Genomic DNA, 55857 nt, shown 5'->3' on the forward strand with positions numbered 1-55857 from the left:
GAGTATTATCGCTATTGCGACCTTACTATCATACCAAAAAAAATGAGGATTGACAAGCCATTTGTGGTTAACTCTCACATAAAAATCACTTTTATGTCTTGACATTCTGATTATCTTACGATAAAATAAATGATGTTGTGGCGGTATAGCCAAGTGGTAAGGCACGGCTCTGCAAAAGCTTGATCGTCGGTTCAAATCCGTCTACCGCCTTTCAGTACCTGAATTAACAGGAATTAACCGAATGAAAAGCCCGTAAAATCGGGCTTTTTTGTTGATATGCGGATAAATGTAATCGCTAAACTTTCTATCTATTCACGAAAAGAAGTTTTACAACATTAACAATCACTCTCTATCCTTTACTCCTTCTAATGCATTTGCTATACTGTTAACACTTTAATAAAGGAGGTTTGGTGATTAAAAAATTAACTAAGGGTGATCATATCCGTGTTCTTAGCCCATCTAGTTCCATCGAACGTTTAGGGGGATTTAAAGCCAATTTATCTGCCAAAAGAAAATTAGAAGAACTGGGTTTTACAGTGTCCTTCTCTGAGCATTATTTTGAAAATGATAGATTTTATTCATCCTCTATAAAAAGTCGTGTCGCAGATTTACATGCAGCATTTGCCGATCCAATGATCCATGTTATTATGACAACTATTGGAGGATTTAACTGTAACGAATTGTTACCTTATCTAGATTACGATCTCATCCGAAACAATCCGAAAATTTTTTGTGGGTATTCCGATACGACTGCCCTTTTAAACGGCATTTATGCCAAAACAGGTCTTAAAACTTATATGGGACCTTCTTTCTCTAGTTTTAAAATACTTAGCAATAAAACAGGGGAATTGATAAAAGCCTCTGAAAAATCAGAGGTCTTCTTGTTGTCTTAACTCGTTCAATATATCTGCAACGCTTTCAGAGGTTACTACCTCCCAAGGTCTGACAGGCTCATCAGGTAGGACAAAATCAAAGACCTTACCCTCTTTTCTGACAATGTTGACCTTGTTGCCTGTAATATATCCTCCATCTATCGCCTGTTTTAATTCGTCATAATGTAACATAGTTTATTACCTCCTACTTATTTATTCGGAAAATGGTTTGGAAAAATAAAAAAGTCCTAGAAAAATCTAGGACTTGTTTAGCCTTTTCGTGCAACACACACACAAAAAAACCATTTAAAAGAACATCTATTTAGCAGATAGATTACTTATATTATATCAAATAAAATAAACTTTTGCAATAAGTCCGTTATAAAAGCAACAAAAAATACCCCCAGCAATCGCTGAGGGGTTTGTTAAATTTCTGTTGCGCCAAGACTTAGAATATCTTCTTTAGTAAAGACTCCTAATTCGTAATAGCAACGGATCATAATAGGTTGCGCACGTTTCGATGGCCCATTAGTATCGTTTGGGTTAAATACTGCGTTTGTAAAATCAAATCCGCTAGAATCGTAAACTGGATTTGTAACAACGCCATCGGTCCAGAAACGCGCAATCCCATTGAGACTTGCTATCGTTGTTAAGGTATTACTACCCATCGCAAATCGCATCAGTGTAGTGATTACACGATATTCGGATGCTTTCTCTTTCGTCAATGGCACTGATTCAGTATAGATGTAGGCCCGTTGGTCAACATTACCAAGAGTCAAGCTAGATCCGTTATCGAAGCGAAATTGCCACGGACTAACAGACCTGTCTAAGAACCAACCTGTAGGACCAAAACGATTGCTTGTAGCACTGCCTGCTCCACTTGACTGCTCAAGGGCTGTTAACCGTGATTTAACCTCTGTATCATCGCAGATCTCTTTTGCTTTTAAAGCGGCAAGCTCGTTACGGATAGCTGTATCATCATAGCTACTTCCTACTGGTCTTGACTCGAGGGCTGTTAGCCGTTGATTAACAGTCGTATCATCATAGATTGTATCATTGTCAGTCTTGTTTTCCAAGGCCGCTAAACGGCTTCTAAGCTCGCTATCGTCGTACTTGACTGATTGTTCCTGAGACTGTTTTAAGACGCTAACTTCCGCTAAAATATCGCTAATTTGAGTGGTTAAAGGCCCATCATCATATTGCGGGATATTTAATTTACTCGCAAGCTCATCCAAATCAATCTGCCCGGCTTGAAAATCCGCCAATTTCTGTTTGATATAATCGTCGACAGTTAACAACTCGGCGATCTCATCTGTGATAACATCGCCCAGATTCTCATTGACCGTCAAAGTGACTGAGTCAGTGGACGGGAACACATAGCCAGCATGTTCCGCTTCGACGATATAACTCCCAACGGGCAGAGCTTTTTCAAGGTGGAAGCTGACAAGGTTGTCCACCACCGCTGCTTCAAACTCTATCATCCCTTTTGAACTATGGATAAGCTGAATTTTAGCCGAACCATTCAGAATGGCTTTATCCTCTGTCTTTAGCTTGAGTTTAAACACAGAGGATATATCACCTTGTTTGATAACAGATCCGTTTAGCCACGTTAGTTTAGTCTTATCAGACATACTACCTCCTTATAATTTGCTCGTATATTTGAGCGCAATCCAACCGGCACCACTTTTGAGTTTGCCCCACTCATAACCATCAGCGGATTTAGTTTCCGTGATGGTGTAGACACCAGGTTTAACCACTCCATTTTTGCCTGCTTTTAAACTAGGTGACTTACGAATATTTAAATCACTAACAGAGACTCTCACACGAAACGATCCAGACGTTTTTTGTGTTGTTGTATTTTTTGCAAAAACTCCACCCCTTGAAACTTCCTGAGCCATACGAATCAGCTTAGCCATATCAATACCGCCAGGGCATTCTGTAGCTGAGACTTGCTTATGTGGAATGATGTGTTTTGCATCGATAGGTATGTTATATCGCTTACAGATATCCGCAATCAGTTTAGCTGATGATTTATAGGTCGCTTCCGAAATCGTCCAGTGTGGTGCTCCTGTGGCATTTAAGTGCTCAATACCGATAGACCGACGATTCATCGTAGCGTCGCCTGAGTGGAAAGCAGAATATTGCTCCCCGACGCAACCCCAAATTTCGTTGTCTGCAATTTCGTAATGAGCACTAGTCCAGTTGCCTGACGATTCGTACCATGTCTGCATAGCCACGTTTTTATTGGTAGTTGCGTTATGATGAATGACGATACGGTCAATCTTCATGCGACTATACCCGGTTACACCTTTTGATAGGTTAGAATACATCACATTTGGATTGAAGTGTGTTGTAAAAGATGAATATATTTCTCTGTCATGATTTATTGCGCCTGTTTTATTATCATACGGCAACCTAAACCAACCAGTCACACCAGCATAACTACGTTTGTTGTTTCGGACATATCCGCCGCCACCGATTTCCAGTTGGTCGTTAATGCCGTTACGGTTATTGTCTGAGTAACCATCAATATTTTGCTCTAGCGTTGTCATGCCTTTAGTATCCGCAGATACGACTACTCCAATATGACCATAATCTACACCATCACTTGCCACTGATGACATGACGAAAAAATCGCCGGATTTTGGGATCAAGTTGACGTCGTTAGGATTATTGTAGATAACTTCTAGTCCTTGCGATTTAGCCTTTTTAAGGCAGTCAATGGCATTGGTGTAAGCTAGGTTTTTGTTGCTAAAATGCTGCACGATATGATCAATAAAAGCAACACATTGCCCGCCGTAAGGGTTAGTCGGCACTGTTACTTTTTGATTGAGTTTGCTTTTAGCATAAGCTACAACATCTTGTGCTGTTGTCATTTTTTACCTCCATACAAAAACAAACCGCCCAAACGGACGGTTTTATCATGCTTTCCATGCGTCGTTCATTTGCTTGACGGCACTTTCGACAAAGGTATCAAGCTGACTGTCTGTCATGTGGATGTTGTACTTTAAAAGCTCATCTAAGATAACAGACTTAGCCTGTGCGAGCTTGTCTTCACCAGTCAGTCCTGTTTCAGCAGAGACTTGCTCAACTGCGTGTACAGCGTTTTTAGCCACGATTTCGACAATCTTAACAGCACGCTCACCACCTTTTGTGATGAGGTAGCTTTTAACTGCTTGTACAGCGATACCTGCGAGAATTGTCAAAATACCCATAGTTGCGCTAATAATGTATTGTGTTAATTCGTCCATATTTAGTCTCTCCTCTCCTTAAACAATGTCGCAATGCGTTCATTATTCACGATGATAGCATCCTCATTTCGTCCAATTCGTTCTTCATGTTTGTTAAGCTGTTGGTGGATGTTCTGACGGTCTTTCTGCGAATCTTGCAATTCAAAGGTCAGTGTTGTGATGGTTTCTTGCAAACGTCTCATGGTATCATCGTTTTTCCGCATGGCATTTTGAAAAGGTTGTACTACTAGTTTGACCAATCCAGCAAGTGTTAGAAGAGCGCCTGCAACAGACGCAACTTGTAGAATATCAATCGTCAAATAGTTACCTCCTTATTCGTCTGTTCCAAGTGTTGATGCTTCTAACAAGGCTTTAACCTTCTGACGATACCGTCTTGGTACTTGCTCTAAAGTGATCCAACCAAACTCAATCTGCATTGCAAAATAATTAATCATCATTGCTATTCCTCCTTGTAAAATATTAGTTAACTTCTGTTTCAGGCTCATCAGTATCAGCCTCCTCTTCCTCACTCATAAGCGACATAATCAATTCATTGACCGTTGCTGTCGTGACTTTGAGCAACTCCTCTACACGATCGTACTGCTTGTTTGAGCGATCAATAGCGTCATCAATCTCCGCAATCTTACCCTTAACATTAGCCACTGCTTCGACTGTTTTTTGATTGGCGTACTCTTGCACATATTTACCAGTAAACCAAGCTAAGCCGAGTTGCAACAACTCAGCTCTTGACTTGCTCATAAAGTCGCCGTCCAAGACAGCCGTAAAGTTGACATTTAAGTCAGGATCCGTATCACGAACAACGACATGTGTCTTCCCATCAGTCAAATATGGCGTAAATACTTCTAAAGTCATCAGTTATCTCCTTTTGTTGCATCATCTAGTAGTTGTTCAAGTTCTGCAATCCGAGCATCTTTCTCTTCGTTCTGCACTTGCAGAACAGTGTTATCGTAATTCAATTGTGCGATTTGATTTGCCAATTTGATTGCTATTTGTTCGTGCATGATTACCTCCTATTAACCTATTCTATTTGCCCAGCCATCGTTGCCTTCATAACCAATTCTTATAGCTAAGTCTTTAATCATCTTCGCAAGTCGCTCGCCTTGAAGAAACATATCTCGACTAGCAACAATTGTGTTGCCGTGTATTTGCTCAAATGGCCTATCATTCGTTCCGATAAAATGTTGTTTGCCATTCTCAGCATTACCAACAAAGGCTAACTGGTTTGTTCCATTGTAGTTGTAGAACACCCAAGGTGACCTACTTCCACCCGTTGCGCTATCCATAATAGCTACTGTATCTCCTATGATGTCTATTTGATCTGCTGCTTTGTTTCGATTAGGTAACTTCATATTCCAAATACGCAGACCCGCAAACTCTCCGTCCTCGTCCGATTCAGTGCCTCCACGGTTTGAGCCAATAACTGTTGTATTAGCATTCCAACCAGTCTCTCCGTCTCTGGTAAACCCACCTGTCTTAAATTTAATAAACTGATTACCGTAACCACTAACGACGCGTCTAAATGCATTATTGTTGTTGTAGAACTCGATCTTTGCGTCGGAATTAAAACTTAGTCTTGCATTATTTAAATCAAAGACAGTATTACCATTGATCGCACTCAAGACCCCACCGCGCATGTTGATACCTGTGATAGTCCCTGATGTGATATTACTAGCGTCGATATTAACGATATTTGCTTGTCCAGCGTCAATCGTTCCGATATGTGCTGTGTTAATTTGGGCATTGCCAATCATAGCCGACTTGATGACACCATTATCTATCAAGGTCTGGCCTGTGATGTGAGTTAGATGTCCATCAATGCGATTAGTACCATCTGCTAAAAGGTTGATCTGATTAAGCACCGCACCACTGCTTGTCAGATTTTTAACTGCCCAAGAGCCTGCTAGTTGACTGACTTGTGTCTTGAGTCCATTAGCACCAGATACTTCCTGGACCAAGCCAGCTGCAGTCTGAGTAACCCTGCTGACATTGTCTAAGATACTTCCCGCTGTGCCGACAGCACCGATAGTACGAGTGTGACTATCGACCGTATCTTTGACATTATGTAAGGCTGTGACGGTAGCTAGCTCCTCGACTGACGGGCTCCATCCGTTATTAGACTTGCCTTTCTTGACCGAAATATCGCCAAAATACAAGTTAGCGGAACTTCCCTCTGCGGTTGAGCCATTATTATCAAATCGTAGATATCCTTCGTCAAAGTTGCCTGTGTTAAACGTGACAACAATCTCCTCAGCTCTCGTTCTTGATAAATGTTTAGTGACCAGTTGCTGAGCTTCGTCATAGTTGGCTGAACTTCCTCTTGTTCTCTTTAGAAACCAGACGTCCATGCTTACGGTAGCGCTGTTGTTAAAACCTTTAAAATACAAAGTATAGTCTGTGTTTCGTTCTACAGTAAAGCGGTTTAAACTAACCAATTTCTCGTTCGTCGCACTTGTGTTTTTGATGATATACATCCGCACGCCGTTGTTGTAGAAGAACGGATGCGTTGTAATCTCAGCATTTAGGTACTCAGACCGCTCGCCAGGACGCCCCCATTTGACGAGATTGCTCTCCCCTGATGGTATCAGTGCTTTAGTCTCGCTTATCGTCCGACTAAAGCTATCTGCAGTCTCTTTGACAAGATTCTGCACAGTCGTTGATAATGCATAGGGCTGTAATGCACTATTAGTGATATATCCACGACCTGTGATGTTGTTGTCTACATCAGACTTGGTCTGGTAACCTTTGTCTGTGATAGCTTTATCGACCTGTGTACTTGTCAGACGTTTGCTAATCTCATTCGCATTCTGAGTAATCGCTGTCTCTGCACTGCTCACACGGCCGGTTAGTGTGTTGTAATCGGTCTGAGATACTTTGCTGGATACCTCATCGACAAGATTACGGATGTTGGCCTCGGCAGTCGTGACCTTGTTATCTGTAGTTGCTAAACTTGTCGATAATTGCTCAACACCGGATGCAGTCTGAGTGATTGTGGTTTTGACACTTTCGACTTCTTCCATCACTTCTTCTGGAGATGGTTCAAATGTCCGAGCGATTGCGCCTTCAACTAGCATCACTTCACCAAAGAACATAACTGCGTTTTGACCATCGGTCGACCCGTTGTTATCAAATCGGAGATAACCACTATCATTGTTACCAGAGTTGAAAGTAACAGTTACATACTCAGCTTTTGAATTTGAAAAGCGGCGATCTTTGATTGGTTGAGATATCGAAGAGAACCCGTCTGTCTCACTTGATTTACGTCCCAAGAAATACACATCTGAGTTACGGACGTTGCTTGAAGAGAACGCATAAAATGATAGCGTGTAGTCTGTGTTCCGCTTTACCTCAAAGCGATTGGTTGATGCCATTATTTCTGAAGTTCCAGAAGTCTGTAACAAAAATAGCTTTTTTTGTCTGCTGTAGTAAAAGTCATGCTGTGCTACAATCATCTGCCCAGACCAATACTGAGTATTAGTCGGGAATCCACCGTTCTTGATGAGGTTCTGTCCCCCCACAGTCGTCGGTATCTTACCCTCAACCTCACTAATCTCTGTCCGTATCTGACCAGCTACCGTATCGACCTTGGCACTTGCTGTATTGACCTTGCCATCAAGAGTCTGTGTGCTTGATGTTAGCTCGGTTAACTTACGGTCTACAGTCTCTTGATAGGTCGCTAGACTTTGCTTGGCAGTATCCGCTGTATTCTTAATCTCATTAAGCTTCTGAGTGGTTCCACGGACATCCTCTGTGTAGGTTGATTTTGCAACATAGTCGGTAGCAATCGCAGTTCGCTCTGCTGCTATCTGTTTAGCAGTCTCAGTCCGACTAGCAGTCAAATATTGGCTGGCTCGTGTGCCTTCCGCGTCTTTGTACGTCTCCAGGCTCTCAATCCTTGACTTAAAGCCTTCTGCCGTCTGCTGAGCGTAGGACTTAGCATCTACTGCTTTACCATCCGCTGTTTCTATCCGTCTGACCAATTCTGCGCTGTTTTCGGTCGCGGTGCGGATGTAGGTGGCAAACTCAGAGCGTAAATCTTCTGAAGGTTCCGCATAATCCTCTCTAAAATCTGAGATATAAAGCATCATATTCTTGATTGACACGTTTGTATTTACCGGGAACGCGTTGCTAAAACGTATAAATACATTATCTGCCCAATATGATGCATTGGAACTGCTTAAGTCAATAATTAAGTCAATATGTTGTACATCTGTCGTGTTACCTTTAAAAGTAACGCTTGATGAATACCAAGGTGTCGCTGCGAAATGAACTTTTGTTGTAAAATCTTGCGGAAGAGCTGGACTAAAAGCGATATCGAACGACACCCTCACCTTATTTTGCTCAAAACGTAAGGTATTCCTCCAAAAATCTTCGTAGATATATGTCCGATAATCCTGCGTTCCGGCATTAGTGATAAGGTAGCTTCTATCTTTTGCATCTTTGAAATAGTTTCGGTTCCCAATCTTGATACTCTCGAATCTCTCTTGTATCCCAGTTAAGCCTGCCTCAATCGTACCAGTCTGACGACTGATACTATCAATCTGACCAGTCTGAGCGTTGACGGTTTGTGTTAGTGCCTCATATTGGGCTCTTGTTTGACTCAGAGTATCCTCTACGGTCTTAGTTCGACTGGTAACGCTAGTGATGTCTCCAGTTGCTTTAGAGAGTGTTCTAGACAGTTCTGCGACTGTTGACCTCGTACCATCTGCAAGAGTTTCGACTGTCGTCACACGATTGGTCAAAGCCGTCTGTGCTTGGGCTTGTGCTAAAATCTTACTAGCTTGCAAATTAAGGTCGTTCCGCAAAGCTGTAGCGCTAGCTTGGCTATCCCTCGCCTTTTGGTCAGCACTAGCGATAGCTGACTGTAGCTCAGTCTTAGCTGTGTTAAGTGCCTGGTTGACCGTCGCAACCTGCGCTCTCGCATCTGCGATAGCTTCGGTCTTGACCTGGTTGGCTCTAGCCAATGCACTAGCAGCGTCCGACTTGGCTTTGTTGGCAAGCGATTCTACAGACTGGGTTTTGGACAGAATGTCTGCGACCTGTCTGTCGTGTTCCTCAGATTGAGCTTGCATGGAGGTGTTGACTTGAGCGATTTCTTCCGCAATCCTATCGCGCAAAGATTCGCTTTCGTAGGTTCTCAGAATTTCTTCCCAAACTTCTCCAGTCCACCGAAGCATGATTTTGTGTCCTTCGTGCTCTGGATCTGGCTTATACCAAATATCATTGATCAGCACTTTACCTAGATACTTGACAGTAGGGTCTTCAGCACCGTACCAGTTATTATTAAAACCATCGGCACTTGGTAAGTAGTCAGGCAAATTCTGAACAAAATTGGAAAATTCGTTAGTGACAAACTGCTCCACAGCCTTATCCGCAATTGTTTGAGCTTTGGCTTCGTTACTTTCGCCAATTCGGTCTCCAAGCTTGATGTCGCTGGATTGATTATTCAGTCGGTTGAAGGTAATTTCGAAAATCCGAGTATCATAGTCCAGTTTTTTATCGTGCCGAACCACTCGAATGGTATCCCCAACCTTAACCCTCTTCAAGTAGACACTAGATGTCTTTAAGGTCAACTGCGGACGAGCAGCATCAATCAAAACCTTGTAAGTCCGTTCAATCAAGACTTCTGGATTCTCTTCTTCCGAAAAGTCCACAAAGCCGATTTTAGGACGCATAGAGCCATCAGCATTCTTGATACCATACTGCCTTGTCATCAAGGGCAATTCTAGGTATTTCTGCCCTTTAGGCTTATCAACCGGTTTGCCTTGTGTCCTTGACCAAACCACATCTTCAAATGTGATTTTCCGACCGTAGCCGTCACCAGTTTCCTCGCCTTTGCCACGACCGACAAGGGCGGTGAAGATGTTGGTGCGTTCCACCTCTTGCAGTATCTGCAAGGCATTGTGTCCATAAACCACACGCTTACCGACTGCCTCACCGATTCGTTGCTTAAAGTCGATATAACGGGCACCGATGCGATTGCCGTTCATCTCGACAAAGAATTGCATCTCCAAGTCCCAGACTTCACAGACCTTTTTCAAGGCATCGAAAACAGACGTGTAGTAGAAATTGGTACTGTGTGGAGTGGTTTCGCCAACAAAACGAGCTTGCCAGTTGGTACCAGCAAGCAAGTCTGTAATCACATCACGGGCAAAGGCATTCTTTGGACGCTTATCAAAAACAGGCGACTTCCGAAGCTCCTCAATCCCTGACTGGACACCAATCAGAGTTGTCAGACTATCTGAAAACTTCTGAGCCACGTAGAAATAATGAAAGGTATGAGCATCTTCCATGGTCTGAATAGCCATGTATTCGATTTGCTCCAACTCGGCCGTATTCAGCCCTTTCAACTCAACTGTCAAACGGTCAGATACGTAGCGTTCTGTGGTTAGTGCGTACTTCTGCAGGGCAGTCTTGACAGCCGATTTTCTGACAATCTTTATCAGCTTCTCATCTTTATCGAATAAATAAATCACGCTCTCTCATCCCTCCAAACTACATTTTTTACTGTGGCATTCCGTGCCGTAATCCTGTCGCCGTTCTTCGCCGTGAATTGCTCCAACGGACTGAACCGCTCCAGCTCACTGAGAATACTTCTGCCATTGTAAGTGGCAGTTACTTCTTCATCTCCAAATGTGACCACAATGTCTTTTTCAGCCACATAAGAGCCAGAGAAAGATAAAATCTTAGTTCCGTTGATAATCTGTACCTGGTTAACCGTTCCAGTCGGTGTGACCGTAATAGACTCAGGCAAAACTTCCAATGCATCCGATAAAGAAATAAGCCCGGTGGAGTTCTGGGCATTTTTCTTTTTGTAACCATCAGGGACTATCAGAGTGAACTTGCTGACAACAGACAAGGATTTTTCCTCAATATCATCCGCTCCGCTGAAATAGCCATAGTAGGTGTAAGTCGGCTCGTCCTTGAATGTAATTTCCAGATAACCGCTACTAGCAAGTGTCCGCAAAATCCTGTTGAGTTTTGCAAACTTATCCCGCATATCCGCACTGGTTCTAGCTTTTAGTTGGTACTTGATTTCAAGCACCCGCTCATCATCAGACACATCTTCCACCCAGACACCACGACGGCCAGGGACAGAGGTTGTCTTGACCGATTGACCAAGCAATCCCCTACCTGTTACCGTCAAATGACGATAGCCCTCAACCAGTTGATTGAGGGGCACACCGTTGATGGACATGTTATCAATAGGTTCAAACACATCAACCTTTTGATTTGTTGTTACATCTCTAAATTGATACATTTCACTCCTCCTAATAATCTGATAACACTAATTCTAAGCGCTGAGCTTCTGTAATATCATCCGTAAAGGTACGGTAATTATGACCGCCAATGTTCAGGTTGATATGAGCTGGCTCTTTTCGGTTCAGTTTCATTTCGTGTTCCATAGCTCCACTAAATGCAACCGATGGATGCAAACTGTCAGAAATGGCAGAAATACCCGAACGAACATCCGCAAAATTCGGCAGTATTGACGTATTCTGGCTTAGAGTGTCCGAAATCCTGTCAGCAATCCCAATAACAGTATTTTTAACTGGTTTGAAACCATCAAGCAAACCGCCATTTAGACCTTTCATGATAGCATTACCGGCAGGAATTAAGAGCTTACGGTCATAACTGATAGGTCCTTTATTCTTTCGAATCCAATCCGCAATACCCCCAACAAATGACTTGACACTTTCAAAGGCTGATTTAAGACCGTTCAAGAAACCATCGATGATAGCCCGACCTGCTGCAAAGAGGTCGATGTTTCTCAAACCATCAAAAGTTGATCTGACGTTATTGACCGTATCTGAAACACTTTGTTTCAAATCTTCCCACGCACGCTTGGCGCCTGATACAAGGTTATCAATTGTACTTTGGACGCTAGATTTAAGATTGTTCCAAGCATTAACAGCTGTAGATTTAATGCTTTCAACCGTTGTCGCCATGAATGACTTCAAATTCTCCCATGCACGCTTGGTACCATCTACGAGATTTTGAACAGTGTTCAAAACGCTAGTTTTTAGATTTTCCCAAGTAGTTGATGCCGTTGATTTGATACTTTCCCACGTTTGGCTCAAGAATTGTTTTGTGTTTTCAAAACTTGTTTTAACGAAATTAACCACAGCATTAACTACCGTTTCAAAAATCTGTTTAATTCCATCCCAAATTAGTTGAAAAGCATTTTTGATAGATTGCCATATGAGATCAATATCCGTTTTAAGCTGTGTAAAATTGCCAGTCACCAAATCGATGATAATCAGTAGAGCGCCCATGAAGATGGATTTAATGAATTCCCAAACCCCTTGGAACATCATCTTGATACCTTCCCATAAAGGTTCGATAAAGCCTTTGATACTGTTCCAAACTGATTCCCAAATACTTCTGATCGAATCCAATCCTAATTGGAACACGGATTGAAGAAACAGTAATGCTGTTTGAATCGATTCTAGGATAGCACTCCAGACAGTCATCGCAACTGATTTAATCGCCCCCCAAACAGTCTCCCAGATTCCTTTTAGATACTCCATACCTGTCGACAAAGCTGCCGAGAGAGAATCAATTGCAATTTGCAATATAGACTTAATGGCCTCCCAAATCGTTGAGAAAATTCCTTTGAACGATTCCCATGCTGCATCCCAATCGCCGTTGATTAAGGCCGTAGCAGTATCAATGATCCCTTTAATAACATCAAAAGCAGTTTGGATAATCGTTTTAATAATTTCCCAAACACCAGAAATAATCGGAGCTAAAGTGTTCCACGCTGCAGTAGCGACCGAAACAATAGTGTTCCATAAACCAGACATGAACGGTTCAATAGCCTGCCAAATACTCTTCACTGTTTCAACGACAGTAGAAACCACCGAAGAAATAATAGACCAAGCAGTAGACGCGACGGATGAAATTCTATTCCATAAGGCTGCAAAGAATTCTTGGAGCGATTCCCACACGCCTTTGATAGATTCGACGATTGGAGCGGTCTCAGCAACTAGCCAATCCCAAACCTCTGAAGCTTTTGATTTGATAAAATCCCATGCAGTTGCAAATGCTGATTTTATTGCCTCCCATGCAGAAATACAGATATTCCGGAACCCTTCACTCTTGGACCACAAGGTGGCAATTACAGCGATTAAACCGACCACAAGGCCGATGACCCAACCAATTGGATTGGACATAAACGCAGCACTCAAAACGCCCCAGGCGGCTGAAAGACCTCCTGTAACTGATCCAGCGGATGTTAGAGCAGTTCCTAATGATCCAATGAATCCAATCGCCCCACTAATCCAACCGCTGATTTTACTGAAAATATTCAATCCACCTAAAGCAGTTTTAGCTACTTTAGAATCATTGGCCATTAGCGTTAATGCTGAGCCAGCCGCTTGAGACCCGTTCTTCATACCAACTAATGCCCTACCGACGTTGGTTACATCGGTACCGAATTGCAAGCCTTTTTTAACAGCACCCGTAGTAGCAGTGAACGCTTTGAGGCCACCTGCTGCAACATTCATTGTAGGGCTTACTGATTTAAAGGCTAAAAAAGCTCCTGCGATCGATTGAATTTGCCCTGGAGATAATTTTGAAATGGCTTGCGCAACTTTAGATACAGCTCCTGCAATGGTATTAAAAGCTTGACCAGCATCCTTTCCGATATTAGCATTTCCGAAAGCACTTGCTACATTCTTAATAGCTTGCCAAACATCATTCAATGTTGATTTTGCAGTATCTAACGCACCAGTACTAGAAAAACCTTCGTAAAAACGTTTGACAGCATTATAGCCGTTTTCAAGAGTATTAGCGATATTCGATACTGTCGCCTCTATATCTATACTGTCTAAAAATTTATTTAAACCGTCTGCGAATTTGCTGAAATCGACATCGTCTAAAGCCTTGCCAACCGCTTTTACAGCATCAACCCCAAATTGATTCAAATGTGCAAAAGCTGGTTCCAGTTTATTAGATACTCCTTCTTTCAAGCCATCCATCGCTTGATCAACCGTCTTCGCTTCGGTCGCCATATTCTGAAAGCTTTTTGAATTCCCAGCCTGTTTGAAAGCCTCCGCAAATTCATTCGTTGACACTTCGCCAGCTTGAATTTTTGCGGTCAATTCTTCTAACGACATCCCCATTGTTTTGGCGACTTTCGCCATACCAGCAGGAGACTGTTCGACCATAAGTCTAAAGTCTTGCCATTGGATTTTTGGTTTGGTTAGTGCTTGTGTCATTTGTTGCGACAGTGTTTTCATGGCTTGGCTTGGGTTTTCTGCAGCAGATGCAAGTCCACCCATAGCAGTTACCAAACTTCCAGCATCTTTACGACCGATAGCAGCCATCTGTGCGAATGTAGAACCCATATCAGATGCAGAATAGATTGTCTGTTCAGCGTAATCTTTCATGTTAGCTTTGGCGCTCGCTATCTCCTGCTTGCCCCAACCTAAATCTTTCAAGTTCCCATCGAACGTTTTCCATGCCTTCGCAGAGCTCATCAACTCGCCGCCCATAGAGGAGAGTCCCGCACTAACAAGACCGGTCATCTTAGAAACCGCAGAGCTGACCAGATTAGCCCCCAACATGCTCTTAAACATGGAGGTTGCTTTATTGCTTGTTGAGTTAAAAAAGTTAGACGCTTTGTCTAGACCGGTGATTGCCTTATTGGCCTTATTTAATGTTGAGGTAAATGATTTATCAACGGCTGATAATACCGCTTCAACTGAGTATGATTCAGCCATTTAACCCTCCTTTCTAAACGTTGGCTTTTTTCAGCAAGCTATACAATTTGTCATCCTGTATCACACCCAAATCCATCTTGCCAGTAATCTTCTCGATAGCCTTTTCATGATCAAAGAAATCTTCGAATTTCTTAAAGACATAGACCTCATTCTTGCCCCTTTTCTTAGTCGCCTTAACTTGGCGATTGAGCCAAGCTTGTTGATGAAGATTATGCATGGTGTCGATACTTTGTAGAGCCTTTCCTGTCATAAGCAGGTCATACTCATACAAAGTCATTCGCCCGATAGCGTCCATATCTGTAATACCAAGAAAGCGAATGCAGTTGATGACAATTTGCTCGAAGGTTTCAGCCGAGCTTAACGGCTTTAGGCTTCGACCTTCTCCATTTCGCGCTTGAGATTGCCGATAAAGAGCTTTGACGCATTGGACTGTTCCAATTCTGTCTCAACTTCCAAGAATACCGCCTCGATATCCTCAACCTCATCCAAATAGTCACAAATCGCATCAAAACTTGGGCGAGGCTTCTCTGTAATCGTACCAACATGGAGATATTCAGCCAGTGTCGTAATCTTACGAGTCAACAATAATGGCGCCGTTGTTTCAAGACCCATTCCGAATTCACCACGATCATCTTTCATAACATGGCGCTTGTCCATTTCCGTTACAAACTTCACGCCAAACTTAACTTGATACGTTTTTCCTTTGATTTCCAATTGCATGTGTTTTTCTCCTTGCTAAAAAATAAAGCGCCCAATAACGGGCGCAACCTTATGAGCTCGATTTTACAGTTGTATCCTCAAAGACGTACTGCACCACTTGAGCCTGTTCTTCAGTCAAAGTGGCATTACCTGAGGCGCCAACACCATTGATACCGAATTCCATTTCAAGCTCAACCAAATCTTCTGCATTCTTGGTCTTGTTGAATGAGGTAATATAGCCTTGATAATAAGTCGCTGGATATTTTTCAGCAACCTTAGCAGCACCTTTTTCGATTTCCCAAATTTCCACCAAATCACCGTTATTCATGGCTTGTTCCAGCTCTAGGACCAAAGGGTCGTTTTCAGCCATGATAGAGGTAGCGGACAATGTAACTTCAATTCCACCAATTGTCTGCAAGACCCCGTCTTTGGTTTGTGACGTGTTTGTGTCACGGCTCTTTTCTGAGCTATGCTCTGTTTGGAAAGCCAGCTTAGCAGCCGCCTTATTCGCCTGCTCTTTCAAAACACGAAAAAGCAAAATCGAATCAATACCTTTTTTTGCTGTTAGCATAATTACTCCTATCTCAAATTAAAAACAAGGGTCAACCTCGCCCGTTTGAGCGGGTCAACCGTAGTAGTATCGTCCATCATCTCGATAGACGATCGTGCAATGTGTAAGGACCAACGATATCCGTCTGTTACCTCAATGCCTAGCGCTTCATGATAGATACCCCCAGCCATATCAGAGACCTGCTTGCGCTTTTTCTGCAAGCCCCAGACACTAACAAGCAAGGTCACAGACCCCTTGATATCTGTCTTGTTTGGCACATGGTCCGTAGTCGTTGATTCTAACTCAACAAATGGATAAGGCACCCTGTCCATCGGCTTGTAATCATAGACCGAAAAACCGAGATTCCTAATCCGTTTGTACATTTCATCAAAAATTGATTGGTCTCTTGTTTTAATCATTTAACCAACCTTTCTAGATCTTTGACAAAGTCTTTTTTTACTTCGTCAAAAGCTGGACCAACGAATGGTTGGGCACTCATATATCGCGTACCTTTTTCTAGATAGGCGGAATAATGAGTGGTCGGACCAGCTTTCGCAGTCAGTTTGTTTGCAGAAATGGACAACTGCACCGAACGTCTCGTGGCACCAGTCGGTTTAACAAATTTCTTTCCCTCCCAGTGCCCACGAAATACAGCTTTTCTAACAATCGTGCGTTGTAATTTTGCGCCGTTTTTTTGGACAATGTCCTTTACTGCGTCCATTTTTTGAATCGCTTTAAGTTTCTGCCCTAGTTTATCCAAACCAACAAACTTCATCGTCGCTTTAACCAATGCTATTGTCTCCTTCTAGATACAACACACGACCATCCTGTTTGTCAGCGATGACCTTGTAATATTGATTATTGTAGGTACAATATACAAAGTCAATCTGCCTCGTTCTCTGCAAGTAGCAGACTTTTCTGTCTTTTTGATAATCACCAAAGACCTGTATAGACTTCTCAATGCCTAAATCAATAACCAAGCAAGGTAAAGTAATCACCTCGCCAGGCTTCATCACATGCTCGCCAAGGTCAGGATCATAGAACTCGCTACTCCCTTTTTCGAAGAAGATTCTATCCGCGTATCTCATAGCATTTTAAACCCCGCTTGGAAGTTGCTAGCAAACTGACGATGAATAACCTTGTCGTAGCTAGCAAAATCATCAAGGTCAAACGACATAGACAGCCCTTCGACCCCGTGACTTGACATTCCTTCCGAACCTAGCTTATTGAACCGCTTCACCATCACTTCAACGATGATGAATTCCAGAGAACTAGGCACAAATGCTTGATTGGTATAAGCCATGAAATGAGCTTCCGTGAGTTCCTGAATCACTTCCAAGAGATCATCTTGCAAGTTATCGGAAATTCCTAACAATGCCTTTACCTGCTTGATAATCTCCATAAGCTTACCCTTTCAATATTCTGATGATATCTTCTTTTTTCAAGTCATCCGAAAATTCCAGACCTTTTTGTCTTCCTAGCTCAATAAGTTCGCTTTTCTTCATTTTTGAAAAATCTAGCTCACTCGCCTGGCTATTATCTTCGTAATGACGACGTAATAGCATCCCCATTAGTTACCTCCGAAGCGTACCACTTTCGTATCGTCATAAAGATAAACACCATAATGCTCATCGCCTGTAATAACCGTAGTCTTTTTCAAGATGTCACGGTCAGTCTCAACAGCAACATCACGCTTCATGTTGAGCACGAAAGCGCCATAACGTGCATCGTCCTCTTGGTCTGTTGAACGTGCTGAAACAGCAACGATGAAACCTTGACCTTGTTCCACTTTCTTAGAACGCACAATCTCAACACCTAGCACCTCTCCGAAAACACCAGAGACGATAGCTTGAGCACCAATCTCAGACCCACGCAAGAAGTCTTTTCCTGCTGCAGTTCGTAGCTTCATAGCATCAAGCGGGTTAAAGATACCAACATAACGCACATCTTCCTCATCCGCAAAAATATCCAGAGCTTTTTGAATCGCTTCAAGCGTATTAGGAGCATCTGTTACGTGCTGAGTAGCCGTCTTAGCAACTGCGATGATGTCATTGTCAATCTTATCAGCAATAGCCAAACCGAGTTGACGAACAGCTTCACCGACTGGGTCGCCCATACCAGATAGGATAGCTTCATCCGTGATTTCATAACCTGTAGCGATTTTCTTAATGGTCATTTCGGTAGTAGTAGTTCCGAGCTTGTTAAGCGGAATTGCTTGACCTTCTGCTACTTCGGATGCAGCGCCTGTGTAAGTAAACTTAGGCACAGTCAATTTTGTACCAGGCTGACCAACAAGTGTTTGTTCAACAGTTGCTAGAGGCGTAAATTTCAATAACTTAGGCAATTTGGCAGAAATGTGATTAGCCATTACCTGTGGATTGATTAGATCCGCAATTTTAGTTTGTGTCATACTTTAATACCCTTTCGATAATTTCTCATATAGTTCTGGATCATTGCGTTGCAAGTCCAGTTGAGCACGATAGCTCATGCGATTAAATTGCTCTTGGGTAATACCAGCCGAAGTTGTTTGTTCAACTTTTTTCGGAGTCTTACCTTTGAGCATTTCACTGACTTTCTTGTCAGCGAGGTCATTCACTAATGCCGAAAAGCTCTCTACAGCATCTTGAGTGGCTTCTGCGGTGTCTTTGACGACAAAGCCTAGGATTTTATCATCAGCAACCAAACCGCTCTCAGCAAGCATTTTAGACGCTTCTTTTTCAAGACCACTACGGTTGATTTTAGCTTCCAGTTCAGCGATGTAATCAGCCTGTTTTTTGGCTTCATACTCTGCCTTCTGTTCAGCGTTCATCTTACGCAACTTCTCAGCTTCATCCATCTTTGCTTGGTACTCCCTTTCAGCAGCACGCTTGGCTTTGCCTTTTTCCTTCTGGATGATAGCATCAAGCTCAGCCTGTGTGAATGTTTTTTCAGTAGTTTCAGCCGTTTCCGAGGTGTCGACTGTCTCTTTTTCGGTTTCAACTACTGCGTCTTTAATATCTTCTGCCATACGGCACCTCCCTTTTAAGTCCTGAGTGGACTGATAGCCTTAGCTTTTAATGTCATCAAAGTTTGGACAAAATAAAACCGCATCGAATTCGACACGGTTTATCGCTTACAAAACCATTTTTTCTTTTGTGTAATTTCGCGGTAATAGCAACCTAAAGTTTCGATATCTGTTTCTATCTTTTGAAACTTGGCATTAATCGTTTGCGTATTTTGAGAAGCTAGGTAACGATCATCAGCAATATACTTATCATGCGCCTCTACTTCCTTGCGCAAAAGAAGCATTTCTGTCTCCAACTTGTCAATAGTTTTACAAACGCCATCAAGCGCTAATGCTAACTCATGATAGTGGTATTTCTTCCGCATTCGTTTGTTCATCATTATTTTCCTTTCCATGTTTTCGATACTGCCTTTATTAATCCTACGATGAAGACTGCCCAAATCGTCAAGATCAATGCAGCCAACGCTGACAAAAATAAAAAGCAGATAAACTGCCATAACATCTCTAACATTTGTATCTCCTGTTTAAGAGTAACAAAAAAAGCACTTAGATTGCTCTAGGTGCTATTCTTCTACAATTTCAAATTCTTCAGATGGGTATAAATAATCTTCACCAGATTTATCGATTACTCGGTACCATCCTTGCTCAATTGAAATAATTTCATAAATTTTTCCATTATCCAAAGTATGAGATTCGGTTTTTCCAATGTACCTAGCTTTCATTATAACCACCTCTTGATTTTAAATTCAACTTTACCTACATTCTTCGCTTGATACCAATGGGCTTCTATTTTTCTACCATCAGACAAGATTGCATGACCTTTTACTTTTTGCCAATCTTTTGCTTTACCGCCATGCACTCTCACTAATCGGCGGATATCATCTATTTGTCTTCTGACATCTTTCCCGGCAATAACTTCAACATTTGTGATTGTACTACCTCGCTTAATTAAATAATCACCTCTAACAGGATAATCAGATTTAACATAGATATCTCTAGCCATAGCACTTAGTGAATGTGGGAGTTGGATATCTTTCATCTTAATTGTATCACTTCTTGGTTCAATATCAAGTAATTTACGGTTATCGTTCAGACCTTCACGGTCAACTGAATAATAAGCCCCTGTCGTACAGCGGCAGTTAGGGTGGAAAGGTGGTGCATTGTAGCCTGGCGCCATCGCTGACACTTTATGATGAGTACCGTTCAAAGGAGCGCAGACACCACAAGCGCCACTTTCAGCGATAATCTCATACTCATCAAAGCCGTTAGCCTCATAGTTTAGCCTCTGAGCCTCTGAATAGACTCTCGCAGTCTCAGTTACCGCCAACCGTCTTGCATAGCTGTATGATACCTTAAATTCCCTCTCAATCTGTTTTATCAATGGTGTTGTGCCATGACCACGTAAGACCGTATCAGCAACAGCCTTTTTCACAACAGATCGTAGGGCATCTTGTCTTTTCCAGATGGTTTTATCCCATCTTGCACCGTGAAAGTTAGCATAGATGATAGCTTCCGTTTTAATCTTTGGTGTCTCGTAACTTCCTAGTGTCTCTTTCAAAATCCCAGACGAATAGAGATGCTCACGCCTATTAGCGTTAACCAATTGCTTATGCGTCTCTTCAAATTCATCTAGGTTAAGCTCATACATGTGTAGCTTCAGATTAGCTTGTAAGACCTCCAAACGGCTTGTTTTCATCTTGAGGTTATAAAGCCTCATCAAATCATTCTCAGCCTTAGTAAAGTAAGATGCATCAACTATCTTACCACTAGCACGTAAACGCTCAGCACGTTCTACCAACTGTTTAGCTTTAAATCCTACCAACGTCACATCAATCTTGTCAGCTTGTTTTTGAGCTTCTAACTTGGTAATACCGTTTCTATCTGCATAACGTTGCCAAAACCCATCGATTTCATTCTGGATATCTCTGATATGTTGCTGATAGACTGCTTTTAATTGCGCTTCAAACTCAGCATCTGACCTAGCTCTAACAGCTTCTTCAAGCTCATACCGCTCGCGCCAATAATCAATCGACATCGGCCATCACTTCCTTGCTTTCATCGTCTACTGGTTGATTATCAATATCAGCAAAACGCTGATTGATCTCCATTTCTTTCTCAAGCAAGCTAGAGCGCTCAGCTTCTTTATCCATTTTATCAAGCTCTTGCTTGGGATTGTCAACAATAGACAATACAGACAATTTAGTTTCATCCGATACCTGACCTGACAGCTGAGCTACTACTTGCGCTTCTTCTAGGATATTGCGTGGCACGTTCCGGGTGAATCGGTACTTGATACCAGTCCAACCATTGCTCGGGACTTTTGCCATCGGCACGTTAAAGACAATCTCGTACAATCGGTTGAAAGCAGACTGCATTTTGCGGTCTTTCATCTTGGCTAGATTATCCATAGCTTGTAATTTAAACGCTAGGGCAGTCCCTGAAGCATTTCCAAAGTCTTCCTCAGACAGATTCGCAACCATGGACACTGCAAAGATGGACTCTTTGAGCAACGCGATCAAATTTTCTTGAGTTGTGTCTGAGTTTGGCTTTTCTAGGAATCCAACATCAGGTAATGGTCCGTCCGAACCATTCTTCCACAAGTTAAAGATACGATTTTCGCGAATTTGGCCTGCCATATCTTTATCTAGCTCAACGCCAACTATTTTAAGATACGCATCAGCAAAATAATCAACATCATTAGCTTTCTCGCTTGCAGCCTTGTTTAGAGCATTGATAAGTGTCTTAACGCTGTCGAAGATTCCTTGGCGTTCCTCATTCTCAACCAATTCAACGACTGGCAATCTGCCGTAGATGTGAGATGTGCGTTCTCCGAACGTGACGTCCCCTCCCTGTTGAAAAGTTGCGTCAATGACTTCCGACGCAGTGATAACCTGTCCATACCCAGTTGCCGCACCTTCTTCAAATGCGTACCGAACCGCAAACAACGGATTTTCTTGAATACTGTTGTCGTGGACGATGAGCATATTGACTGGGCTATTGTAGGTTGTCCTCGTATTTCCTTCTTCATCCTGATAGACATATAGAAAAGCATGGCCGAAAACATCTGCAATCTTGGCTAGCTCAAACTCGCTATCTTCCATGTCATTCAATTTGCGGAAATCATCAATGAATTTGCTTGTAGTATCATCATCATGCGTGATTTTAACCGGGACACCGATTTGATAGCCGCTGAACGTATCAACGATGTACTTAGCATAATTAATGACAAGCCTGTTATCCGGCTTCCATGGATCTTTAGGACCGCCTTTTAAGATACTATGATTGGACATGTACATGTCTTCGTTCTCAAAATAGTCCTTAAGCAATTTTGAACGATGCAATTCAACAGCATCTGACACTAACTCTGGCGTAATTTCTTCCGCCGATGTTGTCATTAACTTGCGTTTGTTTATGCTAACTAGCGACATTAAAAACCTCCTTTGAATAATTTGATTTTGCTACCAACCCCCTGGAATTTTGAATAAATAGCATATCGAAGTGCATCTAGCACATCATCGTTCTTCTTTTCCGGTTCGCCGGTTTTCTCATTCCAGACATACTGATAGACTTCATCCTTGAATTTTTCAACCTTTTCCGAGCAAACAAAAAAGCGACATTGTTTCATCAACTTAGCCACTTGTTCAATACCGCTCAAAACAGACTTATCCGCATTCACACATTTTAGATGCTCCCGTTCAAACCGTGCGACATGTTCAGGTCGGGCGGAGTCTGCATAGAAATAGATATTTCCATAACGAGATTTGATGTCTTTAGCAATCTCCACCCAGTAATCAATTTCTTGGTACTGCGCCGAGTATTCTTCTAAAAGGTAGACTCTACCATCTGCCGTTTGTCCACAAACAACAATAGACCCATGGTGTTCATATCCCCAGTCAACACCAGCATAATAGATTGTGATGTCGTCTGTTGGAATGTCCTTGCTAGATATGAGCATATCTTCCTTGAAATCACGATAAACAGCCCCTTCACCGCTGACCCAACGACCGTAGATACCACGTTCTGTAAACATACCGCTCGGCGTTGTTGCAATAAGGTTCTCAATGTAGCGCTGATTTAAGAAGGTATTATCGAATATCGTAAAATGATTGGCGATAATACTCTTGTCATCTGCTTTGTCAATATAATCTTTTTTCAGCCAGTGATTTGGATGGTCTGGGTTAGTGTCGCAAATGATACGAGCGCCAAAACCTGAACAACGTTTGCGGATTTCATCAAAGACTTCCTTGTTGGCTAGCGTCGCTTCGTTGATATAAGCTCCATATGCCGTCATACCACGGATGGCACGCAAACCAGCTACCGAGCCTGTAAAGGTCGTAACCACATACACGCCAAAGAGAGTAAAATTCCCGTGCTTATCGAATTTAAAATCAATACCATATTTCTCTGATAGTTCCTGCAAGATGTTAGTCCGCAAAGTACCAGCACTAGTCGCTCCAAGGATGTACATAGGATTGTCAACACCACAAGCTTTAGCATTTCTTTTCGCTCTGCGCAACTCCATGAGGAACAGATCATTGTCCAACTGAGTCTTACCTGCACGGACGGCTCCATGGTTGATCATCATGTACCAATCTTCACGCAAGGCTCGTTTTAAGATGCTGAGTTGTTTATCGTGGTACAGTCTATCAATTCCCATTTATTTCCTCTTCTAGCTTGTCAAATAGCTTGTTTAGGGCTAGTTCTGTTCGATTGACATTCTCGCTATCAGATAGCATTTTAACTAAGCTATCAGCCGACTTTTGTTTTTCCTTGATTCTCGGAGGGACTTCCTCAATGCTAGTAGTACCGTTGACCGAAGTCACAACCTCGAAATCAGTTTCTTCTCCTCGTAATACTCTTGTGTGGAATTGCTTTATTTCGACCAAGGAAGCTATTGATAGTTCTGTACTACGTTTATCAAAGTTTTGCTTTAATATTTTGATAACTTCTTGGACGTGAAAAAAGTCAAGTTTTGTCAAGAGTTGATTAGATATTTGCTTAGCTGTTTTATTTGAATATCCCGCCTGCCGCGCCGCTTCCGTACCATTCTTAAATCCACTAGAAACATAAGCGAGTATAAACTGCTTCTGCTTTTCTCTTGCCGATGGCCAATCTGACATCAGCTTGATTGCATCGCTAGTTAGCTCGTCAATAATTTGTTGATGTCTATCAATGTCCATCACCTCCTTTGCAAAACAAAAAGCCACACGATTGTGTGACTAGAACCACAAGTAGAGGATTCGAACCTCCATCTCTGGGTTATCAGCCCAGCGCTTTGCACATGCGCACCTCCTTGGCACGTCTACCAATTACTTACGCTTTAAGCTAACTTGTCATACAGGAACAGCAGGATTCGAACCTGCACATAGCGTATTGCCGTAGACGTCATACAGACCTGCTCAGGGCGCTACCCTTGCCGATTTCCAATCTGGCTCATGTTCCCAGAAATAGATACCGAGTTCGATTTCATAAGGAGATTGGTTGTCAATTAATTATGACTCGAAATGTAATTGTTTATCTCTTCTCGGTATCCGATAATACTATAATATCACATTTATCGGAGCTTTTTTCCGCGGTTTTTCCGCTATTTTTCCGCTACCAAACAACTCCCACGATACAATTCAGCGAATGCTAACAGAGCATCAGAAATCATATCATAGTATTGGCTTTTCTCGTATCCAATTTCCTCTCTAATCTCAAAATGCGTTTTTGGGCAATTAACCATATATTTATCGTGTAACATTCGTCGGTGCATCGGATCTAGTAAATGAGTGACAGCGTATTCGATTGCTTCGAGTTCAGCTTCAGCATCAGTCTTATTAATTGCTAATCGTTCAACTGGTCTGCTTGGATTCCCGTGAGCTTGTCTTGGTTCGAAAGTGTACACTGCAGTCACTTTCTGTTCGCCAACATCATTGGCAATGCGCCGCCAACGTGGGTATTCTTTCAATTTTCGTTTAGCGTTTCTGATTGTTTGTTTTTCGTCTATTTCAGGAAAAAAAGTCATCAGCCACTCCTTTATGTTATAATAGATACGGAATACGAACATAAGGGAGCGGAGACGCTCTTTTTTTGTGTGCTTTTTATTAAGATCAAAAATTTAACGCCTTCCTGAGCGGTCGCCACCAATCTCACAGCGCAGGAGCCTGTTATCCTTTCGTTAGTGGGTGCGTCTTCCACTTTATTTTTTTTCATAATTAGTCTGGCCAGACTAGACCTAACAGACGAATCGAACGTCTGCGCGGACCTTCTTAGGTGAATAAAAATTTTAAAACAGCAATTGTAATTTTGAGAACAGCCATCTCATCCCCCTCTCCCTTTCAAATACTCAGGCATCTCATCACCAACCTTAACATCCTCATACTGCTCTTTTGTCACCAAGAAATTTCCGTAACCACTAATAGTCAAGGTGTACCGTCCGTCATGCTCTGATTTGGACGTCACCACACCAGTACCGACAGCACCACCGCTATCGACTTGATAGACAATCTCGATCGGTCGTGCTTCTAATTTCTTGACCTTTAGCGCTAATATCAGAGATACAAGAGACAGGGAAAGGATAGTCAGATATAGCACTGTCTCATAGTAGCGTGTCTTCATAATTCACCTTCTCTTCTCTCTTCCTGCACCTCATACACTCCAAACAGATGACGTCTCCTTTTTCATCGCGATATGGCTTAAACTCGTGACGATGGAAACCAAACAGTGTTTTAATTGCTCGATGCATTCTTTACCTCCTCGAAAACATTATTAAAATCTTTTTCGGTCATTGACCATGTATGCAAATTCTCTAGATTGTCGTACACGATCAGATCCTCATTCGTATAAACCAGCATTGCCTTAGCGACAACTTTAACGTGGTTGTCGTTTCTATCTTTGTAAATTCTCCCAATCATAAATCCTCCAACGCTACCCATCTAAATTGCGGGTATTTTTTAGCTTCTTCTTGGGTGCATTTGTAGGCTAAATCCAGTATTATTTTTGAGTCACTTGAAGGTTTAATCATAAAACCTAATTCTGACAAGTAAACAAAATGATACACAGCAAATCTCGGCTCTGGCACATCGACCAGTAGCACACCTAGTTTTTTAGTCATTGTTTGCCTCCTATTTTTCGAAAAACATACATATCATGGCGATGATAAGTATCCAAACTATGGTTAAAATCGCTATTAACGCAGATATGAAGATATTTAAATAAAAAGTCTAATATCGGCCAATCCATCACTCAACCTCCTTTGCTCAACCTCTCGATTTCTCTCTGCGTTTGGTCTTGTTCCTGATTCAAACATCTAAGTGTCTGCTCTTTCTTCGCTTGAATGATTAGAGGTAATTTATTAAGCTCATCAACCTCTTCTAGTAGCCGTTCTGACCTTCTTTTAACTCTATCAAAATTATCACTCCAATCATATTCATCCCAACCGAATATCCGTCTCATCTCATTTTTATATTCTCGTTGCTGACTATCGAGATTTTTAATAGCTATAGCATAAACTAAGATGAGGGCTATATTTAGCACGACACTTATAATTCCTAAAATGACGATTCCATACATTAAATAATTCTCCATCACTCCACCTCTTTCGCAAACCCAGCATCCCACGCCCACTCAAAATCCTGTTTAATTTCGGATTCGGTGAGCCATAAATCTTTATTGTTGCGAGGGTTTACACTACGCTTAAATAAAACCACTTTTCCTGTAGAGGAGTCCTTTTTGAGAAAGTAATCATAAACATCTCTGCTGTTAGGGTTAGGTATTTCAACAAAGTACAGTACTTCCTTCTCAATCTCATAACCGTACACCCAAGCTAGGGCGAATGTTTCTTGGTTGTATTCTAGCCATTCAGCAGAATCGCTATATCCAAAGCAGTGATCCATTGCATGAAATAGCCCATACCCTTCTGTATTTTTGCAATATTCGATTTTATCAGCGATATGCTTCGGCACCACAACCTTCTGCGGTTCGTGGATTTGGGAGATGATACTCTTCACTTTCTCGAATACCACAACATCTTCTGCTCTGTCAAAATCTGACGTTCTCATAACATTCCACTCTAATTGCTCAATCGCTTCCTGTTTATTCATCTGTTTCCTCCAAATAACGCTCTCATGTCATTCCTCCAAACATGCGACCCATCGCATTTTACATAGTCAATACCGTAATGGTATAGATACCAATCAACAGCACTGATTGAGATTCCGAGCGTTTTAGAAATCTCACGTCTTGTCAGACCATCACTTGCTAATTTTATAACATCTTTCAAGCGAGGTTTTGAATGATAGCGTACCGCACCGATTTCAAAACGTTTATTCTTAACGGCGCTAACCGTCCTACCCAACATATCAGCTTGTTCTTGTGTCGTTAACGTATTGTATGTATTTTTGATAAATTCAATCTCTTTATCCGACCAACCTCTAATGTGCTTCTTGGTAATACCTGCTTTATCCTTGCGGTAGTAATAAGCACGCCTAGAGATACCGAGATAAGCTATCACATCTTTTATCCTGCTGTCCTCTGGATACTGGTATAGATGACGCATATACTCAAGCTCATCTTCTTTTATTCGTTTACCACCGATAAAAAACACCCTCTTTCCTGTGTGGCGTATAGATAAGCCACACCGTTCTTTCTGTTAACGTAATACCGCATCTGCCCATCCTTGGACTCATACACATCCTGCACCTCTCCAAAATGGATATTTGGTTTGGTATTGATTTTGTGAAAGGTTGTTATAATTTCATCGACTGTCATCTGTTTCCTCCACAAGTTCCGCAATGGCATTTAGCCTTATTACCATGCTCGTCAATAAACTCTGGAGCTTTAGCACCGTTATATTCTAATTCGGTCAACACTCCATTCATGCGACAAAATGGACAGGTATCTTCGCTATAAGTCCATTCACCACACACTGGACATGTTGGGGTAACAGAATATTCTAGCTCTCCTAACATATTCACTCCAATTTCTCTCTTATAAATAACTTTCGGCATTACAACTTCCTCTTTTCTTCAAATAATCAGGGATTGGGTCACCAACACGGATAGCCTCGTACTGTTCTTTGGTAACTAAGAACTTACCGTAAGCATGAACCGTGACAGTGTAGCGTCCCTCTATGATTTCCTTGTCTGTGATTTGCCCTACCATCACACCACCTGCATTATCGACGGTGTAGATGATGACAGGCTCTTTAGCTTTCAATTCATCCACTTCATGACTTAGATCTCTGATTTTCAGCATAGCTGCAAGTAATATGATGAGCCATAAAGTGCCAATAAACAGTAATGGTTGATAGTCTTTCATTCCAAGACCTCCACTTCTACCTCAATTCGTGGCTTGAGGCTGTAAAATTTACCGACATCATGCAAAGCAATCTGACCGTCATCCTTAAAGACTATGCCAGACATACTGTCATACAGAGCCTTTTCGTAGTTATCAACATCAGGCTTTTTTCCTACTGGGATAGTCTCATCTATGAGGGCCTGCTGGTTCTTTTTGACCTTAGAGATATACTGAGGGGGCTTGATGAAAAACCTCACCTTTGCCCTCAGTGCTCCCTCAAGAATAGGCTGCCCCATGTAGAGATTAGCGATAAGTAACCTACAACACTCTCTCCATGATTTCATGCCCTTGTCTTCATAGGTTGTGGTAAAACTCCCACGCCTAGCAAACCTTGGCCGTGATTGTGGTTTTGGTTCGATATTTAGGACTAATTTCATTCCTCAAGGACTCCTTTAAGACCTAATTTTTCAAAGAAATTCTCTTTGTTCAGTTTGATAAAGTCAAACAATTTCTTGATTTCAGCACCTCCTAGAAAGGCAGGTCATCATCAGAGATGTCCATAGGGTTTGAGTTACCAAATGGAGACTGATAACCTTGGTTGTTTCCATTTTGGAAAGAGTTGCTTTGGTTCTGTTGACCGCTTTGATTGTTCCGACTTTCCAAGAGTTGGAAACTTTCTGCAACCACCTCAGTCACGTAGACACGTTGTCCTTGCTGGTTATCATAGCTACGAGTCTGGATACGACCTGTAACACCAATCAGAGCACCTTTCTTAGCCCAATTCGCCAAATTCTCAGCTTGCTGGCGCCAAATCACACAGTTAATGAAATCAGCCTCGCGCTCTCCAGCTTCATTTTTAAATGGACGATTGACCGCCAAAGTAAATGTAGCAACCGCCAAATTGGACGGTGTAAATTTCAACTCTGCATCACGGGTCATCCGACCCACTAAAACAACGTTATTTATCATTTTCCCCTCCTGGATTTTTCCACCAATCAAGCAAGTCAGCCTGATTGTCCTTGATGTAGTTCTCAAATATTTGGAATTGGAGGATAGCCCAGCGTAAGCTGTGCATACCCTCTCCAGCCCTAGAGCGAAAACCGCTGACTTTGAAAACTGGCACAATCCTATCAACAATACCTGGACTAAGTTCGTCAATATTAACTACATTCTCTGTCTGATAGCCAAAATCAAGGACAAACTCATCTCCTAAGTCATGAATAACTTGCAGTCGCTTGCCGTCTGAGTATATGGCCACACTATCTGATACTTTTATGATTTCCATAACTACCACCCACACAATTCATTGAGTTGTTCTTGAGTTACTGGCTCAATCCGTTGATAGCCGCTAACCTGATAATTTTGCTTGTGTTCAAAACCAAGCTCTGACAGTCCTGCCTTAAATAAGTCTTTTTCTGCTGTGTTGGCAAAATAGACTTCCAAGGTCATTTTTTGAGTGTACTTTTTAGGCTCATTTTCAGCCCCTCTGAGCGTTTTTTGCTCATTTTGGGACAAATCCCCACCGTCTAAGATTTCACCTGTTTCTGGGTCAACCTGTGGCACGTCAGAAGCCTTTTGAGCTTGTTCCTGCTCCTTACGTCGCTGTTCGGCTAATTGTTGCTCTCGCTCACGTCTAACTCGCTCCGCTTCTTCCTTTTGCTTTTGGAAAAGGTAATCTGACTTGATTTGTTCTAAGACCTCTGCCAAACTCATATCTTGCAACATGCGAAGATATGGCAGGTCGGTCATACCGTACTCGGCACATTGACCAGAAATAGCAGCCTTGGCTTTTTCGTATTCCTGTTGATTTTGAAACTCAAAGGTCACCATATCGTCAAGCGACTTCATCGTTGCTTTTTTCAAAGTCACACCGTCAGCCATAAAGTCGCCAGCCTTGATGTAGTCAAGCGACTTGCCATCAAAAATGCGTGGGTCTAGCATGTACTCAGCCGCTTTATTAGCGATATAGCCTTTAACGGTATCTAGCCGCACAGCTTTCTGATGTTCTTCAAAGTCTTTAACATCTTGAGCGATTTTGTTGATGATTTCATCCATCGGCTCACTAGTGTCTTTGATGTATTTGTCAAACTCATCAGCAGATTGTGACAACTCACGCTTAATCTTGATACGCTCATCTGAGATTTGTTTTTTGAGTTTGCGTAGGTCAGCTAAAACTTGCTTGTCATCTTTGATTGTTGCAGCTGTGACCGTGTAATTTTCATACTTGGCTACTACATCAGCTATACCTTGCTCAAACTTTTCACGGTCAATGATTTCAACTTGTGCCTGTGTTACCTTTACTTGTAATTCTTGCATGTTGTCCTCCTAGTATTCCAAATCTTCCAATAGCTCACCTTGTACTGGATCATCATCAGGATCAATCACATCATCAGTTGGATAACTTGTGTCAATCTGTCTCTGAGCTTGTTCCTGTTTCATCTGCTCAATTTGAGCCATTTTGCGTGCCATGACATCCTCACGGCTTTCAACAGGTTCCGCCTGTTTGATACGGTCAAAAGTTTCACCACCATCATCTTCCGTGTACATATTTCCCAAATCCTCAGGGAATGCCTCACGTAGAGCATTTACTAAAGCTGTCTTCCTGATCATGGTTGCTGGCATAGCGTTCCAGGTGCTCTGTTTCTTGTCATATTCTTCACGACTGACAAAGATTTCTACAGGTACTTTGAAATTTTTCCGATAGACTCTAGCCCAACCACCTACCAAAGTATCTCCTGGTAACATGAGAGCTCCTTTGCGTTCGTGCATAACTCCATCAGTATCCACGGTGACAACACCTGCCTCAAATCCCTCATAGTTTGGATTTTGGGCAGCACGCTTGAGGAACGCCTCTTTTGAGACAATCAAGCTGAACTCTGTGCCTCCAGTTTTTTTCTTGTAAGCAACAATATAGACCTCGTTTGCCAAAGGGTTTAAGTTGCGTCCTTTGATAAGAGATAAGGCTTGCCCCACTTGTTTTTCAGTCAGCAAGTTTTGAGGGTCAAAATAGCGTTTGACATCTTGGAAAGTCCAAACACTGGTATCAATAGCAATGTCACGCTTTGCTTGTTGGGTTGATAATTGATTGTTAGTCATTTTCTTCTCCTTTTGGTCTGTTTCAAGTTCCAGTTTTCACGCTTTAAGCGTCTATTTTCGTTGGTAATTGAAATTATCTTGTCATGTTGCTCATTGATAATCTCTCCTAGCTCATAACAAAGCTCTAAGTAACGTTTCCGCCAGTAAGCATTGTCTTCATAGCGTTCTCTTTCCATAGGCTAGTTATCTCCTACATAAATCCATTGACCGCCTCTGAATACCCATTCATCAGGATCATGTACCTGTCTTGGTTCCTCAGGCTGTAGATAATCACGGTCATAGTCAAACCATGGGTAAGTACCGTCCATGTTGCACCTCCTCAAGATGATAGAGTTGCATAAGCGTCAATCAGTCGCTGCTGTCTTGCAATGATGTCAGCCATTTGTTGACGGTCACGGCCAATAGCCATATTTTCCTGAGACAGCTCTTGTAGTATTGCGTTTTTTTGGTCAATAAGTCCTTTAAGCCTACGGTTCTCAGCTTTGAGGGATTTTAGCTCAATCAGAGTGCTATCGGTTTGAGTTGGCTCGGCCTTTGCCAGTTCGTCAAGTCCAAAATATCGTTTCAATTTCTCTAGCATTAGTCTTCCTCCTCGTCGTCTTCGTCAAATGATGTCATTGTCTCTTTGATAGCTTTCTTAGGCTCCATACCCTCTAGCACATCTTCGATAACATGAGAAAGTTTGTGCATGGAGTCCAATGACACCTCAAGCGTACCGTTTTCATCTGGGATACCCACAACCTTTAGCGTAAACAGTCCAAATACTGAGATAGCGTGTAGCTCTTTTTGGAGTTTTTCAATACGCTCAATCTTCTTCTGTTGGTCTCGGATAATTCTGTCTTTGTCAATCATGATTTTTCTACCTGTGGATAACTTTGGTTATCCCTTTCTTTATTTATTATTACTACTAGTTTTTTGTAACTTAGTATTTATTACTAAGTTAGTGCCGTAAGGCTTAGATTGTTGTTTGTTAGTGTGCGTAAGCACTGGATTGTTATATATTGGTACTTGTTGTATAGTTAGTATTTGTTAGTGTGCGATTTTTCAAAGTTGTAAAATACAAAGTTGTAAAATACAAAGTTGTAAAGTACAAAGTTGTAAAATACAAAGTTGTAAAACCTAACCTTGTAAAGTACCATCATCTTGGTTATCAACTGTTTCTGTGGATAACTCTTTTTCAAAATTCTCTAAGATATATTCAAAATAATCATCTGCAATAGGTATATCTTGAGCAAATCTATAATGCTGAATACCTTTACCCCTACCTAAACTTTTCTTAACGGTTCTTATGTACCCATGCTTTTCTAATTCCTCAAAAGCTGTTCTGTGACTACCCAGACCATCTTTTGAGCGCTTGGCAATTTCGTCTGGGTAAATACGCCAATCATCTTTATTACTCAAGATGACAGCTAGGACACCCTTAGCAGAACTTGATAGGTTAGGGTCTTGTAAGAAATGATTATTCATAGAGGTGTAATTTTCGTTAGTGTTCCTGATAATATACTGCATACCCCATAAACTAAGCTCCTTTCCGTAGCTCATGCTTTTGCATTCCGACAATGTCATAATAAGGATGACCTGCTGGAATGACATAAGTTGCTGGATCAAACTCTACCCATTGCTCCACACCGTCAACAATTACCTTGCGTAGGCTAGTAACCTTGGGTGTCCATTGTTCTTTGTCTCTTGACATGATATAATTACCTCGTAAATGTTTTACTTAGTCCCTCAATGGAATTGCCGTTCCAGAGGGGCTTTTTTACGTTCCTAACCTGGTAAATACTCTTGGTTAAGAAACTTGTTGATAAAATATTGTTGACCCTTGCCAGTGACCTTAGTTGTTGTATTGACTGTGGTGTGACCGTCGGCATGGTTGATATTTGTCTTTTTCAGCTCAAACAGACCTAGCTGCATGCTTTTCTGTGTCGGTTGGTTCCAAGACTCTCCACGGCGACTAATTAGGTAACCATTAGAGCGTAACCACTGAAAGAGTTTGTTTTGACCAATATCAATCCCATTCTGTTTCAGAATTTTAGCCAGTTCACCAATCAGACAAGATGACTTGCTGGCACTAACAGCGTCTGCAAACAGCACTTTTGGCTTGTCTGCTTCGATTTGAGCTTCAAGCAACTTCTTAGCTTCTCTTTCTTCTTTGAGCTTTTGCAAGGTCGCAATAGCAAAGTCTGGATTATCTAGCAATTCGTCTGTAGCAAACATGCCGTTTTTGCGAATGCTTGGTAATACTTCCGATGTCACCCAGCGTTTAAATTCTTTTGCTTGTGGCAGTTTGCTAGATAGGATAAGTGAGTAAAGACCAGATTCGTTGATGATGGTTAGTCCACGGTTTGGAATGTCTAAGGTAGCGTTTTGCGACCTTTGGATAATTTGTTTATCATCGCTATCTACGTGCTTGTTTAAGGCGTCTTTGGAATTTGAATATCCCAGAATATCTGCCACATCCTTACCGACAAAGTAGGGTTTGTTATCAATAGTTACCGTTCGGACATCTTGTCCTTTAAAGTTGTAAATTTCGTTCATATTCTACCTTTTGTAATTTATTTTTTGAAAAAACGTAGTACATAATTTCATTATCAATCTTTGTATCTAGTATTTCTTGTTCCGAAATGCCTATCAATATAGGATTGATAAATTCTTTGGAGTAAGCCAATAATTGTAATGTTGGATTTTTATTTTTTGCTTTCAATTCAATTATTACTGGACGTTTACTATTTTTGTCTTCGGCAAGAATGTCTATTCTTCCGGTCTTAATAGCGTGTTCTGACTTTACAAAAACAAAATCTGGAAACAATAATTCAAAATTACGAATAATATATTCTTGCATCTGTTTTTCTCTGTTTTCTCTATTGTTTTCGCACTCATAAGCGTTAATTATTTCAAGGTCTAAAAAATCAATTAAATAAATGGTTGCTTCAAATTTATTGATAAATCTACTTTTGATATACCGTCTAAGCTCTTTAAGCTGTTTGGAATTACTATTGAGCTTCTGACGAGATACCCAAAGAAATAATTCTTCAAAATTATCAAAATCAACTGGCTCATGATTATCATTCAGCGTTACGTTGATGAGTTCATTCATGTTGTCTCCTTTCTATATGAGAAATAATCATGTGAGAGGTAAAATTTTTTAAGTGCCTAGCAAATCACTAGAAGTCACATGGTAAATCTCACAGATTTTCATGAGGTTTTTTGCGCTTATACGGTAGATGTCTTTTTCCCAAGAGTTTACCGTCTGTGGCGCTACTCCTACACTATCACCAAATTCACGCTGTGTCATTTTACCGTTTTTAGCACGGATTTCGGCGATAGTGATTTTTGGTTTGGTCATGCCTACCCCTCTCTTTCTTTATTTTTTATATTAAGCTTTCTCAAGCTTGATTATATTCTATATGATTTTTTCTCATTCGTCAATAGTTAAAATGACTTTTTTTCATATTTTTTTACTTTTTTCTCTATATCACTTGATTATTTCTCTTTTGTACTATATAATGGACTTATCAAAAACAGGAGTGGCAATATGAATACCAATGAAGAAATCTCATATAGAATTAAGACACTCAGAGAAAGAAAAGGGCTTGAACAAAGTGATATAGCTGAACTCATGGGCTACAAATCACAAAGCACTATTTCTAAGTGGGAGGGCGCTAAAAATCTCCCAAACGGCAGAAAGCTAGTCCAACTGGCTCAGATTTTAGGGACTTCTACAGATTATATTTTGTATGGAGTTGATAAACCTGCCGTCTCTGATATTCAATCTATCTATGATGACCTCAATGACCTCAACAAGAAAAAAGTAGTAGACTTAGCTCTTGCTTTGCGTGATAAACAAAATAGGAAACCAATCCAAATGACCACGGTGTATATCACTGGTTTTGTATCTGCTGGTAATGGAGTTATCCAGGATGACTATGTGGACGCTGAAATCACAATCCCATCTAGTGAGGTTCCTGATGATTTTGACAGTGTTGCAAAGGTTATTGGAGAGAGTATGGCTCCTAAAATCAAAGATGGAGACTTGCTTTTCATCAAGCATACCCCTCAGGTAGATAACAACGATATTGCCATTTTCCAAGTTAATGGTGAAAACTATGTTAAACAGTTCAAATCTAATGGTAGACCTTATTTGAAATCACTTAACCCTGACTATGATGATGTTTTTCTTTCAGAAGATGACGACATCAGGACTATTGGAGAAGTCGTAGACATCTATAGAGAAAACTAACGGTACGTGCTCCCCTAAACCACGTTAAAAGGAGGGTAGGAAGATTTTATTATGGCTGTTAAACGTTGTCCACGTTGCGGAAGTACACAAGTACAATTTATGAACCAGGAACGAAAAGGATTTAATGGTTGCGTCGGTTGTATCGGTTTCTTGATTGCTTGGCCTTTCCTGTTACTAGGGTTAGTTGGGAAGAAAGGTAAAAACAACTGGCACTGTCAATCTTGCGGTAATATGTTCAAAACAAAATAAAAAAGCCTTATGCTCTCCCCGACCAAAGTTTGAGCATAAGGCTAAGTGACAAGAAATCAGGCATTAAAAATCCCTTTTTCTTGTGCCCATTTTATCATTTTTTAGGAAATTTTGAAAGAGGTACTATAATGATGGACAGGAATAAGGTAGCTATCTATGTCCGTGTCAGCACACAAGGACAGGTAGATGATGGCTATTCACTTGATGAACAAGTTGACTTATTGACAAACTACTGCAAATTGAAAGAATGGACTCTTTATGATGTCTATGTTGATCCAGGGATTTCTGGAAAAAATATGCACAGACCAGAGATAGAACGACTCACTAGAGACGCTAAACGAAAATTATTCGACATTGTACTCATATACGACTTGAAACGGCTTGGACGCTCTCAAAAAGAGAATATTGTGCTTGTAGAAGATGTTTTCAATCCAAACGGTATTAGATTAGTCAGCTTTACAGAGAACTTTGACGCCTCTACCCCAGTTGGAAAAATGGTTTTTGGTATGCTATCAGCTTACGCTGAACTAGATAGGGCAAATATTGCAGAAAGAATGATGATGGGGAAAATCGGTAGGGCGAAAGCTGGGAAAGCTATGTCTTGGGGAATGCCTCCCTTTGCTTACAATTACAACAAAGAAACAGGCGACCTAGAGCTAGATGAGGTTAAAGCTCCGATAGTTGAAATGATATATAGTGAGTTCCTAAAAGGGGCCTCTGTTAATAAAATTGTTCAAAAATTGAACTCAATGAATTATCACGGTAAAAATCATGATTGGAAACACCACGCTGTCACAGTTATCATTGACAACCCTGTATATTGTGGAATGATGAAATACATGGGGCAAACTTACCAAGCTAAACACACTCCCATCATAGATAAAAAAACTTTTGAACTCGCTCAACTTGAACGAAAAAAGAGACTGGCAAAATATCATAACGCTGAATGGGTTCCCCCATTTCAAAGAAAATATATCGGTTCTAAAATTTGTTACTGTGGTCTATGTGGAGCACACCTAAAGTCAGAAAAAGATAAGAAAAATAAACTTACTGGCACACGGTCCATCTCGTTCTTTTGCCCTAACACAAGATCTAGGGGTACAGGGGAGTGTACAAACCCACGTTTCAAACAATCTGTACTGGAGGGGTATATCCTGAATGAGGTGGCAAAGTTACAACAAAATCCTGAAAAGTTAAAAGACATCAAACCAGCTGAGGACAATGAGCTGCATAACAAAATAGCAACCTATGAAAAAAAGATAAAGCAAAATACATCAAAGCTATCAAAATTAAATGACCTATATTTGAATGACCTTATTTCTCTTGATGATCTGAAACAGCAATCAAAATCACTACTAAACGAAAATGAGTTCATGGAAGAACAAATAAAACTCTTGTCAGCTACAACAAGAGAAGATGAATTACGCAAAAAAATAGACACCTTTCTAGCATTCCCAGACATACTGACCGCTGACTACGATACACAAAAACAGGCTGTAGAGCTTGTAATATCAAGGGTTGAGGCAACCAAAGAAGGTATAGATATTTTTTTCAACTTTTAACCCTGTTTTAAGACCCAGCATTAAAATGATAGAAGGGCAAACCTATCAAACAAAAATGTGGCATCGCGCTCTGAGCCACACCAATTACCACTTGGAACCTAGTCAAGAATGGTCTAGCGATGCTTGGTATGATCCCTCTCAAACAAGACACTTCAAACCAACTGAGTGGAAAGTTTATCAAGAAGGAACAGCTCATGGTACTATCATTGGAGGAAATATCTCAACGTTTAATCTTCTAACAGGAACTGAGTTTGCACCGAAAGTTGAGAACTATGTTCTATTTCTGGAGGAAGCTGAAGGCGATCACTATTATACGATACTTAGACATTTAACAGCCATCCTACAAGCCTATCCAAACCCCAAGGCAGTTGTTTTTGGTCGTTTCCCTAAAGAAACAGAGATGACTGAGGAAATTTTTAAAGCGATTTTAGACAAATACCCTCTACTTAAGACTATCCCTGTACTTTATGACCTAGATTTTGCCCATACTCAGCCTCTCTTTACCATTACAATTGGCGCCAACATTTCTATTGATACTAAGACAATGACTTTAAACATCTCTGAAGATTAAAAAACCATTTGGGAAGGCTCCCAAATGGTTTTTGTATTACCAAATCACGACACGCTTGTCTTTATCTCGCCACATCCCATCGCCTTCTTTGACATCAAAAGTAGCAATAAAATCATCAAAGTTTGGCAACTGAACATTGGTGCGAAGTTTTCCTGGGGCATGTACATCTACAGCAATCAATAACTGCAAATATTCCTCACGCGCCTTCATGCGCCAAATACGCGCAAAATTGATAAAGTAGTCCTCAGCAGAAAAATCTGCTTCTTTTTTAGCGGCCTCAAGGGCTGCTGCCAAGCCTCCCAAATCCGCAACATTTTCAGAAACGGTTAACTTACCATTGACTTTTCCTCCTGCAAAGTCAATCCCATCAAACTGCTCCACTACCTTGTCTGTACGCTCTTTAAAAGCAGCGTAATCTTCATCTGTCCACCAATTATTAAGGCTACCATTTTCATCAAAAGAAGCCCCATTGGTATCAAAAGCATGAGAAATTTCATGAGCAATAACAGCACCTATTCCTCCGTAATTAGCTGATGATGACTGCCCCAAACTATAAAATGGTGCTTGGAGGATAGCTGCTGGAAAGACAATTTGATTTTGTTGCGGATTGTAGTAAGCATTAACCATGTGGGCAGGCATTCCCCACTCATTTTTATCGACTGGCTTATTCCACTTGCTCCAGCTATGAGCTATTGAGATTTTTGCAAGATGGGCTGCATTTTCAATCAAGCTAGCTGAGTCATCAATAACTTTTTTCGCATAGGTATCTGGTAATTTTTCAGGATAACCAATATGTGGTGTGATGCTGTTTAGCTTGATGATAGCCTTATCTCGTGTTTCTGGTTTTAGCCAGTCGTTATTAGCTAAGCGCTCCTTATAAACCTCAATCATAGTCGCTACCTTCGCCTCCACATCAGCTTTAGCTTCTTTAGAAAACTTCAAGTCCGCATACCAAAGACCAAGGGCTTGATTGTAGGGACCTTGTGCCAAATAAAAAGCAGCTTTTTTCTGATCCATGGCTTGAGGAGTACCAGATAAAGCACGGCTATAAGCACCTGATAAGACTCGAATCTCATCTGTCAGGTAAGAGGTATAAGAAAGAGCCGCACTTCTCACTAAAATCGCTTTTAGGGCTGTCCAATTTTTTTCAGAATAAAACTCCGCTGCAAACTCTGTCCAAAAACGCTCCTCTGGAACAATCACTTTATCTGGAACTTGTCCTAAAATGTGTTTAAAAATAGTATCTAAAGGTAGTTCTGGTGCCAATTTAGTAAAATCTGCCCAGTCATAAGGATGATACAACTTTGCATACTCAGAAGACTCCTCACTTGAGAGAACATATTGAGCTAATTTGGCATCAAGCGCAATCATCTCATCTAAAATATGCTTGATCTCTTCTGTAGAAAAGCCAAACTTAGGCAATAGATCTTCTTGGCATCGGCGCCATGTTGCCAATAGCTCTTTTCCCTTCTCATTATCCTCGCCATAGTAGCTAGTGTCTGGCAAAATGGTGCTCGGAGCTTCTGCCCACAAAACGTTGGTCTGGGCATCCATAAAGTCTGGTGCTACACCAAACGGTAAAAGGTTCGGTTTGCCATCCATCTCAAACTCTGCTATCCGCTCTGCAAAGCTTGAGAAAGACGATAGACCCTGATACTCCTCAATCAAGGGTTTAACAGGGGTAACACCGAGTGTTTCTCTTGTTGTAAAATCACTGACCTGCTTATGAAACTTGACAAAGTTGGATAAAATAGGATCTGTTGGGACATCTTTACCTGTTAACCAAGCATCGGTTGTGTCTAACATTAGGTCCTCTATTTCATCAGCTAAATCTGAAAAGCCACCAGTTCTTGGCTTGTCAGCAGGAATAACAGCTGTTTCTTCCCACTTTTTATTGATCGCATCATAAAAATCATCTTGATAACGTGTCATCATTGTACTCCTTTGTATTGTCTTTTTTTATTGTAACAAAAAAAGATTAGAATTGCTTTTTTAGGCTATTTCCCCTCACGCCATACGCATGAAGAAAATGCATGTAACCATTTTCTTATCACATGCATTTTTTCAATTTATTTTCATAGTTTTTATATTTAGTCATGAGTAATTCCTCAAATTCAGACTAATTATAGCATAAATTTTTGCTAAAAAACTGTATAAAATATGAAAATATGTTTTCTGAAAAACATATTTTCTTCATCCGTTTGTCGTGTATTTCCCCTTCACTTTATTTATTCGAAAAAAAATATAAAAAGAAAGGCTTTTTTTAAAAAATTTTTTTCGTTATTTTTGATATACTAATGTTAGCGCTTTTATAAGGAGAAATCACATGAAAAATTTAGTTCAATACAAATGGGCTACCCTAGGAACTGGGGTCATTGCTAATGAATTAGCTCAAGCTTTGCAGTCACTAGGCGGCAATCTCTACTCCGTTGCCAATCGTACCTATGATAAAGGTCTAGCATTTGCCCAAAAATATGGTATTCAGAAAGTTTATCAAACCATTGATGAAGTATTTGAAGATCCTGAGGTAGATATTATTTACATCTCAACCCCGCATAATACCCATATTAACTATCTAAGAAAGGCCTTGTCAGCAGGAAAGCACGTCCTTTGTGAGAAGTCTATTACACTCAATTCAGAGGAACTGGAAGAGGCTATTGCGCTTGCCGAAGAAAACCAAGTCATTCTTGCTGAAGCAATGACTATTTTCCATATGCCTATTTACCGCCGTCTCCGTGAACTGGTCCAATCACAAGCCTTGGGGGATCTAAAAATGATTCAAATGAACTTTGGAAGCTATAAAGATTACGACATGACCAATCGTTTCTTTAATAGAAATTTAGCTGGTGGAGCCCTCCTTGATATTGGGGTTTATGCCCTATCTTTTGTTCGCTGGTTTATGTCTGAAACGCCTGATCAAATCAGCTCTCAAGTAAAATTAGCTCCAACTGGGGTTGATGAACAGGTGGGAATTTTATTAAGTAATCCAAAAGGAGAAATGGCTACTATTGCCCTTACCTTACATGCTAAACAACCTAAACGCGGTACCATTGCCTACGATAAAGGCTACATTGAACTTTATGAATACCCTCGTGGTCAAAAAGCTATCATCACCTATACAGAAGATGGCCACCAAGATATCATTGAAGCAGGAGACACCAGTCAAGCCCTCTCCTATGAAGTCCAAGATATGGAAAAAGCTGTCGCTGGTATCGAAAATGAGATGCACCTTGCTTATAGCCAAGAAGTGATGGCTATCATGACCAAACTCAGAAAAGACTGGGGCTTAGTCTATCCAGAAGAAGAATAAATCACAAAAACTCTTCCACCAAAATAAATGATTGGGGAAGAGTTTTACAATATTATCTATATAGAAACTAAAAAGCGAAGGATATTGTTGCTCAGTCCTTCTCTTTTTAGTTAAATCTCATCTTATTTCCACTCTTACTACTGGATAACACACATTTTATTTTTTTAAAATAGCAAGGGTTTGATAAGGTTTGAGGGTAATCTGATCTGCTAAGACAGTGTCTTTATAGTTGCTGATCAAAACTTGACCTGAGGCATAATCAGCTAGGTCAAGGGGTACTTCCTCAGCAAAGAAGTTGTTTAGGACAAGGAGTTTTTCATCGCCAAGCTGACGCTCAAACGCATAAACCTGATCACTATCTTTATAAGCTGCCTTATAGTCTCCTTCTGCGATTAAAGGCATCTCTTTACGCAATCGAATCAAGTCTTGATAGAAAGTAAAGATTGGGCCTTCCTTCTCATTTTTCACATTAATCTCTGGATAAGACTTACCTGCTTTTAGCCACGGTGTCCCCGTTGAGAAACCAGCATTTTGGCTATCATCCCACTGCATTGGAGTTCTTGAGTTATCACGAGATTTAGCCTGGATAATCTTGAAAGCTTCTTCTTTAGATTTGCCCTCGTCCAACATGATTTGATAAGCATTGAGACTCTCAACATCCACATAGTCTGCCATAGAATCATAGTCTGGGTCAATCATCCCAATCTCTTCTCCCATGTAGATATAGGGTGTTCCTCGAGAAAGGTGGATAGAGGCTGCCAGCATGGTTGCTCCTTCATTGCGGAAATTTTTCACATCCACAAAACGATTGAGGGCACGCGGCTGATCGTGGTTGTTGTAGAACAGCGCATTCCAACCATTGCCTTCACTCATCCCTTCTCCCCAAGTATGGAAGAGACGTTTGAGTTCTTCAAAGTCAAAATCCATAATAGTCCATTTTTGGCCATCTTTGTAATCCACTTTCAAGTGGTGGAAGTTGAAAGCCATAGACAACTCTTCACGCTCAGGAGCCGTGTAGAGAATGCAATTTTCAATGGTCGTAGCAGACATTTCCCCAACCGTCATAAAGCCTTCTTCTTTTCCAAAGGTAGCATTATTCATCATCTTGAGGTAATCATGCGTAATAGGGCGATCGGTATAGGCAGGTTTGCCGTCATTGATAGAGCAGTCTTCTAGGACTTCATCTTTACCAATCAAGTTGATAACATCGAAACGGAAGCCTTTAACTCCCTTGTCTTTCCAAAAGTTAACGACTTTGAAAAGTTCTTCACGGACATGGGGATTGCGCCAGTTAAGATCTGCTTGCGTCACATCAAAAAGGTGGAGATAGTACTTTCCAGTATCACCAAATGGCGCCCAAGCATTACCACCGAACTTAGATACCCAGTCTGTCGGCTCATCACGTAGGATAAAAAAGTCTTGGTAATATTTGTCACCAGCGAGGGCTTTTTGGAACCACTCATGATCAGTTGAGCAGTGGTTGAGGACCATATCTAGCATAAATTCAATGCCTAATTCTTTTCCAACAGCCACCATTTCTTCAAAGTCTGCCATGGTGCCAAAGTCAGGATTCACCGCAGTGTAATCTGAAATGTCATAACCATTGTCACGCTGAGGACTTGGGTAAAATGGGTTTAACCAGATCATGTCAATCCCTAATTCACGAAGATAGGGAAGTTTTTCAATAATACCACGCAAATCCCCTACACCATTTCCTGTCGTGTCCTTGTAAGATTTGGGATAGATTTGGTACACCACTTTACGTTTGTCGATTGCCATCATTAAGATACCAAGAACATGAGAGAAAAACTTGTTCACTCAAGCCTTCCACTCGGGTTCTATTCCTTTCTCTAGTTTATAAAAGCGCTGCTTTTCTCTTGTTACTTTACTTATTAAGTGAAAGAGACTAGGCCAAGCTGTCCAAGTCTCAATCACGATTTATGTTTAAATTTTACTTGCTTTAATCACGTTTTCGCCGCGTTTAATCTCACGTGGTAAGTCGCCAATCGCATCTGGTTGGTAATCATATTGGTTAGTGACGATAACTGGAGTTTCCGTAACATAACCAGCTTCTTTGATAACATCCATATCAAATGTGATCAATTTATCCCCCACTGCTACACGATCACCTTGTGCCACATGAGCTTCAAAACCTTTTCCATCAAGGTTAACTGTGTCCATACCAATGTGCATCAACAGTTCAACACCTTCATCTGACAAGATACCGACAGCATGTTTTGAAGGGAAGAGAACAGAAATCACACCAGATACAGGAGCAGTTAATAGACCTTCTGTTGGTTGGATAAGGACACCTTGTCCCATCACACCTTGGGCAAAGACAGGGTCAACTGCTTCTGAGAGAGGTTTTGCTTCCCCAGTAAGAGGGCTTTGGATTGTGACAATTGTGCCAACTGCTGGCGCTTCTTTTTCCTCCACTTCAGCTAAAGCTTGAGCTGGGCTCACTGCTTCTTCGTCATCTTTTTTTGAAAAAGCGCCTGTACGGTTAAAGATAAAGGTTAATGCCATTGGGACTGCAATCGCAACAGCCATAGCTAGAGCAAAAGCTCCCCAGTAATTCGCTTTAATCGATAAGATACCTGGCAAGCCACCGATACCGATAGAAGCTGCTTGAATGTTAAAGGTTACAGAAAGTAAACCTGCAATCCCTGAACCAATCATACCTGCTACAAATGGGTAAACATATTTTACGTTAACCCCAAAGAGAGCTGGTTCAGTAATTCCGAGATAAGCTGAGATAGTTGCTGGAAGTGAGATTTGTGCCTCACGTTCGTTGTGACGGTTAATAAGGAAGTAAGCAAATACTGCTGATCCCTGTGCAATGTTTGAAAGAGCGATCATTGGCCATAGACCAGTTCCACCTGTATCTGCAATCAATTGGGTATCGATGGCGTTTGTCATGTGGTGAAGACCAGTGATAACAAATGGCGCATAAAGAGCACCAAAGACTGCACCGAAGAACCATTTAAGCGGTCCTGTCAAACCAGCAAGCACAATTGTTGATAGCCATTGTCCGATAGTCCATCCGATTGGACCAAGAACAGTATGAGCTAGGATAAGAGCTGGAACAAGTGATAAGAATGGCACAAAAATCATTGAAACCACTTCTGGAATAACCTTGCGCCAGAATTTTTCAAGGTAAGCTAGTGACAAACCTGCTAGAAGAGCTGGAATAACCTGTGCTTGGTAACCAATACGGTTGACCGTTACAAACCCAAAGTCCCAAACCCAATCTTTAGCGATTTCTGCTGCTGATGTGCTTGGCACAGCATAGGCATTAAGCAATTGAGGTGACACCAAACAGATCCCAAGAACGATACCAAGGATTTGTGAAGTTCCCATCTTACGAGTCACAGACCAAGTAATCCCTACTGGTAAGTAGTGGAAAATCGCTTCACCTGGCAACCATAAGAAATGGTTTACCCCACTCCAAAATGGAGACACTTCAACAATAGTTTTCCCATCAAGAGCTGAAAACTGCACGCCTTCAAGCACGTTACGGAAACCAAGAATCAAACCACCAACGATAAGAGCTGGAATGATTGGGGTAAAGATTTCAGCCAACATGGTCATGACACGTTGAACTGGGTTTTGATTACTTTTGGCAGCTGACTTGGCTGCTTCTTTAGAAACCCCTTCGATACCTGATACAGCTGTGAAATCGCCGTAGAAGATTGGCACGTCATTACCAATGATTACTTGGAACTGACCAGCGTTTGTGAACGTTCCTTTAACTGGAGAGATGTTTTCAATACGTTTCACATCTGCTTTTTTCTCATCAACAAGCACAAAACGCATACGAGTGGCACAGTGGGTTACTGCGCTGATATTTTCTTTGCCGCCAATCGCCTCAAGCATCTCGCGGGCTTGGTTTTCAAATTTTCCCATTTTTTACTTACTAGGTAAGTCCTAGCTTCCTCCTTATTTTGATAAAATAAAGTCATCTTGTATGCCTTTTCAAAGACAAATTAAAATAAGGAGACCTTTTAATGAAAAAATATATCCAAATCTTCCATGATTTAGAACATAAGATTCACACTCAATTTTATCAAGCAGGAGACTACCTCCCTACTGAGTTAGCCCTAACTAAAGAATATCACGCTAGTCGTGATACGATAAGAAAAGCCCTTCGCTTACTGAATGATGCAGGACTTATTCAAAAAATGCAAGGAAGAGGATCACAAATCATCAAACGAGAACAAATCAATTTTCCTGTATCTGAACTGACCAGTTATCAAGAGTTAGTCGAATCTATCGGACTCAAATCACAAACAAAGGTGATTAGTATTGATAAAATCATCACAGATGAACACTTGGCTAAAAAAACAGGCTTTAAAATCAATGACTTACTTTGGCGCGTTGTCCGCCTTAGAATTGTCGATGGTGTGGCTTCTGTCTTAGATACAGATTACCTCTTAAAAAAGATAGTTCCCCAAATGACAGTAGAGACCGCTCAAAGCTCCATCTATCACTATCTTGAAACAGACCTCAAACTTGATATTGCTTATGCTGAAAAAGAAATCATCATTGACCATGTCACTGATAAAGATAGACGTTATCTAGACCTAGGCTCTGATATCCATGTGGTTTCAGTCAACTCTAAGGTTTACCTATCTGACACGACACAATTTCAATATACCGATAGCCGACATAAACTTGAAAAATTCAAATTTGTGGACTTTGCTAGAAGAAAAAGTAAATGATCAATCAAACAAGGCCTGGGAATTATCCCAAGCCTATTTTTATAAAATCAACTAAATCAATCATTTATTAAGTACGGTACAAGGTATTAAATCCAACCTCTGTTCCTCTTGGTACAAGATATAAACTATCCTGACCTGATTGAGAAGCTGTGTAGCGCAAATCAGGGACACTAGCTGTACCTGATGGATCACCCATGCTAGCTTGATAAACATGGATCCCTTGAAGTGCCCCAGTTCCTTCTATAATATGGTAAGTAAGTATCCGACCATCGGCATACACCATCTGAACCTCTCCACCAGCATCAACAACGACACTATTTCCTAGATTATCTGACCAAGTTCCCGCAATAGCACTATAATCTCCACTGATAAGCTGATTTAAAGCAGAAGGTGTCCCATCTTCTTGAGCAGAAAGAGAAGCGACTTCTCCTCCTTGTGGTGCTGGAGTAGTGGTTTGCTCAGCTACTGCGCCATCTGATACTACTGTTTCTTCCATAGATGATTCTGGCACTGTTTCCACAGCTGAATTGAGAGAAGCATCCTCAGAAAGCTCAGTTGAAGAATCGACTTGATTCTCTTGTAATTTTTCTACTGTTTGAGAGGACTCAGTTTGGTTTGAAGAGCTAGGTGTTGAGGAAGACTTGGAAGTGGAAGCTTTTGATTGTGACGGACGACTACTTTGGCTAGTCTTAGGCACAGACTCCACTTGATGACTCTTGCCTTCTTCTTTCCAACAACCACTAAATAATATTAACACGGCTAAACACACTAAACTAAGATGTACTTTTTTCATTTTAAAGCCTCCTAACTGACAGCGATATATCTCCTATTGCCTGCATATGAAATGTAACTAATCCACTGATAACCTTCTGAAATTAATACCTTATCATAATTAACAGATTGACCTGCATCATAATACGCAAGATCAGGGCTAGACATTGTAGGGGAGGATTTTATATAAGAACGCTTTGTAAAATGATAAGTACCACTTTGAGGTAGGGTTACTTGAGAAGTATTTCTATTAACAACTGTTGTTGCTGTAGCAACTCCCTCAAGAGTACCATCATTTTTCACATAATAAAGATGGATATTATAAAGTCCTACAGAATTTTTATGATTATTTGAGGTTACCGATACTTTATATGTCCCATCTGATTGTTTGATTCCGCTATACCACACTAAATCATCCTGACCATTCTCGGATGACCATACTGGAATTTTTACCTCTTTAAGACCTTTAGGACTATATACATTGGTAATAACAACATCAAACGAGCCAGAAACAGCATTTTTATTTTGTATAATAATATTTCCTGTAGTAGTGGAAGGAGTAGGTGTAGTCTGTTCTTTCTGAACTGCTATATAACGTCGATTCCCTTGGAAGGATAAATAACTAATCCATTTGTATCCATCTGAACTTAAAATCTTATCATAATTAACAGATTGACCTGCATCATAATACGCAAGATTTGGACTAGATATCTTAGGCTCTGATTTGATATATAATCTTGTTGTAAAATGGTAAGTACCACTTGAAGCAAGTGTCCCACCTCCATTTACAGCGTTTGATGTTGAGGAGCTAGTGTCATGTGCTACTAAGTCTTTGAAATGGATAAAACCACTCACTAATTTAATTGGCATTCTAAATGTTCCATAAGCATACTTATTGGGTGAACGGTTGTATTCTTCCAAGATCACATCAGTACCTTCTACTGCAGCTACCCATGAAACATGTCCGTAGGTAGAGTCAGACCATCCTTCACCTGGTCTGAACCACGCCACTGCCCCAATATTTGGAATCGAATCAACTGTTGCTCCTCTATTCACAGCTGAATATCCCCAAGAACCAGCATTACCTAAATAACTAACATTAGAGAAACCATTTGTTTCTGCCAAACGAAACGCAACAAAAGAAGTACACTGTCTGACAGGATAGCCCCAACTATCCACATCGGTATTGATATTTCCATTTTTCCAACGGTAGTTATCACCAATAAGGCTTGAAGTAGCGCTTCGATCACTATAGAATATCTTGTTGGTAGATTCATTGACTGTATTTTCTGATGCTTCATCTACACTTATATATTCTACATGTGCACTCGTATTAGGCTCTAAATAAATAATTGGTTCATTCTGTTTAGTCTCATTATTAGAGAGTGATTGATTCGTAACTCCATCTGATAAAATTAACTCCGACTCTACTACCTTCTTAGATTCATCATAACCTGAAGCCTCGACTTCATTACTGTTATCTAATACTGAATCCTTTTCTGATACAATTCCAACCTCAGGATTAATAATAGAGTTATCCTGAGATTGGAGTTGTGTAGAACTATACTCGATAGCATCCCCGCTTGTCGTTAGATTATCTATTGGATTTGACACTTCAGAAAGTGTCTCAACCACTGAAACTGTTGGCGATTCCTGTTGTTCTGCTGAAACTATTTGACGATTTCCTGTTAACAATCCTCCTGCTACCAACAACATACCAACTGTACATTTTCGTAACAATAAATTGAAATGATACTTTTTAAGATTTTCCATGATTTACCTCCTCATTTACTCTAGATAAATAACTAAGGTATGCCATATTTTTCTATTGTCGGTACCGAACACCTTAAATATAACAAAAAAATAATTAAAAACAAGTCTTTTTTTTATCATTTTTTCATGATATAATAACCATTATATATGACTAAAAAGTGATGGACAATCCTTAGTCATCTTCATCAGTTAAAAAGAGGTGGACTTTCGTCCACCTCTTTAAACGTCTTCCATATGATGTTCAAAAATCCTAATCAATTGGACACAGGACCAGACTCCCACCCCAGTTAGCGTAATAATGAATAAAATTTCAAGAAGGTCCTTTAACATCATCATCACCTCCAAACATTAGAAAATATCTCAAAGCAAGGTCCCGAAAGAACCTTTTTGATTCTTGTCACTTACATCTTGCCGACCAAGATAACGAAGGACCACAAAAAGTAGTAACCAAATTCCCACAGACCAGATACGGGCACTATTAAAGCTTAAAACCAACATCAGAATCACCCCGTATCTCTTTTTCAACTCTATTATACCATCAAGAGAAAACCTTTTCAAAAACAAGCCTCCGCCATCTAAAAGCATCAAATCCCTTACCTAACGGCAAGGGATTTGATTAAAGAGAAACTATATAGGTCCTTCTAAACTCTATCTGTTCTTTGTATCTAGAATGATGGTCACTGGACCATCGTTAATTAAAGATACCTGCATATCAGCTCCAAAAATACCAGTTTTAACAGGTACTAACTGTGCCAATTTTTGATTAAATTGGTCATAAAATCGGCTAGCCCAATCAGGCTTAGCTGCACCTGTAAAAGCTGGGCGATTGCCTTTTTTAGTATCTGCAAAAAGGGTAAATTGGGAGATAGATAAGATTTCACCATTAATATCTTGCAAAGACAAGTTCATCTTATCATTTTCATCAGAAAAGATCCGCATCTGAACGATTTTTCGAATGGCATAATCCATATCGTCTTGCTGATCATCTGGAGCAACACCAACTAGAAGAAGAAAACCTTGTTTGATACTGGCATGGTTTTTCCCTTCAATAGCAACAGAGGCTTCTTTAACACGTTGAATGATAATCTTCATCTAGCACCTACCCATTTGTTCGCTTAACAGAATAAACATCTGGAATCACTTTTATCTTATCAACCACTGTTGTTAGACTATCTAAGTTCGGAATCCCAAAAGCAATATGAATATTAGCAAACTTCATATCTTTTGTCGGTTGAGCATTGACAGAAGATACGCTCTTGGTCATATTTGACAAGACTTGCAAGACATCGTTTAGAAGACCGGAACGGTTCAAGCCATAGATGTCAATTTCTGCCATGTAATCCTTACTTGAATGCTGATCATCCCATTCGACTTCGATCAGGCGTTGCTCGTAGCCTTCCTGACTCTTAATATTGTGACAGTCAGATCGGTGAATGGCAACTCCACGGCCTTTCGTAATATAGCCTTCAATAGCATCACCAGGGACAGGATTACAACATTTGGCGATACGCATAAGAAGTCCTGACGCCCCTTGGATAATCACACCGTTTTCACTTTTAACTTTTAAAACATCTTTTTTCTCATGCTTGATTTCGCCACCATTTAGTAGCTCATCTGCTTCTGCTTTAGCTTTAGCTCGTTCTTCTTCGCGACGTTCTTTTTCAGTTAATTTGTTGAAAACACTAATAGGGCTAATTTCCCCAAAACCGATAGCCGCGTAAAGTGCTTCTTCATTACGGTAGCTGACCTTAGGTAAAATATCTTCAATATGCTTACGATCAAGGTAGCGATTAGCAACATATCCCTGTTCTTGAAAGTAATCAATCAGCATCTCACGGCCTTTATGTACCGAGAGCTCTTTATCTTGATGCTTAAAGAACTGGCGAATTTTATTTCTGGCCTTATTGGTCTTAACAATGTTAATCCAATCACGGCTTGGACCAAAAGAATTACTGTTGGTGACAATTTCAACAACATCACCTGTTTTTAATTTTGCCGTTAATGGCACCATGCGACCATTTACTTTGGCACCTGTTGCTTTTTCTCCAACTTGGGTATGAATAGCATAAGCAAAATCAATTGGACCTGAATCTTTCGGTAACTCCTGTACAGCACCTGTTGGGGTAAAAACATAGATGCGTTCAGCAAAGATATCTTCTTTAACCGAATCAACAAAATCTTGCGCATCACTAGAGGCATCTTGAAGCTCCACTAATTCCTTAATCCAGTTCATGCCAAGGGCTTGTTCACGTCCGTCAACTTTGCCTTTCATGCCTTTTTTGTAAGCCCAGTGTGCAGCTACCCCATACTCCGCCACTTCATGCATCTCACGGGTACGAATCTGAATCTCAATAGGACCTTTTGGACCATAGACAGTTGTATGGATAGACTGGTAACCATTAGCTTTAGGATTGGCAATATAGTCCTTAAAACGACCAGGCATAGGACGCCACAACTCATGGATGTAGCCCAACATGGCATAAACATCACTTTGAGTCTCCATGATACAACGAATGGCCGTCAGATCAAAGATTTGATCAAACCGTTTTTTCTTATCATGCATTTTACGGTAAATGGAATAAATATGCTTTGGACGACCATAAACATCTCCATGAAGACCTTGTTCTTCGGTATAGGTTTTAATTTTATTGACAATTTCATCCACTAAAGCTTCACGCTCACGACGTTTTTCCGTCATCATGTGGGAAATACGATAAAATTCCTGTTCATTAAGATAGCGAAAAGACAGGTCTTCAAGTTCCCATTTTACACGGCTAATCCCTAGACGATGAGCTAGTGGGGCATAAATTTCTAGCGTTTCACGTGAAATACGTTTTTGCTTGTCTGGGCGTAAATGTTTGAGTGTGCGCATATTATGAAGGCGGTCTGCTAACTTCACCAAAATCACACGAATATCTTGAGACATGGCCATCAACATCTTGCGATGATTTTCTGCTAGCTGCTCCTCATGAGATTTATACTCCACTTTTCCAAGCTTGGTGACGCCATTAACAATCATCCTAACATCTGGACCAAAAGCCTCCTCAATGTCATCTAAAGTATAAGGCGTATCCTCAACCACGTCATGTAAGAAGCCACAAGCCACCGTAACAGCATCTAAATGTAGCTGAGCTAAAATACCAGCAACTTGGATAGGATGGATATAGTAAGGCTCACCAGATTTTCTAAATTGTCCCTCATGGGCCTTTTCTCCGTATTCTAAAGCTTTCTTAACAAAGGCAACATCTTCCTCATTCAGATAAGAGGCTGCAAGTGTCAGAACCTCTTCTCCTGTCAAATTTTTTTCTTTAGGCATCTCTTTCCTCTTTACAATCATCAACTTAAATTATATTGTTCCCATTTTACCATTTTTTAGCCTAAAAATAAAAAAACTTTACCAAAATCAGACAGCAGATTAAGCTTTAATACCTCACTTCTTCTTGAAAGCCACTGTTAAAAATCCTATAATGGACTTATCATATCTCAATAGAAAAGGAACATTTATGTCAGAAACCCTAACTTATCTTACCAAACTCACTCAAATCCCTTCTCCAACAGGATTTACCAAGGCTATCATGGACTACGTTGAAGCTGAGGTCACTTCCTTAGGTTACAAAGCCAACCGCACCCCAAAAGATGGTCTGCTTGTTACCGTAATGGGAAAAAATGATGATCAGCATCGACTACTAACCGCCCATCTAGACACCTTAGGGGCTATGGTACGTGCCATCAAGCCAGATGGGCGTCTCAAACTTGATTTGATCGGCGGTTTCACCTACAATGCCATAGAAGGTGAAAACTGTACCGTCCATGTTTCTCAAAATGGCAAAACCATATCAGGTACGATTCTCATGCACCAAACTTCTGTTCATGTCTATAAGGATGCTGGGACTGCTGAACGCAATCAGACCAATATGGAAGTCCGACTAGATGAAAAAGTCACCTCTGCTGAAGAAACACGCGCACTTGGCATCCAGGTCGGAGACTTTATTTCCTTTGATCCAAGAACTCAGATTACCCCAACTGGTTTTATCAAATCACGTCACCTAGATGACAAAGTTTCGGCAGCCATCCTTTTAAACCTCCTAAGACAATACCAGCATAATCAAGTGAAACTCCCCTATACAACCCACTTCTACTTTAGCGCTTTTGAAGAATTAGGACACGGTGCCAACTCTAGTATCCCTGAAAAAACTCTGGAGTATTTGGCTGTCGATATGGGAGCTATAGGAGATGACCAACAAACAGACGAATACACCGTCTCTATCTGTGTCAAAGATGCTTCTGGACCTTACCACTATGGCCTCCGCCAACACATCGTCCAACTAGCAGAAGCACACCAAATTCCCTACAAATTAGACATCTACCCCTACTATGGTTCAGATGCCTCGGCTGCTATGCGAGCTGGAGCAGAGGTACGCCACGCACTTTTAGGTGCAGGCATTGAAGCTAGCCATGCCTATGAACGCACCCATACAGACTCCATCGAAGCTACCGAAAAACTCATCCACGCTTACCTAATGAGTCAGATGTTGGAGTCATAACCACCCGTGAAAACGGGTGGCTTGTACACCGGATATAAGCCGTTTCTCTCCAGCGATGTCTAAAGACGTTCGCTGAACTTCGTTCAGGTTAGTGCTATAATTACTTGACTAATCCCCGTAACAACGGGCTTTTATCTTGTTCTAAAACTGCCATCTGAAAATGGATCTTCATACTCTTTGACACTCAAGAATCAAGTGCAATGTCATTTTTCTCCTGCTCGCGAATGTATTTCGCAACTGTCTTTTCGTTCAGCCCAACGGTACTAACATAGTAGCCTCTGGCCCAAAACTTTCGATTTCCATACTTATATTTTAAATTAGCGTGTTTATCAAATATCATTAGAGCACTTTTGCTTTTCAAATATCCCATAAAATCGGAAATCGAAAGTTTCGGAGGTATCAAGACAAGCATATGAACATGGTCTGGCATCATGTGTCCCTCAATGATTTCCACGCCTTTGTATTGACATAGATGACGGAAAATATCAATTAAGTCCTGTCTAATTTTGTAGTAAATGGATTTTCTCCGGTACTTAGGTGTGAAAACTATGTGATATTTGCACATCCATTTGGTATGTGATAAACTGTAACTGGTTTTAGCCATTTCTTTTTCCTCCTTTATCTAACCTGAACAATTAGATTATAACAGGAAAAAGAAATGGAAGCTCAAAGCCTTGTCAGCCACCAGCATAGCTGGTGGTTTTCTTGTTTTTCTCTACGAGAAAAACTGGCTCGAAGCCATAATAGAAAAACCTAGAGAATGGAAAATTGGTCATTCTCTAGGTTTTTGTTAGTTAAATGTTGATTCATATTTTTGGTTGAATAGTTTCTGAAGGTTAATAAAGGGGATTTTTTGAGCCTTAATAATATCTTCAGTTGCAGGAGATACTATAGCCTCAATTTCTTGTAACATTGTCTCATCTAGTGCTTCTTCATTTTTGTTGCCAACTGGAGATGAATAGGATATAAATTTTCCAGCTGAATCAGTATTGTAAAAATAGAGTTTATTTTGTTTAATTACTCTAAGATAGTATCCTTCCAGTCCATAGGTGAAATATGCATTATCACTAATATATATAGTATGATCGTGTTCCTCGTCAAAGTAAACATAATCACCATTTGGTTCATCGATGAAGTTTTTATTTTCAACAGCCATAACCAATTCGGGTCTAGCTCCATCTTTTCTAGGCATATGACTAGCATAATAGACAGAATAGCGAGCTAGATTATACTGAATATAAATATAGATAGATCCAATGATAATCAAGAACAAACTCAGTACAATTAAAAATTTTTTCATCATAGCAACTTTCATCAATTGAGATATAAATAAGGTAAAAATCAATCCATAATAAATCTAATTCTTTTATATCTATTATAGAAGAGAGAGGACGTTTTAAAAATTGAAAAAAGTACCCTCTGGCAGTCTGTGTCTCACCGCTATGTAGCAGTTTAGCCGTGATATCTAATAAATCAATACTTTCTTTTTCTTGCTTTGGAAGGATATTGTAATAAGTATAAAGATCTCTAATAATATCTTCTCTTTCCTCCATTTATTTCTTATCGCCTTGAGTAGCAAAATGAATAGCCTTAGCCTTCAATTGATAGTATCGTTCTGGAACTGGATTTAATAGTTGTTCTACAGAAACTTGAAAGATTTCTGCTAGATATAAGGCAATAGATACTTTTAGCAGATGCTCTCCTTGCTCAATACGTGCTAATTGTCTTGAACTAACATAAACCTCATCCCGACAAACATCTGCTCGACTAAGCCCCTGCTCTATTCTCAATTTTTTAATACGATTGCCGAGTTCTTTTTTTAAGCTATCATCAGTTATCATAAAGACATTATAACAAATTTTGGGTTGTTCTCAAAAAATGTGGACAAAAGTGTCATTTCTCCGATTCCGTATATTTGATGAGATGGTATATATCAGTTATCAGTTGGTATTTTCATTAATATCTGATACCTATAATTAAAAGAAAGGAGGTGGAGAAATGTTAGCAGGTACTCTGGCTTATACTGCTGTTAAAGTAGGTGTCTTCGCTTACTGGGCTTATCGTGCCAATCGTTAAAATTTCTATGGTAACCCATTGAACATAAAAAAGCTTGAAACTATCAAGCTTTTTTATGTTTTAAAAATCAACTTCATCAGGATTTTTCTGAGCTTTAATCCCCTCTAATTGATCTAGCTTTTGGAGTGCTTCTAGACTCAAACTTAGCCCTGATACATCTAAGTTAGCCTTGATATTTTCAGGACTACTGGATTTTGGTAAGGGGAGGAAGCCCTTAGCTAAGGACCAAGCCAGCGCCACTTGAGCAACAGAATAACCTGTTGCTTCTGCTAGTTCATGAGCAACATCATTTTGAAAAAGAGTCCCTGTCCCAAATGGGCTATAGGCTTCTAATAAAATCTCTCTATCTCTACAGTAAGCTACTAAATCTTCTTGCGGACAACCAGGGGCTAATAAGACTTGATTGACATGAGGGATAACCTTGGCAGTTTTTAAGAGCTCATCTAGATGGCTAATCATAAAGTTAGAGACACCAATAGCTCGCACTTTACCTTCTTGATAAAGCTCCTCCATCGCCGACCAGACCTCTGCATTACGCTTTCTCCAAGCGCCATTTTCTCGCACA

67 protein-coding genes, 3 tRNA genes and 3 pseudogenes (1 of these 73 only partly in view) are annotated in these 55857 nt (G+C 40.7%); 9 read left to right on the forward strand and 64 right to left on the reverse strand.

From position 1 onward, the window contains the following. The first annotated feature begins 139 nt into the window (after positions 1–139). Both ACEE75_RS09855 and ACEE75_RS09860 read left to right on the forward strand, forming a co-directional pair. Positions 140–210 (forward strand) — tRNA-Cys (locus ACEE75_RS09855). Between the two features lie 203 nt (positions 211–413). Further along, positions 414–827, forward strand: a pseudogene (locus ACEE75_RS09860) (LD-carboxypeptidase); the annotation flags it as partial. 42 nt (positions 828–869) lie between these two features. Here ACEE75_RS09860 and ACEE75_RS09865 read toward each other — a convergent pair. The 52 genes from ACEE75_RS09865 to ACEE75_RS10120 all read right to left on the reverse strand — a co-directional run bounded on the left by ACEE75_RS09865 (position 870) and on the right by ACEE75_RS10120 (position 34821). Continuing rightward, positions 870–1064, reverse strand: coding sequence for a competence regulator inhibitor paratox (locus ACEE75_RS09865; protein ID WP_029752057.1), 195 nt, complete (start codon positions 1062–1064; stop codon positions 870–872). A gap of 233 nt (positions 1065–1297) precedes the next feature. Further along, positions 1298–2503: a hypothetical protein gene (locus ACEE75_RS09870; protein WP_449173632.1), complete on the reverse strand. Its 1206-nt coding sequence runs from the start codon at positions 2501–2503 to the stop codon at positions 1298–1300. A 9-nt stretch (positions 2504–2512) separates the two neighbouring features. Beyond that, the gene (locus tag ACEE75_RS09875; protein ID WP_447575232.1) at positions 2513–3748 is read right to left on the reverse strand and encodes an N-acetylmuramoyl-L-alanine amidase; all 1236 of its coding nucleotides are present in this window, start codon (positions 3746–3748) and stop codon (positions 2513–2515) included. A gap of 45 nt (positions 3749–3793) precedes the next feature. Next, complete coding sequence (locus ACEE75_RS09880) at positions 3794–4123, reverse strand: phage holin (RefSeq protein ID WP_447575231.1); 330 nt, start codon at positions 4121–4123, stop codon at positions 3794–3796. Between the two features lie 2 nt (positions 4124–4125). Further along, positions 4126–4422 (reverse strand): hypothetical protein, encoded by a 297-nt coding sequence (locus ACEE75_RS09885; protein ID WP_447575230.1) that lies wholly within the window; start codon positions 4420–4422, stop codon positions 4126–4128. A gap of 12 nt (positions 4423–4434) precedes the next feature. Next, complete coding sequence (locus ACEE75_RS09890; protein WP_283240985.1) at positions 4435–4560, reverse strand: hypothetical protein; 126 nt, start codon at positions 4558–4560, stop codon at positions 4435–4437. A gap of 22 nt (positions 4561–4582) precedes the next feature. Then, complete coding sequence (locus ACEE75_RS09895) at positions 4583–4975, reverse strand: DUF1366 domain-containing protein (protein ID WP_447575229.1); 393 nt, start codon at positions 4973–4975, stop codon at positions 4583–4585. Beyond that, positions 4975–5124, reverse strand: a complete 150-nt coding sequence (locus ACEE75_RS09900; RefSeq protein ID WP_447575228.1) for a hypothetical protein — start codon at positions 5122–5124, stop codon at positions 4975–4977. Before ACEE75_RS09900 ends, ACEE75_RS09895 begins: the two co-directional genes overlap by 1 nt. Positions 5125–5136: 12 nt before the next feature. Further along, positions 5137–10596 (reverse strand): phage tail spike protein, encoded by a 5460-nt coding sequence (locus tag ACEE75_RS09905; RefSeq protein WP_449164771.1) that lies wholly within the window; start codon positions 10594–10596, stop codon positions 5137–5139. Then, positions 10593–11381: a distal tail protein Dit gene (locus tag ACEE75_RS09910; protein ID WP_449164772.1), complete on the reverse strand. Its 789-nt coding sequence runs from the start codon at positions 11379–11381 to the stop codon at positions 10593–10595. Before ACEE75_RS09910 ends, ACEE75_RS09905 begins: the two co-directional genes overlap by 4 nt. A gap of 10 nt (positions 11382–11391) precedes the next feature. Then, positions 11392–14847 (reverse strand): tape measure protein, encoded by a 3456-nt coding sequence (locus tag ACEE75_RS09915; RefSeq protein WP_449164773.1) that lies wholly within the window; start codon positions 14845–14847, stop codon positions 11392–11394. Positions 14848–14860: 13 nt separating this feature from the next. Beyond that, on the reverse strand, positions 14861–15142 hold the full coding sequence (locus ACEE75_RS09920; RefSeq protein WP_174852730.1) for a hypothetical protein: 282 nt from the start codon (positions 15140–15142) through the stop codon (positions 14861–14863). Positions 15143–15213: 71 nt separating this feature from the next. Continuing rightward, entirely contained in the window at positions 15214–15567 is a 354-nt protein-coding gene (locus tag ACEE75_RS09925; protein WP_449164774.1) for a tail assembly chaperone, read from the reverse strand. A gap of 49 nt (positions 15568–15616) precedes the next feature. Continuing rightward, positions 15617–16117 (reverse strand): phage major tail protein, TP901-1 family, encoded by a 501-nt coding sequence (locus ACEE75_RS09930; protein ID WP_449164775.1) that lies wholly within the window; start codon positions 16115–16117, stop codon positions 15617–15619. Positions 16118–16125: 8 nt separating this feature from the next. Next, entirely contained in the window at positions 16126–16515 is a 390-nt protein-coding gene (locus ACEE75_RS09935; RefSeq protein ID WP_449164776.1) for a phage capsid protein, read from the reverse strand. Beyond that, positions 16512–16886 carry an HK97-gp10 family putative phage morphogenesis protein gene (locus tag ACEE75_RS09940; protein WP_306455673.1) on the reverse strand — a complete coding sequence of 125 codons (375 nt, stop codon included), beginning with the start codon at positions 16884–16886 and terminating at the stop codon, positions 16512–16514. Before ACEE75_RS09940 ends, ACEE75_RS09935 begins: the two co-directional genes overlap by 4 nt. Beyond that, entirely contained in the window at positions 16879–17184 is a 306-nt protein-coding gene (locus ACEE75_RS09945; RefSeq protein WP_449164777.1) for a hypothetical protein, read from the reverse strand. The genes ACEE75_RS09940 and ACEE75_RS09945 overlap by 8 nt, the downstream gene beginning before the upstream one ends. Continuing rightward, a complete protein-coding gene (locus ACEE75_RS09950) occupies positions 17181–17498 on the reverse strand; it encodes a phage head-tail connector protein (protein ID WP_449164778.1) in 318 nt (105 codons plus the stop codon). Before ACEE75_RS09950 ends, ACEE75_RS09945 begins: the two co-directional genes overlap by 4 nt. A 4-nt stretch (positions 17499–17502) precedes the next feature. After that, entirely contained in the window at positions 17503–17661 is a 159-nt protein-coding gene (locus ACEE75_RS09955) for a hypothetical protein (protein WP_449164779.1), read from the reverse strand. A 5-nt stretch (positions 17662–17666) separates the two neighbouring features. Further along, a complete protein-coding gene (locus tag ACEE75_RS09960) occupies positions 17667–18506 on the reverse strand; it encodes a N4-gp56 family major capsid protein (RefSeq protein WP_449164780.1) in 840 nt (279 codons plus the stop codon). A 3-nt stretch (positions 18507–18509) separates the two neighbouring features. Further along, a complete protein-coding gene (locus tag ACEE75_RS09965; RefSeq protein WP_449164781.1) occupies positions 18510–19103 on the reverse strand; it encodes a DUF4355 domain-containing protein in 594 nt (197 codons plus the stop codon). A gap of 98 nt (positions 19104–19201) precedes the next feature. Continuing rightward, positions 19202–19597 carry a hypothetical protein gene (locus tag ACEE75_RS09970; RefSeq protein ID WP_449164782.1) on the reverse strand — a complete coding sequence of 132 codons (396 nt, stop codon included), beginning with the start codon at positions 19595–19597 and terminating at the stop codon, positions 19202–19204. A 66-nt stretch (positions 19598–19663) separates the two neighbouring features. Next, a complete protein-coding gene (locus ACEE75_RS09975; RefSeq protein WP_354368825.1) occupies positions 19664–19822 on the reverse strand; it encodes a hypothetical protein in 159 nt (52 codons plus the stop codon). After that, entirely contained in the window at positions 19822–21135 is a 1314-nt protein-coding gene (locus ACEE75_RS09980) for a minor capsid protein (RefSeq protein ID WP_449164783.1), read from the reverse strand. The genes ACEE75_RS09975 and ACEE75_RS09980 overlap by 1 nt, the downstream gene beginning before the upstream one ends. After that, complete coding sequence (locus tag ACEE75_RS09985; RefSeq protein ID WP_449164784.1) at positions 21125–22528, reverse strand: phage portal protein; 1404 nt, start codon at positions 22526–22528, stop codon at positions 21125–21127. The genes ACEE75_RS09980 and ACEE75_RS09985 overlap by 11 nt, the downstream gene beginning before the upstream one ends. Continuing rightward, positions 22528–23757, reverse strand: a complete 1230-nt coding sequence (locus ACEE75_RS09990; protein WP_449164785.1) for a PBSX family phage terminase large subunit — start codon at positions 23755–23757, stop codon at positions 22528–22530. The genes ACEE75_RS09985 and ACEE75_RS09990 overlap by 1 nt, the downstream gene beginning before the upstream one ends. Next, entirely contained in the window at positions 23747–24280 is a 534-nt protein-coding gene (locus ACEE75_RS09995) for a terminase small subunit (RefSeq protein ID WP_449164786.1), read from the reverse strand. Before ACEE75_RS09995 ends, ACEE75_RS09990 begins: the two co-directional genes overlap by 11 nt. Before the next feature lie 45 nt (positions 24281–24325). Continuing rightward, a tRNA-Ile gene (locus tag ACEE75_RS10000) sits at positions 24326–24435 on the reverse strand. A gap of 3 nt (positions 24436–24438) precedes the next feature. Continuing rightward, positions 24439–24543 (reverse strand) — tRNA-OTHER (locus ACEE75_RS10005). A 141-nt stretch (positions 24544–24684) separates the two neighbouring features. Further along, complete coding sequence (locus ACEE75_RS10010) at positions 24685–25107, reverse strand: ArpU family phage packaging/lysis transcriptional regulator (protein ID WP_105106956.1); 423 nt, start codon at positions 25105–25107, stop codon at positions 24685–24687. A 296-nt stretch (positions 25108–25403) separates the two neighbouring features. Further along, a complete protein-coding gene (locus tag ACEE75_RS10015; protein WP_449164787.1) occupies positions 25404–25700 on the reverse strand; it encodes a DUF1372 family protein in 297 nt (98 codons plus the stop codon). A gap of 292 nt (positions 25701–25992) precedes the next feature. After that, complete coding sequence (locus ACEE75_RS10020; RefSeq protein ID WP_449164788.1) at positions 25993–26196, reverse strand: hypothetical protein; 204 nt, start codon at positions 26194–26196, stop codon at positions 25993–25995. Positions 26197–26327: 131 nt separating this feature from the next. Beyond that, positions 26328–26669, reverse strand: coding sequence for a hypothetical protein (locus ACEE75_RS10025; protein ID WP_449164789.1), 342 nt, complete (start codon positions 26667–26669; stop codon positions 26328–26330). Next, entirely contained in the window at positions 26669–27184 is a 516-nt protein-coding gene (locus tag ACEE75_RS10030) for a DUF1642 domain-containing protein (protein WP_449164790.1), read from the reverse strand. Before ACEE75_RS10030 ends, ACEE75_RS10025 begins: the two co-directional genes overlap by 1 nt. Beyond that, positions 27181–27687 carry a hypothetical protein gene (locus ACEE75_RS10035; protein WP_449173633.1) on the reverse strand — a complete coding sequence of 169 codons (507 nt, stop codon included), beginning with the start codon at positions 27685–27687 and terminating at the stop codon, positions 27181–27183. The genes ACEE75_RS10030 and ACEE75_RS10035 overlap by 4 nt, the downstream gene beginning before the upstream one ends. Then, positions 27660–27851, reverse strand: a complete 192-nt coding sequence (locus tag ACEE75_RS10040) for a hypothetical protein (protein WP_449164792.1) — start codon at positions 27849–27851, stop codon at positions 27660–27662. The genes ACEE75_RS10035 and ACEE75_RS10040 overlap by 28 nt, the downstream gene beginning before the upstream one ends. Then, positions 27848–28090 (reverse strand): hypothetical protein, encoded by a 243-nt coding sequence (locus ACEE75_RS10045; protein ID WP_449164793.1) that lies wholly within the window; start codon positions 28088–28090, stop codon positions 27848–27850. Before ACEE75_RS10045 ends, ACEE75_RS10040 begins: the two co-directional genes overlap by 4 nt. Beyond that, on the reverse strand, positions 28071–28400 hold the full coding sequence (locus ACEE75_RS10050; RefSeq protein WP_449164794.1) for a DUF1372 family protein: 330 nt from the start codon (positions 28398–28400) through the stop codon (positions 28071–28073). The genes ACEE75_RS10045 and ACEE75_RS10050 overlap by 20 nt, the downstream gene beginning before the upstream one ends. After that, positions 28397–28816, reverse strand: coding sequence for a RusA family crossover junction endodeoxyribonuclease (locus tag ACEE75_RS10055; protein ID WP_449164795.1), 420 nt, complete (start codon positions 28814–28816; stop codon positions 28397–28399). Before ACEE75_RS10055 ends, ACEE75_RS10050 begins: the two co-directional genes overlap by 4 nt. A gap of 91 nt (positions 28817–28907) precedes the next feature. Then, a complete protein-coding gene (gene ssb, locus ACEE75_RS10060; protein WP_449164796.1) occupies positions 28908–29348 on the reverse strand; it encodes a single-stranded DNA-binding protein in 441 nt (146 codons plus the stop codon). Beyond that, positions 29338–29664, reverse strand: a complete 327-nt coding sequence (locus tag ACEE75_RS10065) for a hypothetical protein (RefSeq protein ID WP_449164797.1) — start codon at positions 29662–29664, stop codon at positions 29338–29340. Before ACEE75_RS10065 ends, ssb begins: the two co-directional genes overlap by 11 nt. Before the next feature lie 2 nt (positions 29665–29666). After that, complete coding sequence (locus tag ACEE75_RS10070) at positions 29667–30695, reverse strand: DUF1351 domain-containing protein (protein ID WP_449164798.1); 1029 nt, start codon at positions 30693–30695, stop codon at positions 29667–29669. A gap of 9 nt (positions 30696–30704) precedes the next feature. Beyond that, positions 30705–31475: a phage recombination protein Bet gene (gene bet, locus ACEE75_RS10075; protein WP_449164799.1), complete on the reverse strand. Its 771-nt coding sequence runs from the start codon at positions 31473–31475 to the stop codon at positions 30705–30707. After that, complete coding sequence (locus tag ACEE75_RS10080; protein ID WP_075105376.1) at positions 31472–31651, reverse strand: hypothetical protein; 180 nt, start codon at positions 31649–31651, stop codon at positions 31472–31474. The genes bet and ACEE75_RS10080 overlap by 4 nt, the downstream gene beginning before the upstream one ends. Positions 31652–31654: 3 nt before the next feature. Beyond that, positions 31655–31783: a hypothetical protein gene (locus ACEE75_RS10085; protein WP_256773381.1), complete on the reverse strand. Its 129-nt coding sequence runs from the start codon at positions 31781–31783 to the stop codon at positions 31655–31657. An 11-nt stretch (positions 31784–31794) separates the two neighbouring features. After that, positions 31795–32055, reverse strand: coding sequence for a hypothetical protein (locus ACEE75_RS10090; protein ID WP_172015093.1), 261 nt, complete (start codon positions 32053–32055; stop codon positions 31795–31797). After that, positions 32055–32327, reverse strand: coding sequence for a hypothetical protein (locus tag ACEE75_RS10095; protein ID WP_172032467.1), 273 nt, complete (start codon positions 32325–32327; stop codon positions 32055–32057). The genes ACEE75_RS10090 and ACEE75_RS10095 overlap by 1 nt, the downstream gene beginning before the upstream one ends. 267 nt (positions 32328–32594) lie before the next feature. Then, complete coding sequence (locus ACEE75_RS10100) at positions 32595–32942, reverse strand: transcriptional regulator (RefSeq protein WP_449173634.1); 348 nt, start codon at positions 32940–32942, stop codon at positions 32595–32597. 52 nt (positions 32943–32994) lie between these two features. After that, the gene (locus ACEE75_RS10105; RefSeq protein ID WP_447574073.1) at positions 32995–33168 is read right to left on the reverse strand and encodes a BOW99_gp33 family protein; all 174 of its coding nucleotides are present in this window, start codon (positions 33166–33168) and stop codon (positions 32995–32997) included. A 74-nt stretch (positions 33169–33242) separates the two neighbouring features. Beyond that, a complete protein-coding gene (locus tag ACEE75_RS10110; RefSeq protein WP_447574074.1) occupies positions 33243–34013 on the reverse strand; it encodes a phage antirepressor KilAC domain-containing protein in 771 nt (256 codons plus the stop codon). Beyond that, complete coding sequence (locus tag ACEE75_RS10115; RefSeq protein WP_447574075.1) at positions 33991–34572, reverse strand: endonuclease NucS domain-containing protein; 582 nt, start codon at positions 34570–34572, stop codon at positions 33991–33993. The genes ACEE75_RS10110 and ACEE75_RS10115 overlap by 23 nt, the downstream gene beginning before the upstream one ends. A 48-nt stretch (positions 34573–34620) precedes the next feature. Further along, positions 34621–34821 carry a helix-turn-helix domain-containing protein gene (locus ACEE75_RS10120; RefSeq protein ID WP_170239000.1) on the reverse strand — a complete coding sequence of 67 codons (201 nt, stop codon included), beginning with the start codon at positions 34819–34821 and terminating at the stop codon, positions 34621–34623. Between the two features lie 189 nt (positions 34822–35010). Between ACEE75_RS10120 and ACEE75_RS10125 the strand changes: the two genes are divergently transcribed. The 4 genes and pseudogenes from ACEE75_RS10125 to ACEE75_RS10140 all read left to right on the forward strand — a co-directional run. Further along, complete coding sequence (locus ACEE75_RS10125) at positions 35011–35715, forward strand: S24 family peptidase (RefSeq protein ID WP_172016176.1); 705 nt, start codon at positions 35011–35013, stop codon at positions 35713–35715. 51 nt (positions 35716–35766) lie between these two features. Beyond that, a complete protein-coding gene (locus tag ACEE75_RS10130) occupies positions 35767–35964 on the forward strand; it encodes a hypothetical protein (RefSeq protein ID WP_172016175.1) in 198 nt (65 codons plus the stop codon). Positions 35965–36092: 128 nt separating this feature from the next. Then, positions 36093–37526, forward strand: a complete 1434-nt coding sequence (locus ACEE75_RS10135) for a recombinase family protein (protein ID WP_447574076.1) — start codon at positions 36093–36095, stop codon at positions 37524–37526. Positions 37527–37542: 16 nt separating this feature from the next. After that, positions 37543–38097 (forward strand): annotated as a pseudogene (locus ACEE75_RS10140) (LD-carboxypeptidase); the annotation flags it as partial. Between the two features lie 36 nt (positions 38098–38133). Here the strand turns inward: ACEE75_RS10140 and ACEE75_RS10145 are convergent. Next, positions 38134–40029, reverse strand: a complete 1896-nt coding sequence (locus ACEE75_RS10145; protein WP_321056286.1) for a M13 family metallopeptidase — start codon at positions 40027–40029, stop codon at positions 38134–38136. A 394-nt stretch (positions 40030–40423) separates the two neighbouring features. Between ACEE75_RS10145 and ACEE75_RS10150 the strand changes: the two genes are divergently transcribed. After that, a complete protein-coding gene (locus ACEE75_RS10150; RefSeq protein ID WP_321056285.1) occupies positions 40424–41407 on the forward strand; it encodes a Gfo/Idh/MocA family protein in 984 nt (327 codons plus the stop codon). A 156-nt stretch (positions 41408–41563) separates the two neighbouring features. Here ACEE75_RS10150 and treC read toward each other — a convergent pair whose 3' ends face one another. Next, on the reverse strand, positions 41564–43186 hold the full coding sequence (gene treC / locus ACEE75_RS10155) for an alpha,alpha-phosphotrehalase (protein ID WP_449164810.1): 1623 nt from the start codon (positions 43184–43186) through the stop codon (positions 41564–41566). Between the two features lie 165 nt (positions 43187–43351). Continuing rightward, positions 43352–45313 (reverse strand): PTS system trehalose-specific EIIBC component, encoded by a 1962-nt coding sequence (treP, locus tag ACEE75_RS10160; RefSeq protein ID WP_447574530.1) that lies wholly within the window; start codon positions 45311–45313, stop codon positions 43352–43354. 101 nt (positions 45314–45414) lie between these two features. On the opposite strand from treP, the gene treR reads away from it, so the two are divergent. Further along, positions 45415–46128, forward strand: a complete 714-nt coding sequence (treR, locus tag ACEE75_RS10165) for a trehalose operon repressor (RefSeq protein ID WP_447574529.1) — start codon at positions 45415–45417, stop codon at positions 46126–46128. 67 nt (positions 46129–46195) lie between these two features. On the opposite strand, the gene ACEE75_RS10170 is transcribed toward treR, so the two are convergent. The 4 genes from ACEE75_RS10170 to ACEE75_RS10185 all read right to left on the reverse strand — a co-directional run bounded on the left by ACEE75_RS10170 (position 46196) and on the right by ACEE75_RS10185 (position 51988). After that, complete coding sequence (locus tag ACEE75_RS10170) at positions 46196–46921, reverse strand: DUF6287 domain-containing protein (protein WP_447574528.1); 726 nt, start codon at positions 46919–46921, stop codon at positions 46196–46198. Between the two features lie 11 nt (positions 46922–46932). After that, positions 46933–48639, reverse strand: a complete 1707-nt coding sequence (locus tag ACEE75_RS10175; protein ID WP_447574527.1) for an SH3 domain-containing protein — start codon at positions 48637–48639, stop codon at positions 46933–46935. A 681-nt stretch (positions 48640–49320) separates the two neighbouring features. Beyond that, positions 49321–49764 carry a D-aminoacyl-tRNA deacylase gene (gene dtd, locus ACEE75_RS10180; RefSeq protein WP_447574525.1) on the reverse strand — a complete coding sequence of 148 codons (444 nt, stop codon included), beginning with the start codon at positions 49762–49764 and terminating at the stop codon, positions 49321–49323. 7 nt (positions 49765–49771) lie between these two features. Continuing rightward, on the reverse strand, positions 49772–51988 hold the full coding sequence (locus tag ACEE75_RS10185; RefSeq protein WP_447574524.1) for a RelA/SpoT family protein: 2217 nt from the start codon (positions 51986–51988) through the stop codon (positions 49772–49774). Between the two features lie 187 nt (positions 51989–52175). Here ACEE75_RS10185 and ACEE75_RS10190 point away from each other — a divergent pair, with 187 nt between their 5' ends. Further along, complete coding sequence (locus ACEE75_RS10190) at positions 52176–53216, forward strand: M42 family metallopeptidase (protein ID WP_354368418.1); 1041 nt, start codon at positions 52176–52178, stop codon at positions 53214–53216. Positions 53217–53347: 131 nt separating this feature from the next. On the opposite strand, the pseudogene tnpA reads toward ACEE75_RS10190, so the two are convergent. The 5 genes and pseudogenes from tnpA to ACEE75_RS10215 all read right to left on the reverse strand — a co-directional run. Beyond that, positions 53348–53820: pseudogene (gene tnpA, locus ACEE75_RS10195) on the reverse strand (IS200/IS605 family transposase). A gap of 186 nt (positions 53821–54006) precedes the next feature. Continuing rightward, positions 54007–54408, reverse strand: a complete 402-nt coding sequence (locus ACEE75_RS10200; protein ID WP_447575561.1) for a hypothetical protein — start codon at positions 54406–54408, stop codon at positions 54007–54009. 34 nt (positions 54409–54442) lie between these two features. Beyond that, positions 54443–54769, reverse strand: coding sequence for a hypothetical protein (locus ACEE75_RS10205; RefSeq protein WP_447575562.1), 327 nt, complete (start codon positions 54767–54769; stop codon positions 54443–54445). Further along, positions 54770–55057 (reverse strand): helix-turn-helix transcriptional regulator, encoded by a 288-nt coding sequence (locus ACEE75_RS10210; protein WP_447575563.1) that lies wholly within the window; start codon positions 55055–55057, stop codon positions 54770–54772. It abuts the gene before it with no gap. A gap of 295 nt (positions 55058–55352) precedes the next feature. Continuing rightward, a protein-coding gene (locus tag ACEE75_RS10215; protein WP_447575565.1) for an aldo/keto reductase crosses the window boundary here: on the reverse strand, positions 55353–55857 show its 3' portion. It continues 338 nt past the right edge of the window; 505 of the gene's 843 nt are visible here — the last part of the coding sequence; the start codon falls outside the window, past its right edge; its stop codon occupies positions 55353–55355.

It is taken from the genome of Streptococcus sp. 11273D007BT (genome assembly GCF_053547195.1).

Coding starts and splice junctions, on each gene's coding strand:
- ACEE75_RS09865 (WP_029752057.1), bottom strand. CDS start 1,064: ATGTTACATTATGACGAATTAAAACAGGCGATAGATGGAGGATATATT.
- ACEE75_RS09870 (WP_449173632.1), bottom strand. CDS start 2,503: ATGTCTGATAAGACTAAACTAACGTGGCTAAACGGATCTGTTATCAAA.
- ACEE75_RS09875 (WP_447575232.1), bottom strand. CDS start 3,748: ATGACAACAGCACAAGATGTTGTAGCTTATGCTAAAAGCAAACTCAAT.
- ACEE75_RS09880 (WP_447575231.1), bottom strand. CDS start 4,123: ATGGACGAATTAACACAATACATTATTAGCGCAACTATGGGTATTTTG.
- ACEE75_RS09890 (WP_283240985.1), bottom strand. CDS start 4,560: ATGATGATTAATTATTTTGCAATGCAGATTGAGTTTGGTTGGATCACT.
- ACEE75_RS09895 (WP_447575229.1), bottom strand. CDS start 4,975: ATGACTTTAGAAGTATTTACGCCATATTTGACTGATGGGAAGACACAT.
- ACEE75_RS09900 (WP_447575228.1), bottom strand. CDS start 5,124: ATGCACGAACAAATAGCAATCAAATTGGCAAATCAAATCGCACAATTG.
- ACEE75_RS09910 (WP_449164772.1), bottom strand. CDS start 11,381: ATGTATCAATTTAGAGATGTAACAACAAATCAAAAGGTTGATGTGTTT.
- ACEE75_RS09915 (WP_449164773.1), bottom strand. CDS start 14,847: ATGGCTGAATCATACTCAGTTGAAGCGGTATTATCAGCCGTTGATAAA.
- ACEE75_RS09920 (WP_174852730.1), bottom strand. CDS start 15,142: ATGGACGCTATCGGGCGAATGACTTTGTATGAGTATGACCTGCTTATG.
- ACEE75_RS09925 (WP_449164774.1), bottom strand. CDS start 15,567: ATGCAATTGGAAATCAAAGGAAAAACGTATCAAGTTAAGTTTGGCGTG.
- ACEE75_RS09930 (WP_449164775.1), bottom strand. CDS start 16,117: ATGCTAACAGCAAAAAAAGGTATTGATTCGATTTTGCTTTTTCGTGTT.
- ACEE75_RS09935 (WP_449164776.1), bottom strand. CDS start 16,515: ATGATTAAAACAAGAGACCAATCAATTTTTGATGAAATGTACAAACGG.
- ACEE75_RS09945 (WP_449164777.1), bottom strand. CDS start 17,184: ATGAGATACGCGGATAGAATCTTCTTCGAAAAAGGGAGTAGCGAGTTC.
- ACEE75_RS09950 (WP_449164778.1), bottom strand. CDS start 17,498: ATGGAGATTATCAAGCAGGTAAAGGCATTGTTAGGAATTTCCGATAAC.
- ACEE75_RS09955 (WP_449164779.1), bottom strand. CDS start 17,661: ATGCTATTACGTCGTCATTACGAAGATAATAGCCAGGCGAGTGAGCTA.
- ACEE75_RS09960 (WP_449164780.1), bottom strand. CDS start 18,506: ATGACACAAACTAAAATTGCGGATCTAATCAATCCACAGGTAATGGCT.
- ACEE75_RS09965 (WP_449164781.1), bottom strand. CDS start 19,103: ATGGCAGAAGATATTAAAGACGCAGTAGTTGAAACCGAAAAAGAGACA.
- ACEE75_RS09970 (WP_449164782.1), bottom strand. CDS start 19,597: ATGGCAGTTTATCTGCTTTTTATTTTTGTCAGCGTTGGCTGCATTGAT.
- ACEE75_RS09975 (WP_354368825.1), bottom strand. CDS start 19,822: ATGAAAGCTAGGTACATTGGAAAAACCGAATCTCATACTTTGGATAAT.
- ACEE75_RS09980 (WP_449164783.1), bottom strand. CDS start 21,135: ATGTCGATTGATTATTGGCGCGAGCGGTATGAGCTTGAAGAAGCTGTT.
- ACEE75_RS09985 (WP_449164784.1), bottom strand. CDS start 22,528: ATGTCGCTAGTTAGCATAAACAAACGCAAGTTAATGACAACATCGGCG.
- ACEE75_RS09990 (WP_449164785.1), bottom strand. CDS start 23,757: ATGGGAATTGATAGACTGTACCACGATAAACAACTCAGCATCTTAAAA.
- ACEE75_RS09995 (WP_449164786.1), bottom strand. CDS start 24,280: ATGGACATTGATAGACATCAACAAATTATTGACGAGCTAACTAGCGAT.
- ACEE75_RS10010 (WP_105106956.1), bottom strand. CDS start 25,107: ATGACTTTTTTTCCTGAAATAGACGAAAAACAAACAATCAGAAACGCT.
- ACEE75_RS10015 (WP_449164787.1), bottom strand. CDS start 25,700: ATGAAGACACGCTACTATGAGACAGTGCTATATCTGACTATCCTTTCC.
- ACEE75_RS10020 (WP_449164788.1), bottom strand. CDS start 26,196: ATGACTAAAAAACTAGGTGTGCTACTGGTCGATGTGCCAGAGCCGAGA.
- ACEE75_RS10025 (WP_449164789.1), bottom strand. CDS start 26,669: ATGGAGAATTATTTAATGTATGGAATCGTCATTTTAGGAATTATAAGT.
- ACEE75_RS10030 (WP_449164790.1), bottom strand. CDS start 27,184: ATGAATAAACAGGAAGCGATTGAGCAATTAGAGTGGAATGTTATGAGA.
- ACEE75_RS10040 (WP_449164792.1), bottom strand. CDS start 27,851: ATGACAGTCGATGAAATTATAACAACCTTTCACAAAATCAATACCAAA.
- ACEE75_RS10045 (WP_449164793.1), bottom strand. CDS start 28,090: ATGCCGAAAGTTATTTATAAGAGAGAAATTGGAGTGAATATGTTAGGA.
- ACEE75_RS10050 (WP_449164794.1), bottom strand. CDS start 28,400: ATGAAAGACTATCAACCATTACTGTTTATTGGCACTTTATGGCTCATC.
- ACEE75_RS10055 (WP_449164795.1), bottom strand. CDS start 28,816: ATGAAATTAGTCCTAAATATCGAACCAAAACCACAATCACGGCCAAGG.
- ssb (WP_449164796.1), bottom strand. CDS start 29,348: ATGATAAATAACGTTGTTTTAGTGGGTCGGATGACCCGTGATGCAGAG.
- ACEE75_RS10065 (WP_449164797.1), bottom strand. CDS start 29,664: ATGGAAATCATAAAAGTATCAGATAGTGTGGCCATATACTCAGACGGC.
- ACEE75_RS10070 (WP_449164798.1), bottom strand. CDS start 30,695: ATGCAAGAATTACAAGTAAAGGTAACACAGGCACAAGTTGAAATCATT.
- bet (WP_449164799.1), bottom strand. CDS start 31,475: ATGACTAACAATCAATTATCAACCCAACAAGCAAAGCGTGACATTGCT.
- ACEE75_RS10080 (WP_075105376.1), bottom strand. CDS start 31,651: ATGGAAAGAGAACGCTATGAAGACAATGCTTACTGGCGGAAACGTTAC.
- ACEE75_RS10085 (WP_256773381.1), bottom strand. CDS start 31,783: ATGGACGGTACTTACCCATGGTTTGACTATGACCGTGATTATCTACAG.
- ACEE75_RS10090 (WP_172015093.1), bottom strand. CDS start 32,055: ATGCTAGAGAAATTGAAACGATATTTTGGACTTGACGAACTGGCAAAG.
- ACEE75_RS10095 (WP_172032467.1), bottom strand. CDS start 32,327: ATGATTGACAAAGACAGAATTATCCGAGACCAACAGAAGAAGATTGAG.
- ACEE75_RS10100 (WP_449173634.1), bottom strand. CDS start 32,942: ATGAATAATCATTTCTTACAAGACCCTAACCTATCAAGTTCTGCTAAG.
- ACEE75_RS10105 (WP_447574073.1), bottom strand. CDS start 33,168: ATGTCAAGAGACAAAGAACAATGGACACCCAAGGTTACTAGCCTACGC.
- ACEE75_RS10110 (WP_447574074.1), bottom strand. CDS start 34,013: ATGAACGAAATTTACAACTTTAAAGGACAAGATGTCCGAACGGTAACT.
- ACEE75_RS10115 (WP_447574075.1), bottom strand. CDS start 34,572: ATGAATGAACTCATCAACGTAACGCTGAATGATAATCATGAGCCAGTT.
- ACEE75_RS10120 (WP_170239000.1), bottom strand. CDS start 34,821: ATGACCAAACCAAAAATCACTATCGCCGAAATCCGTGCTAAAAACGGT.
- ACEE75_RS10125 (WP_172016176.1), top strand. CDS start 35,011: ATGAATACCAATGAAGAAATCTCATATAGAATTAAGACACTCAGAGAA.
- ACEE75_RS10130 (WP_172016175.1), top strand. CDS start 35,767: ATGGCTGTTAAACGTTGTCCACGTTGCGGAAGTACACAAGTACAATTT.
- ACEE75_RS10135 (WP_447574076.1), top strand. CDS start 36,093: ATGATGGACAGGAATAAGGTAGCTATCTATGTCCGTGTCAGCACACAA.
- ACEE75_RS10145 (WP_321056286.1), bottom strand. CDS start 40,029: ATGACACGTTATCAAGATGATTTTTATGATGCGATCAATAAAAAGTGG.
- ACEE75_RS10150 (WP_321056285.1), top strand. CDS start 40,424: ATGAAAAATTTAGTTCAATACAAATGGGCTACCCTAGGAACTGGGGTC.
- treC (WP_449164810.1), bottom strand. CDS start 43,186: ATGGCAATCGACAAACGTAAAGTGGTGTACCAAATCTATCCCAAATCT.
- treP (WP_447574530.1), bottom strand. CDS start 45,313: ATGGGAAAATTTGAAAACCAAGCCCGCGAGATGCTTGAGGCGATTGGC.
- treR (WP_447574529.1), top strand. CDS start 45,415: ATGAAAAAATATATCCAAATCTTCCATGATTTAGAACATAAGATTCAC.
- ACEE75_RS10170 (WP_447574528.1), bottom strand. CDS start 46,921: ATGAAAAAAGTACATCTTAGTTTAGTGTGTTTAGCCGTGTTAATATTA.
- dtd (WP_447574525.1), bottom strand. CDS start 49,764: ATGAAGATTATCATTCAACGTGTTAAAGAAGCCTCTGTTGCTATTGAA.
- ACEE75_RS10185 (WP_447574524.1), bottom strand. CDS start 51,988: ATGCCTAAAGAAAAAAATTTGACAGGAGAAGAGGTTCTGACACTTGCA.
- ACEE75_RS10190 (WP_354368418.1), top strand. CDS start 52,176: ATGTCAGAAACCCTAACTTATCTTACCAAACTCACTCAAATCCCTTCT.
- ACEE75_RS10200 (WP_447575561.1), bottom strand. CDS start 54,408: ATGCCTAGAAAAGATGGAGCTAGACCCGAATTGGTTATGGCTGTTGAA.
- ACEE75_RS10205 (WP_447575562.1), bottom strand. CDS start 54,769: ATGGAGGAAAGAGAAGATATTATTAGAGATCTTTATACTTATTACAAT.
- ACEE75_RS10210 (WP_447575563.1), bottom strand. CDS start 55,057: ATGATAACTGATGATAGCTTAAAAAAAGAACTCGGCAATCGTATTAAA.